Source organism: Pseudomonas capeferrum, from assembly GCF_013523055.1.
In the GTDB taxonomy this organism is placed as follows: Bacteria; Pseudomonadota; Gammaproteobacteria; order Pseudomonadales; family Pseudomonadaceae; genus Aquipseudomonas; species Aquipseudomonas capeferrum_A.
The window spans coordinates 1-57,671 of the sequence record NZ_JAAMQM010000004.1 but is presented as its reverse complement, the minus strand read 5'-3'; the positions used below and the strand labels follow the sequence as shown (position 1 = coordinate 57,671).

The following is a 57,671-nucleotide window of genomic DNA, read 5'->3' as shown; positions in this document are numbered from 1 at the left end:
AAAGACGTCGAGCAGTCGTTGTTGAGCATTGAGCGCATCGCTAATGCGGCTACCAATATCAAATCTTTGAAAATGGGGCGGCTTGAAATAGCAGCATCGCCAAACATGGCGCTCTCTTTCCTGCCACGCGCCATTAATAGTTTCACTTTGGCCCATCCCGACGCTCATGTATCAATGCGTATGCACAGCTCCCCCACAGTTCTGGATATGGTGCAACGGGATCAGTGCGACCTGGGCTTCGCCATGTTCCCGGCACGCTCCACCAAAGCAGGAAATAGTGAAACCCTGGTATCTGCTAAAATGGTCGCAGTAGTACCCAAAGCGCATGCCCTCGCCACAAAAAGAACTTTACGACCAGAACACTTTGAGGGCGAACGCTTCATTTCCATGATGCCTCTTATGGAGTCTAGGATGCGGATAGACTCCTTGATGCTTTCTCATGGCGTGAAACGGCACGTAAACTGCGAGACCCAGACTTCCGCCGCAGTTCTACAGCTAGTGGAAGCTGGTGTAGGAATTTCGATCATTGACCCTTTAACAGCCTGTGGCTATACAGGCAGCGGTGTGAAATTTATAAATTTCGAACCAGTGATAAGAAATGATTACTCAATCGTGATATCACAGAGAAACTCATCAACCCTGATATTAAAACCGTTCATTGACCATGCAAAAAAAGAAATCCTAAACATGGTTCCTGCGCATCTGCTAATCCGAAGCTAGTCGGTACAGCTAGGTGGATAACACTCTCCGCCCTGGCGTCTATGGAGCCAGGCGGCGAAAGACTGAGCGAACATCCCTGTCACGCTCAGTCATTAGAGTTCCACTGTCTCGAACTCTGGGAGCATCACTCAGAATTTCGAGGTAACTGAGCTAAAAGCCTCAGTAAGATGCTTCCGCCTTAGGGGCGGACTTAAAACCGCTGATACGAGCGGAAGGCAGCTTTAGGATGACCAGTGCCGACACAATAGCAGCAGGGATGAGCAAGAAGGCTGGAGACGCCGCGATTTTGGTAACAGAGATCAACCAGGTCGAGATCAGTGGTGCGAACCCGCCGAAGCAACATACCGCCAACGTGTAGCCTACGGTCATCCAGGTGTTGCGCAACCGCGTTGGGAAAATTTCGCAGATAGTAGCTGGCCCAGGACCGGAATACATTGCGAAAAGTGCGCTCAAGCAACATTGCAGCATAACGACCTGATGGAAGCTGGCACCGCCAGACATCATATTCAGGATTGGGTAAGCAAGGGTAGCGGTGCCAACACATGCGAGGAGTAGAAGCGGCTTACGCCCAAATCGATCGGACAGGGCGCCGGCAACTGGAATCAACATGATCTGAAGGAGTAGTGCAATGTTACTAGAGGTCAGAGCCTCAGTCCGGGTAAGACCTGCGTGACTTTGCGTATAAGTGACCATGTACGCTGAAACCAGATAGGACAGTGTAGTCCAGAAAATGGTGAAGCCAAAAGCCTGCAAGCCCAATACATATGGCTTGGTTTCAGTTGGGTTCACAACCTCAGTTTTACTATTGACGTATTCTGGGGTTTCCTCAGCATGAGCTCGCAAGAACAAACTGAATGCAAAGATCGCAAGACCACCTGCGATGAATGGCACTCGCCACCCCCAATCCAGCAAGTCCTCAGCAGGAATCAACAGGAGTGCAGATGCAACTAGGGATGCTAACAATGCGCCACCGGAAGAACTTACGCTCTGAAAACTCCCGAAGAACCCTTTCCGACCCGCAGGAGACCATTCCACGATATAAGATGCAGAGGTGCCCCATTCGCCACCTGCGGCGAATCCTTGGAGGCAGCGCAACATGACTAGCAGAATTGGAGCACCAACACCGATAGTCTCGTATGTCGGAATCAGACCAATACCAATACTGCCGATAGCCATACAGATAATCGTCAGCAACATCGCAGGCTTGCGCCCCCTTCTGTCACCAATTCGACCAATTACGTAGCTTCCGAGGGGTCTTGCAATGAACCCGGCGCCGTAAGCAGCAAACGTCTGCAATAAGGATGTTGTTTCATCCACGTTCGGGAAAAACAATTTAGCGATGGTCGTAGCAAAAAACGCATAGACCGCAAAGTCGTAAACTTCGAGTAAGTTCCCGCTTCCAGAAGTGGCCACGGCGAACCAGGTCTTCCTGGTAGATATTGTTTTAGTCATGATTTTCTTCTATCGAGTAGGGCGCCGCACGTAACGCCACCGTGCGGGGCAATGATTCGTTTTTATTTTCCATCCCGCATAGCAAGGCTCGAAGGGTGGATCAAATCCAGCTACGCATCTGCTTCAACAATCGCTGAAGCACCAGACAAGTCGCCGAGCTTTTCCCCTTCTCTAATCCGCCGACAGTTCTCGACACCGCGAACCTGTTTGGCCAGCGCCGTTTGAACAACTTCATCAAGTTCTGACGGACTCAAGACAAGAACTCCGTTCTCGTCACAGATCACGATATCACCCGGACATACAGCAACGCCGCCACAGGAGACAGGCATGTTCAACTTGCCACCCAGCCCATAGATTCGGGTAGTAATCGGAGACACACCACGACTCCAGACTGGGAAATCATGCTCTTGAATTTCATGTGGATCGGTACACATGCCATCGATCACTGCAGCACTCGCACCGGCAGTCACAGCCGCCTGCGTGACACCGCCACCCCAACAGGCATGTTTGCGATCACCCAAGCGATCAATCACCACAATGTGGCCAGGCTTAAGCAAGCCCAGGGTGTAATGCAATAAGGTTGAGTCTTGAGCAGGCAGCGCCAAAGTCACTGCCGTACCAACGACACGCTTACTATTCCCCAGGGCTTGAATCTCGCCATCCATGAATCCCCAGTGACGAAGATGACCGACCGTAGCGGTTTCGACCTCTAGGAGGATCTTTTCCAGCTCGGGAGTGATGGGATCCGGCATATCTCCTATCAGAAACTTTTTCATTTCTGAAGCACCTTGTGCGAAGCCAGCGGGATTTGCTTGCGTACCGCTGCGATGCGCTCAGGTTCAATGTTGGCAGTTACGTAGCCGACACCATCCGACGCCTTGGCGATAATGTGTCCCCATGGATCACAAACCAGCGAATGCCCGTAGGAGTAGCGAGTCTCACCGGACTGTTCGAATGGGCCAGTTTGACCTGGAGCCAGGAAATAGCATTGCGTTTCAATTGCCCGGGCGCGGCAGAGGACATCCCAATGGTCTTTACCAGTTTGAAGGGTAAATGCCGCAGGCAGTACGATTACATCAGCACCCAACGCAACCAGCTTTTGGAAAAGCTCCGGGAAGCGAATGTCGTAGCAGATCGCAAAGCCATACTTAAGGCCTTCAATATCGACCACCGATACCTCTGTACCTGGCGCTACTGCACTGGACTCGCCATAGCGCATACCGTCGGGAGTTACGATATCGAACAGATGGATTTTACGGTAGCGACCAAGCTCGTTGCCTTTGGGATCAAAAACGACCGAGGTGTTATAGACGCGGCTACCGTCAGGCGTGCTTTCATAGAAGCTACCGGTGTGAACGTAGACGTTGCAGTCCTGTGCCAGTTTTTTACACATTTCATAAGCCGGCCCCCCGCTATGCGGCTCGCCAGCTGCGATCTTTTGTTCAGGTGTACCACCCGCCCAGTCAAAGTGTTCAGGAAATACAACAAGACGTGAACCGTCTCGATCGATTGCCTCTCGTGCGAGACGATCAGCTTCGGCCAAATTGAACGCCTTGTCCTGTACTGAATTCACCTGAATAAGAGAAACTTTCACAATCAACCCTCGCTTTTGATTAAACTTCTGGCAATCTGTCTCAGGAGTGTTCATCCGAGACGCTTTCCGCATATATCTGTGTCAGATACTGCATTAGTGCATGCGCCGCTCTATTTGGGTGTAACGACGACGAGTTGATTACGCCAATCTTGAGTTCAAGTGCATTTTCCAGACCGAATGACTGAAGTTGGCTATCAGCCCTCTCCATCAAGCTGAAACTATTTACAAACGTAACTCCAAGGCCACCACGAACCAGCTCGATCGCCGTACCAGCTCCGCCAACCTCAATCGTGTAATTAGGCGTCACCCCAGCTTCATAAAACCATTTATCGACCATTGGCCTGATAAGCCCCGTGGCCTTAAGAGCAACTATAGGCACTCCATCTAACTGGCTTGCTGTAACAACCGCGCCTTGGGAAATTTTAGCGCTAGGCGATGCAACACAGATAATTGGACTGCTGAACAACGTAGAGCTTTGATCTTCCAGACCTGGCGAAATTGACAATATTCCCAAATCGGCTTGACCTGAATTGACTCGATGGGTAATGAGCTCTCTGTGCTCAACATCCAAATCGATTTTGATACCTGGATGTAACGCTGCGAACTTGCCGATACCATTCACAATCCGTCCGGCAGACAGAGCCTGCGTGATTAGAATGCGCAACTCGGCGTTGCCATAATTCGCGATCTTGTGAGCTACTGCCTCAACGGACTCAAGCCCCTGATAGAGACGATCTACCTCAGCGAGTAACTGAATCGCCTCCGGTGTCGCACTGAGTTTTCCTCCTTGTCTATTAAACAGAGGAAATCCAACAGCGGTTTCAAGCCCAGAAATCATGTAACTGATCGCGGGCTGGGTAACGGCCATAGCCGCACTAGCTCGCACCATGCTTCCTTCGCGCATGACCGTTCTGAATGCTTCTATCTGCCTTAATTTTATAGGCATGTGTACTCCCTATCGCAGACGGTTTTTATTTATATCCGTCGCGTTCAGTTAATACCCTAACCATTTGAAGACCAGCCCCACGCAATGAGACCAGATCTTACCGAGCACACCATCAGCGATTGCCTACCCTTTGCGTCCTGCAGTGCTGACGAAGCTCCTTGCATCATGTTGGGGCAAGCTTGCAGAGAGCGACTACCCTTGGCGTATGCTGTTAGGGACAGTTTGTGGCACCTTGGCCATCATGGATAATCAAAAAATTGCGCCACCCTATAATTTTTTCTTATACGCCTAGAAAACAAAATAAAAACCCGCATCCGATATTCCTCAAATTTGCGCCATCGCTTACGAAGTCACCGACCGCAGGACTCACAGCCGATGACTTCGCACCAACTAAAGTTGGTTAACCCGATTTACCAAAGTGCATAAGTGTAATTAACGAAGAACCTAACTTGATCCTGATCTTTTAAGGTCGAGGCGGGCAAGCCGGTTCTGAAGACACCTTTCCGAAGAGTGAAACCAAGCCCTTTGAATGTTCCAGACTGCAAAACATAATCTAGACGGTAATCACTTTCCCATTCATTGTACCTTCCGGTCGTCGTATTACCCGTGCCCCGTATATCCTTACCACTCACATACGTCCACCCCGCCTTTAGGCCTGGAACACCTAGGGCAGCAAAATCGTAGCTGTAAAGGCCAAAAGTAGAATTTTCGCCCGCACGCGTGAAGCTATTCATCATAACGTCGGTATAAAGATAAAGGGACTGGACACCCCCTTCACCTTCTGGTCGCCCTCGACCATCAACCACGTTGCTACTATTGACGGTTGCAAAGCCGGACTTATCGCTGACTTGTTGATGCCCTAAAGTCAGCGCATGACCGCCCGTTTTATAGGTGAAAGCCAAAGACCAGGTGGTATTATCTATTTTTCCGTTTTTGTTATAGCCGTTACGCAAGGCATAGCGAGTGTCCGTACCATTTCTACCATCAGAGTCACTCTTAAAGTAACGCAAATCAGTTGTGAGCGATTGACCAACTCCCACATCGAACGAATGAATAAGCCCGAGGAAGTTCTGACTATAGTAGTCTTCTAAGTTTGCATAGTAGTATTGAAGCTTTAGATTTTTTCTGACGTTCCAGTCACCACCGGCAAAAGCAAATCCATCACTGCCCTTGGTACCCCCGCCAGCAATCCCCGCCCAGTTGCTGGATGCTCGTCCAATAGCACGATTTAGAAATCCGCCGTTCAAGGTCAGATTCTCAAACTCATTTGATGTCAAAGCAGCACCCTGAAAGCTCGCAGGCAACAGGCGTCCGTCATTTGAGATCAGCACTGGTAGATTGAAAGTCAGCGCGTTGCCAGCTTTCAACTCGGTCTTCGAGTATTTGAAGCGAGCATTCCCTCCGATCCTAGACCAGTTGTCGACAGGTGAGCCGTCAGTCGTGACCGGAGAAACAGTATTCACCGTGGATGCATTGTGGGGAGAAGTTCCACCACTTAAGGTAAATCCTGCTAGCGCTTGGAGATCAAGTCCTAAGCCCACTGCCCCTCCGGTGTAGCCCGACTGAAAGTCGAGCCTTAAACCGGTCAAGGTCTGCCGCTGATCCGCCCCACCCGTGCTCCGTTGATCCCCATCGTAGTACAAGGTGCGAGAACTGATGGATGCCTTACTGTCCTCAAGGAAACCCACCGCGTAGCCTTGTTGCGCCAAGGTGCCGCATGCCAAAGCAGCCAGTATTCTTTTTACTTTTGTCACACTGCCACTCCATACCTATAAATATTACTTATTGTTAATTGGCTTTATTTATATGATTCACTTAATGCACGAACGCAATCACCCATCAATCCATCGTGGATTTTAATTTCCCTATTAATACTCTGATCCGCACACAACACCGGAGCAAGAACAATGCCAGCAAACGGACAGCTCCTTTATTTACTGGAATCTAGGGCGTTAACTTGAGCCAGGCTATTACTAGCGCACATGACATAATGTTTTAAAGCTATACCATGAGATCAGCTAACGTAGACAACCGTATCACTGCGCACTTTTTCGACGCACCGTGCGCCGTCGTGGTGAGTAGGACTGTTACTCTCAGCCGACATCTGGCGACTCACAGCCATTCTCGTGGAGAGACATCTAAGGGTTTGCCCTAACGCATGATGTATGAATTCGTACTATGCACTGAATTAGCACAAGTCGAACACCGGTACAGGGCAATTAAAATTTGGGATGAGATGTAGAGCGAGAGGAAATGACATCTACCAGGAGCGCAGACGTCTCTGGCGAGCAACAGCAGCCGCATGGTTTAGGCGATCTGTCACTGAATGGAGTATTCGAGATGGGTATTTTGTCTTGCTTAACAGTACGAAGCGATATTGCCGACTTATTTTTTTGGCATCGATGATTGGCTAGCCAAATACTGGCTAGCCAATTCACTCACCTTCAAGGCGTTTCCTTGAGGGTTGCTTTATCAGTTACACTGGGCGCTCGCCTGCAGTAGTAGTGCGATGCATAATACGGATGTGCTCAGGACTAAAAGAGTCGCGACGGTGCATGGTGCAGCGGTTATCCCACATAACCATATCGCCAAGACGCCACTGCTGAACGAATATCTCTCCTTTCAGCGTGTGCTCCCACAGTTGAGCCACGAGATCGTTGCTTTCATCCATAGGCAGACCTACGATCCAGGAATCCTGCTCACGTACACCCTTTGCACCCAGATACAGAGCTTGTCGACCACTATCACCATGTACCCGAACGAGCGGATGCACGATCCCTGGCCACTCACGGATGTCATCGGACTTAGGCACCTGCTTGTTCAGTCGCAGACCTCCCGCCGCGTCATAAACGCTCTGGAAGAAGATCTGCCTGCCTTTGACTGCGTCCAGCAAATAGGACGGCAAGGTCTCGTAAGCCTGGTACATCGATACCCAATAGGTGTCACCGCCAGTGGGCGGAAGTGCAATGGAGCGCAGCAGTGCTCCAGCTGGTGGACGCTCGTAGAACCAAGTATCAGTGTGCCAAGTCGCTTCGCTGTTACCCAAAGCACCCGATGGCTTACCGTCTTTAGTAGTGTTAGCAATCACCAAAATTTCTTTTTGCGTTGGATGAGCGCCCTCTTGCAGCTGTTTCGGGTGAATAACAGCTTCCCCGAAGTGATGAGAGAACTTGATGTGCTGCTCGTCGGTGATGTCGATATCGCGGAAACGCACAACACCGTACTGGAGCCAGATTTTTCGTACTTCGGCCACATCCTGAGCATCGTAGTCGTTGAAATCAAAGCCTACGATGTCCGCGCAGACGTCACTGCCATTCGAGACCGCCGTGATCTTGTTTTTGGTCAGCATGTTCTTATTCCTCACCAGCTGAAGGTTACGATCTGTGCCTAACCTACAGCTGCATTCTACTTGATCTCCAATAATAATCAGCGAGCATTAATAACCTTGGCTTATCAATCGGTCAGTTGTCCCCAACGCAAGCCTTTGTGCTAAAGCGGGGAGAGATAGGCGGCGCCTACTCATCCATTATTCTGATCAATCCATTTGACATCCATGGCTCACCCCTATAAATCAAGACAGCTAAACGGGAGCATCCGATGGATCTACGTCAGATCAAGACATTCGTAGTCGTTGCAGAAGAACTGCATTTTGGCCGTGCCGCTGCCCGACTGCAGATCGCCCAACCTGCGGTGACGGCTCAGATTCAAGCGCTTGAGAGGCAGCTCGGCGTTCCGCTACTGATACGGTCAACCCGTCGTGTGCAGCTCACAGAGGCCGGGATGATCTTCAATTCACGGTGTATCGACATCCTTCGGGACATCGACCGCACGTGCCTTGCTACCCAGGCGGTCGCGGGTAAAGACCTCCATCAGATCACTATCGGTACCATTTACCCCGCGACGTTCGGTGTGCTCCCCAATTTCGTCTCAAGAATCAATCAACGCTTCCCTGAGGCTCGGATCCATATTCATAACGGGAACACAGTCGGTATCGTGAGGGAAATTGAGCGCGGCAACATCAATCTCGGTTTCATTCGTCCCGTTGAAAACATCGGCTCTCTTCGCTGGCAGTCAATCCATCGCGAAAAATATCTGCTAGCGATCGCACGCGAAAACCCTTTGAGCAGCAAGAGCATCGTCACACCTGACGATTTGCGAAAGCAGAAAATAATCGCGTTCTCTAGGGCATATAAATCTCAGACAGATGACAACTTTCCCGAAGAGTTCAAGAATTACGATCTGAACCAACAAGTTGTTTATAGCTGCAATGACACTCAAGCGATGCTGGCAATGATAACGGCTGGGATTGGGGTGGGGTTCGTTCCAGAATGGGTTAAATCCATTCCCGGGCAAAACTTTGAGCTGCGCGAAGTTGAGGGCCTGGAGCGACATATCGGACTAGGTCTGGCTTGGAGCGTAGATGATCCAACCGTCAATCGGGACAGTATTATTGAGTTATGTCGAACACTGATTGGTAGCGAGATCGACTGGCCCCTGTGACCTTAAGGCAATAGCTATACCAGTTGTAAAAGCTCCAAGGCGACAACCCGCACGGCCAACTCAATTCCAAGATGGGTTGGCAAACCGCTCCACCAGAAAGTTGATCAGCACACGCACCTTCTGAGGCAGGTGCTTGCGAGTCGGGTAGACCGCATAGATGCCCAGTTCTACCGAACGGTACTCGGGCAATATCTCCACCAGATTCCCTCCGCGAATGTCCTCAGCGACCATAAAGCTTGGTTGCAGTGAGATCCCTTCACCGGACAGGGTTATCGCCCGGCAGGTGTCTCCGTTGTTACACCGCACCACCGAGCGGGTACGCACACCTTCCTGCCCCCTGGGCCCCTCGAAAAACCATTCGCTGCCGCTGGCATAGTTGCTGTAAGCGATCACCCCGTGGTTTGCGATATCTGCCAGTTCGCGAATTGGAGGGTGGCTCTCCAGGTATGCAGGCGAAGCACACAGACGCATACGAGTGCTTGCGAGCCGGCGCCCTACCAGCGTTGAGCTCTCCATCCTCGCAATCCTCACAGCGATATCGAACCCTTCTTCGACGAGGTCGACGATTCGGTCATTCAGGGAAATGTCGAGCTCAACTTTGGGGTAGGCACGCATGAAATCACCCCAGACTGGAGCCAGGTGCAACACGCCAAAACTCAGCGGAGCATTGATTCGAATTACGCCACTTGCCTCTGGGCCTGCAGAGGAAACGGCTGACTCAGCCTCCGCCATCATCGTCAGGACATCCCTCGCCTGCTCATAGAACTGGCGGCCTTCCTCGGTCAGGGAGAGGCTCCTGGTTGTGCGGTGAAGCAGCCGTACACCCAACCGCTCCTCCAGCCCGCTCACATACCGCGAAACTGCTGCCTTTGAAATGCCCAGCGGCTCAGCCGCGCCGACGAAGCTTCCCCTGTCCACGACGGAGCAGAACACCTCCATCTCCAAGGCACGATCCATAACAATCTCACTAAGCGGAACAATAAGTCTCAGTTGAGCGCATTTATCTCACAAAATCAATCAAAGACAATGAGCCCATCACAACGCAATTTCAAATCACCCACAGAGGTCGCTATGAAAATTACCCTTATCGGTACCGGCAACATGGGCTCAGGTTTTGCCAAACAACTGAATGCTGCAGGGCACCAGGTACGCCTCACCGGTCGCGATTTGAACAAGGCCAAGGTACTTGCCGAGCAGTACAGCAACGTCACTGCTTATGCCGCCCCTGAAGCACTTGGCGATAGCGAAATCATCATTGTCGCCACCGCTTACGACGATGCGGCTGGGGCTTTGCAGAGCCTGGGTAACCTCAGCGGCAAGATCATCATCGATATCACCAACCCGCTGAGCGCGGACTACATGTCGCTCACTGTCGGACACTCCACCAGCGCTGCTGAAGAGATTGCGAAAGCTGTACCGCAGGCTCTCGTTGTCAAAGCGTTCAACACCCTGTTCGCCCAGGTGCTGGCTGACGGCCCACAGTTCAGCAGCGAGCAAACAGGTACCGTTTTCGTCGCCGCCAATGACGAGCGTGCCAAGCAAACCGCAACTGCATTGGCGCGCAGCCTTGGCTGGAACGTAGTTGATGCAGGCGGCCTGGTTAACGCTCGCTATCTGGAGCCACTCGCAGGCTTGAACATCTACCTCGGCTACGGCGCAGGCATGGGCACCTCCATTGCCCCTACCTGGCTGTCGAAGTAATCCCAAGGAGACTTGGCCATGAGCACGCCATTTCCAACGCTATTTGTGTCTCATGGTGCTCCCATGTTCGCGATTGAGCCCGGCCTCGCTGGTAAGAGGCTGGCCGAGCTCAGCCGAGAGCTTCCGAGGCCCGACGCCATCGTCATCTTGTCTCCGCACTGGATGACACGCGGCGAAGTCAGGGTCACTGCGAGCACCGCCCCAAAGACCATCCACGACTTTGGGGGCTTCCCGGAGGCCTTGTATCGCTTGCAGTACCCGGCACCAGGTTCACCGGCGCTGGCCAAACAGGTCGTAGATCTACTGAGAGCTTCCGGATGGAAGTCCGAGCTCGATCATCACCGAGGTCTGGATCACGGCGCCTGGGTGCCTTTGATGTACTTGGCTCCTGAAGCCGACATCCCGGTAGTTCAGGTATCGATGCCCTCGTCGCTGGATACCCAAACGGCCTGGAAGCTTGGGGAAGCGCTCAAGCCGCTGAGAGAGATGAATGTGCTACTGATCGGTTCGGGCAGCCTCACGCACAACCTTTACGAGTTCCGAGGTCATGGAGCAGCGGAGGCAGAGTACGTGAAGCAATTCGCTGCATGGACGAAACAAGCTCTTGAGGCACGGGACACCAGTGCCCTGCTGGGCTATGAGGCGCATGCGCCTTCGGCCAAACGTGCACATCCGACAGACGAGCATTTCCTGCCACTGTTTATCGCGCTGGGTGCGGCTGACCAAGATTTCGAAACTCGGGTGCTGGAAGGCGGAGTGACTTACAGCGTTCTCGCTATGGACAGCTATCTATTCGACTCGCCTCACCGTGACGCAACCAAATTCACTGAAGGTAACGCTTAGCATGTTGAACCACACCAGTTTCTCCAACCTGGAGCGCGACCCTAAAACCGGCCTTCTCTACCGGAAGGCAAGCAACACCGAAAACCCGAAAGCGCGATTGCTGCTGCTTCACGGCGTGGGTTCAAACGAAGAGAACCTGGCAACAATTGCATCGTTATTGCCTAAAGGCCTGGAGTTGTTGCTCCCTCGTGGCCCGCTGCAAATTGGCCCTGAGCAATTCGCCTGGTATCAGGTCACATTCACCAATCAGGGCCCCTCCTTCAGCGAAGAACAAGCTGAGAAAAGCCGCCAATTGCTGACCCAGTTCATCGGTGAACTGCCCGAGCTACCAACGGTGATCGCCGGCTTCAGCCAGGGCGGAATCATGAGCTCAAGCGTGGGCGTAACAGAGCCAGAGCTGGTGAAGGGATTCGCGCTCCTCAGCGGCAGAATGCTGCGAGAGATAGCACCTCTAATCGCCTCTGGTGATCGCCTCAAATCAACCTCGGCTTTCATCGCCCACGGGCTGAAGGATGGAGTGCTGCCAATATCGTGGGCCGAAGAGGGGAATGACTGGTTAGGGCAGCTTGGCGTTCCACTTGAAGTGCATTTCTACGACATGGCTCACCAGATCGTGGACATCGAGTTAGCCGACTTCTCGGCTTGGCTCAGCAAAACCTTGAACCTCAACATCTAACAAATCGGAAACGACCATGATCGACACTCGCACCGCTCCTTACGCCGCATCATTCATGCGCATCGCCCTGGGCATCATGTTCCTTGCCCATGGCCTGACCAAAGTCTTCGTATTCACCCCAGCGGGTACAGCAGGCTTCTTCGACTCCATCGGGTTTCCCGGCTTTATGGCTTACCCGGTCATGGCCTTCGAGGTGATTGGCGGCATCCTTCTGATCACTGGCGTGTACAGCCGGTGGATCGCAGCAATCGCCGTCGTTCAACTGTTCGTTGCATCTACCGTTCACTTCGGCAACGGCTGGAGCTTCACCAACGCGAACGGTGGTTGGGAATACCCGATCTACCTGACCGTCTCGGCTTTGGTTGTCGCTCTGCTAGGCGATGGGAAGTTTGCGCTGAAGCCCTCCACCAACGCTTGACCCACAGATGGAGCCCTTGATGATACCAAGGGCTTTTCCAACTTGGATGCAGATTCCGGGCTTCCATACCTTGCTAAAGAAGCAAATCCATACTCTCGGCACACCGTCCAAGGCTCAGCTCAAGGCTCTCGATTTCTTTGCTGCCAAAAACGCCGCAGTCCATAGCTGGTCGGCCAGCCACTCTGCTTCATTTGCGGTAAAGATCCAAGCGACCTACCCAACTTTGAGCATGATTGCATCCTTGTGAGGCATGACTGAGATGTCATAAATAGCCTGACTCTCGTCTTCAAAAGACACTTGTGGTGCAGGATCCTGAAACACTCCGCTAGCGACAAAGTTAGGCCCAAAGCCGTACCCGTTGGGCCGGTGCGTCCGGCGCGCTACAGTGCCTCAACACCACTTCGCTCAAGTAGCAGTCCAGCTCGACCTGCTTTGGCAAAATGCATCCAACCCCGACAACGCACGTCTACCGCTTCCCCGTCATTGTCAGCGCTAGGCCTGTCAGCTAACCCATCGACAGTGCCGTAGCACGAAAGCTGCCACGTATTGACGGCTGTCCAGAGCTCATCGAGCCTCCTCCAGCCACCATCCAGTTCGACTGAGAAAGGTTCAGAACCTGTCGCTTGCTCTACCATTCCGATGACATCCGCATCGGAAAGGATCACGTCCTGTAGCTGCCGATCGCAGTAGTCATTTAGAAAGTCTGAAAGGTCGGGAAACACTCCATCGCGACACGCGACAATAGCATCGATGAAGTCCTGCACGATGAATGCTTGCAACAAGTCAAGCTCAATCAGCCGGGACACTCCGCCCTCGTAATCCAGAACGATAATCTCAGCATCAGACAGATGGTACTTCAGGCTTGCGTTACCCTCCTCGATCACCAGGGCAGCATATGTTCTATACCCCAGGAACGCGGCAACGATCTCCAGCGCAACACCGTGCTGGACTTTAATGCCCTTGAGAGTGAGAGATTTTTTTGCTGCAAATGCAGCTGATTTGATGAAGTCAGTCATCCACAAAAATTCCGGGGTAATGTCGCTGCGCTGGGCGTTTTGTCACTAGCGATTAACCGGGAATTCCGGAATGCGATAGCAGGAATGAAGCGGGGTATAGCGATCTCTTTTTCAAGCCGTCCAGAGCTTTGGCGGAGAGCCGAAATCGATGATATCGAATGGCTCGCAACGGTACAAGCCTGTAAGTTCAAACCATAAATCTGACATCTTTTCGGCTATGGCTATGGGCCGAAGGGCTCCTTTAAAGATGCCAGGGGACAAATACCTCCTAGGGCTGGACTCCCTCTTCGCCGAAGTAACTGGATACGTTCTGGGCAAATAGCTTAGAGCCAGTGAGCAGGCAAGCGGAGCGCGCAGGCCAACGGCCGAAGACGTGAAGGATCAAAGCCCGCAGGGCCGAGCCACTTCGTGGCTCGGTTTACGAGAGCCTGGCCGCAAGGCGGCACGCCCTGGCTACCTCGCATACAGATGAGATTCCCCCTCTCCGGAGCGCCTGGATCAGGCCCAAATCATCTCAAGCATTTAGCTCGCTGTGCTGCTAAAAAAGTCGCTACCCACATCTGCTCAGCTAGCCACTCCGCCTCGGACGGAGAAAGCGTCCAAGCCACCCTCCCGAACCTCATTGTGACCGAACCGCCTTCGATACTAATTGAAAAATCGTAGATGGCCTTTTTGTCATCACCGAGTTCAACAATCGGATCAGGATCGTGGAAAGTCCCACTCGCAACAAAATCCGCTCCAGATCCTCCCCAGTACATTTGATCACTTCCCGGCTGGGGCTTTGACATATAGGGCGCGATGAGATCACTCCAGCACGCGACACGGTGAGCAAGGTTTTGTTCTTCTTCGATGGAGTGCCGGTGCTTGGCCAGATGAATGAGCGAATAACTCAAACCCGTAGCCACTTGAACTGCTTGAATGAGCGTGTACGCCACTCTGAAATCATCAAACCACGTATTTATGACGTCTGAGGCCTCAAGTTTTACGGTAGCACGGTACTCTTCAAGCCCTTCTGGGAAATTGAATGATGTCGATATCTCGAATGAAACCTTCGGATTGCGGTGCTTGCTGGAAGACATAATGCTCTCGAAAATTGCTCTTAATTATCAAAACGGTTCGCTTTGAAAAACCTTGAGCTTATTTTCGATTTTTTGTTTGCTGGCCCTCGGGTGCCTCAATGAATTATTCTGTGCCACGAGACACAGCACCGAACTCGGTCGTATAGTTGGGAACGTGCAAAGCGAGCGGCGCGCGCAGGCAAAGGGCCGGTGGAGTGCGGATGGAAGCCTTTGAGTGCAGAGACGACGTAGGGGCTCGGATCACGACAGCCATCTCGCAGGTCACGCCAACAACCGCTCGCTTATGCCAATCAAGCCTGCATCCCTTGTGATGCACGAATAGGCCGAAGCTCAACTGGAGGGGATTTCAGAATGCGTCACTCTCTACCTTGATATCGATTGCACCCATTGCACCTAGATGGATTTTCCGGCATGGCAACTCTCCCAGAAACCCTCGCTCGATGAGCATTTCTGGAACGGCATCAAGCAGGTCATCCACTTCCAACCTTGCCATTCCAGCAACCGTCCTCTCGCCAACCAGTACCGCAAGATCAAAATCTTGCAGCGCAACAAACGGCCCTTCCCGACTATAAGACTCAAAAATCCCGGAGGCCAAAATGATCACCTCCCCTTTCTTGACAATCATAATCAAGCTCCGAGATCAGGTTGCACAGGGACGTTCCTTAAGGGAGCGCCAACTAAGAAATCACTGAAGCACCGGCGATGTCGGATGTAGCACTGACGACAGACGCAGAAACTCGCGTAGGCTTGAACGCCCGTTTCCACGCTGGAAGGTGGCGAGCACATATCGTGAGTTTTCAGTTGTGAGCACCCAAAACTTGCCCTCCTTCTCAGCCTTTTGAACATCCGACGTACGAATCAGGTGTCCATCGGCAAATCGGCCGTACTGGTCTTTCCGGCGATGACCAAAGACAACACCCACCCCCGCCCGAGCACCGATATACGCACCACAGAGATAAGCAGTAACGGGCTGCTCAAAGCCTTGCTGCTGCGCTTTTAGGATTCGATTTAAGTCAAAATCGCTGTGGCGCTTACTATGAAGATCAACAAATACATCAGTCATGACACTCTTCCGAATTGGCAGACATTGGGCGGATCATGCCCGCCAGAAAGATGGGACAAAGGTCGGTCAGCGAATCGACATCGAAGTCAGGCTCGTGGGAGCTGTGGTAGGCAGCACCAGATTCGACTTCCAGCACGCTAACTACGCAACCACTTTGATCCTTGCCTAAAGCGACCTTCGTCAGCGGCTCCATAAGCCAACCACCCTTCCCGTTCATGTAGGCCGGCGTAACAGCCTGGACGTCAGTTATGAATGTGTCATGGGTCTGGCTTACCAAGAGCACCTGGAGCCGCTTCTCGGTTTCAACCATAAACACTTCCTCACTGGTGCGCCCGTCCTCAGTGGACTGGGCGACGACGTGGTACCAATGGGTACGCAGCACCCGAGTAACCTCTTGCCATTGACACTGCCCTTCGCCAAACATACCGGGCAGGCCAATCATCGTAGCAGTGTTTGTTCTGAACATTGTGCGCCTCGACATAGCTCGGAGCTGTTACAGCAACCCCGGCTAAAAAAATGAAAAAATCGTTTTCAGGCTGGCGGTCTGTTCATGGCCCGGCCCCATGAGGAAGTACACGCTGTTCCTAGTCTCGAACAGAACACCGCCTTCGAAGTAGATGCACATACTCGAGCGCACCCAGTCACCTGGCTGAAAGCGCCCTCGACTGTCTTCGATGACCTTGTGGGCAAATATAAACAGCGGGAGGTGGCCTGAGGCGTGAACGCGAGCGAGCTCTTCATCAGCTAGATCGGCACGGAACACTGTCCATTGCTCAACCAAACAGAAGGGTTTCAGGGGACGACGGCCGGAAACGAATCGCGCTGCTTCTGCTGCGTCTAGCTGCGAGCCGGCTGCTGGAGTGGGCCTAGCTTTCAGTAAATCGGATTGAACCGGATCGTCCACGCTCCACCAACCTTGATTACGAAGAAATTGACAGAAGGGTGAGCTTTCACCGACCCGCGATGTCCCAGCAGCAAAAATTCCACAACTCGAATAAATATATAGATTTGAGTGATCAATAGCAAACGCGGCATACCGTCTGCTTTTATAGGGGTAATCGATATGTCGCTGCGTCGACCCTTCGCCGCCGTCCTTCAGTTTCTACGTGTCAGACAGGGTTTCTTTCAGCACTCTATAGCCGGGGGGGTTACTCAGTCTCACATCAGCCAGCTCGAATCTCTCAAAACGAGCGCGACTATAGATACGACGATTGAGCTAGCCGCCGCGCTGAACATTGAGGCGACAGCCTTCTTCGCGATGGTGATAGCTGCTGATCAGAAACGATCACCCAGAGAGGTACTCCACTCAGCAATCTTGGCGTTGGAAGAGCTGGGTTTGGCAGACGAGCAGATGCCTGACGAACCTTCCAGGCTCGAGCCACCGAGAGTGGCTGGCGCTAGGGAAAAAAAGCGTCTAGTGCAAGAGCTAAAAGCGCGGGGCATGAGTCGCAGCGAAGTCGTACGAGAGCTAGGTTACTCAACCGCTACGGTGGGCAGACTGTGGCGGGATTCATGAGTTTTACGCAGTGAATTTTTGGAATAGCTTCACAACCAGCAGACTCCACATCGGTCACGAGCTGCCTTAATCCATCATGCATTCGAGCATTGCCGCTGCACAATAGACGAGGTTCTCGCCTTTCGATCTGGGTGTGCTTCCCCTCCCCTCGGCGCTTCCATGCTATCAAGCATGTAGAGAGTAGCTACAAAGTGCTGCGGCCAAAAATGACGTTTTTGGAGAGGTGCAGTAGTGAGATGTAAACCTTCAACGCTAGCAAAAGCGGGTTGTTTACAATTTTAGCTAGGCTTGCGTCCCCGTGTGACAGCGGAAATTGAGGGCTGTGTTTACATTTCCCTTAGGAAATCTCGTCAAAAATTTCACGTTTACATTTTTCGAAGATTTCACTTCGATGCCATCATACGAACAGAGCGAAAGCACGCTTAGACCCCTTGAAAATAGGGAGGGTACCAGCTAGGATCAACGATAATTCATTCTCAAAAGAGCCTGGCTGGAGGGTTTACATGAGAATGACAAAAAAACTAGGGCCGCGTTGAACGCGAACTCCAGCAGCGACCAGACGCTGCGGTTGAGCAGGCGCGTGCTGGTCTGGCGCGGCAACAGGTCGAGCCAGCTCTGCATCATCCCCGCCGCCACGGCCGACAGGATGCCGGACACGCCCAGTCGTTCGGCAAGGACATAAGCGGCAAACGGCAACAGCAACATGAAGACGACGTGGGTAGCCGGATCGTCCCAGCCACGAGCGATCATCCAGCGGCGCAGGCGACCGATCAACCAACTCAGCGCCACGCCCACCGCCAGCCCGCCCAATGCCACCAGTACGAAGGTAACGCTGGCATCGGCCAGGGAAAACACCCCGGTAATGGCCGCCGCCAAGGCAAACTTGAAAGTCACCAGGCCGGAAGCATCGTTCATCAAGGCTTCGCCCTGGAGCATGTGCATCAGCGGAGGCGGCAGACGGTCCTGGGTAATGGCCGATACCGCCACGGCATCGGTGGGTGAAAGTATCGCGGCCAGGGCGAAGGCGACCGGCAACGGAATGCTCGGCAGCAGCCAATGGATGAAGTAGCCGGCACCGATCACCGTGAACAGTACCAGCCCCACCGCCAGGGCGATCACCGGGCCACGCAGGCGCCACAAGGCGCGCTTGGGCATGCGCCAGCCATCGGCGAACAGCAGCGGTGGCAGGAACAGGAACAGGAACAGCTCGGGATCGAGCGCCACATGCAGCCCCAGGCTCGGCCAGGCCAGCAGCGCGCCGGCGGCGATCTGCACCAGCGGGAGCGGCAAGGGAACCACTCGCCCAACCAGTTTCGAGACACTGACCAGCATCAGAAGAATCAGGACGGTATAGGCTGACTGCATGTGGCAGGATTCCTGTAGCGTTTGAAAAAGCGTGTCCGGGCAGATCCATCAGTGTGAAACATGCCGATGAAACAATATGTTACCGCTGTATCGCTCCCTTTGGCTTCTGCACGAAAGTCGCAGGCCATCGGGGATCGTGCAATTCGATGCCGCACAGCGGGCATACGGTAGCGGCCCAGAGCCAATGATGCCGGAAGGCATGCCACAGCCGTGGCGCCCTGCCCGACGATCCCGCATAATCGGACCCACCCATTCTTCAAGGAGTTTCGGGACATTCGATTCGATCGGATGCCCAGGTATTCAATGGCGAACATTCTTTACGGCATCAAAGCCTGCGACACCATGAAAAAAGCCCGTACCTGGCTTGAAGAACAGGCCGTCAGCTATTCGTTTCATGACTACAAGACCCAAGGCATCGACCGCGACAGTCTTTCGCGCTGGTGCGACGAGCACGGCTGGGAGGTTGTCCTCAATCGCGCCGGAACCACCTTCCGCAAGCTCGATGAGGCCAGCAAGGCCGACCTCGACCAGGCCAAGGCCGTCGAGTTGATGCTGGCGCAACCGTCGATGATCAAGCGACCGGTACTCGACCTCGGTGACCGCACCCTGGTCGGCTTCAAGCCGGCGCTCTACGCTGCAGCCCTGGGCTGACACGTCCACGCTCCAACCCCCTATTCGCAAGAGGTAACTGCATGTCCAATTCCCTGTTCAGCCTGGCCTTCGGTGTCGGCACTCAGAACCGCCAGGGCGCCTGGCTGGAAGTCTTCTACGCACAACCCCTGCTCAACCCGTCCGCCGAGCTGGTCGCCGCCATCGCGCCGATCCTTGGCTACGAAGGCGGCAACCAGGCCATCGCCTTCAGCCACGCAGTGGCTTCGCAGCTGGCCGAAGCGCTCAAGCATGTCGACGCCACCCAGGCCGCCCTGCTGACCCGCCTTGCCGAAAGCCACAAGCCCATGGTCGCCACCCTGCTGGGCGAAGACACTGCCTTGTCCTCCACCCCAGAGGCCTACCTCAAGCTGCACCTGCTGTCGCATCGCCTGGCCAAGCCACACGGCCTGAGCCTGGCGGGCATATTCCCGCTGCTGCCCAACGTGGCATGGACCAGCCGCGGCGCCGTCGACCTTACCGAGCTGGCCGAGCAGCAACTCGAAGCGCGCCTCAAAGGCGAGCTGCTGGAAGTCTTCTCGGTGGACAAGTTCCCGAAGATGACCGACTACGTGGTCCCGAACGGTGTGCGTATCGCCGACAGCGCCCGTGTACGCCTGGGCGCCTACATCGGCGAAGGCACGACCATCATGCATGAAGGCTTCGTCAACTTTAACGCCGGCACCGAAGGTCCTGGCATGATCGAAGGCCGTGTCTCGGCGGGCGTGTTCGTCGGCAAGGGCTCGGACCTGGGCGGCGGTTGCTCGACCATGGGCACCCTGTCCGGCGGCGGCAACATCACCATCACCGTCGGCGAAGGCTGCCTGATCGGCGCCAACGCTGGCATCGGTATCCCGCTGGGCGATCGCAACACCGTCGAGGCAGGCCTGTACATCACGGCCGGCACCAAGGTGCAACTGCTGGACGAGCAGAACCAGCTGGTCAAGGTCGTCAAGGCCCGCGACCTGGCTGGCCAGCCTGACCTGCTGTTCCGTCGTAACTCGGTCAGCGGCGCGGTAGAGTGCAAGACCCACAAGTCGGCCATCGAGCTGAACGAAGCCCTGCACGCACACAACTGAGAACCCGGACCGGTTCGAAGTGGTAATATCGGGCCTGGCCTAATGCCAGGCCCGATATCCAGGTCCCTGATCATGTTCCAACCCTCTCCCTGGCGCGCGGATTTTCCTGCTATCGCCGCCCTGCAACGGCAGCACCAGACCTACCTGGACAATGCCGCTACCACTCAGAAGCCCCAGGCAGTGCTCGATGCCCTGAGCCATTACTATGGCCATGGCGCGGCCAACGTGCACCGGGCCCAGCATCTGCCGGGCGCTCTCGCGACCCAGGCCTTCGAAGACACTCGCAACAAGGTGGCCGCCTGGCTCAATGCCGACCCGCAGCAGATCATCTTTACCCATGGCGCCACATCGGCCCTGAACCTGCTGGCCTATGGTCTGGAGCAGGACTTTCAGGCGGGTGACGAAATTGCCGTGAGCGCCCTGGAACATCATGCCAACCTGCTCCCTTGGCAACAGCTGGCGCGCCGCCGCAATGCGAGACTGGTCATCCTGCCGCTGGATGCACACGGTCGTATCGATCTCGAACAGGCCCTGCAATTGATCGGTCCGCGCACGCGCTTGCTGGCCGTCAGCCAACTGTCGAACGTACTGGGCACCTGGCAACCCCTGCCATCCTTGCTGGCCCACGCCCGGGCGCAAGGCGCGCTGACGGTGGTGGATGGGGCGCAGGGCGTGGTCCACGGGCGCCATGACCTGCAGCAACTGGAATGCGACTTCTACGTGTTCTCCAGCCACAAGCTGTATGGCCCCGATGGTGTCGGGGTGCTGTATGGCCGCGACCGTGCACTGCAACGCTTGCGCCACTGGCAGTTCGGAGGCGAGATGGTGCAGATCGCCGACTACCAGGCGTCCAGTTTTCGTCCCGCGCCTCTAGGGTTCGAGGCCGGTACACCACCCATCGCCGGCGTGATCGGCCTGGGCGCGACGCTGGAATACCTGGCCAAGCTGGACGCCAACGCCGTTGCCGCCCATGAAGCCAGCTTGCATGGCTATCTGTTGCGGGGCCTGAGCGATCGCGAAGGCATTCGTGTACTGGGCACACCTGACACGGCACTGGCGAGTTTCGTCATCGAGGGCGTGCACAATGCCGACATCGCCCACATGCTGACCGAACAGGGCATTGCCGTACGGGCCGGTCATCACTGCGCGATGCCGTTGCTCAAGCGCCTGGACCTGGACGGCGCGATTCGGGTATCGCTGGCGCTCTACAACGACAGCGACGACCTGCAACGTTTCTTCGACGCGCTAGACCAAGGCCTGGAGTTGTTGCGGTGAGCCTGCCCGACGAAGCCCGACAGGCGCTGGAAAGCTTCGAGCAGGCGCGTGGCTGGGAACAACGCGCCCGTTTGCTGATGCAATGGGGTGATCGTCTGACGCCATTGTCGGCGACCGAGAAGACCGACGCCAACCGAGTCCATGGCTGCGAGAGCCTGGTCTGGCTGGTAGCCGAACGGCACGACGGTCATTGGCAGTTCAAGGCCGCCAGCGACGCGCGGCTACTGCGCGGCTTGCTGGCACTGCTGCTGATCAGGGTGCAAGGCCTGGACAGCCAGGCGCTGTCGCAACTCGACCTGCCAGGATGGTTTGCCCAACTGGGCCTGCAACGCCAGCTTTCGCCCTCGCGCAGCAACGGTCTCCACGCCGTGCTGCAGCGCATGGCTCAGTTGCTGTCCGGCGCCTGAAGCCTGGGCCGCTCGGAAGGACGCCGAGCGCCGGCCACGAGTTTTTCCATCGCCTTGCTGGCGGCGACCATGCCGAAGGTCGCGGTGACCATCATCACCGCGCCGAAACCGCCGGCGCAGTCCAGCCGAACTCCTTCACCCACGAAGCTTTTCTGCAGGCACACCGTGCCGTCGCCCTTGGGATAGCGCAACTGCTCGCTGGAGAACACGCAAGGCACGCCATAATTGCGCGAGACATTGCGCGAGAAGTTGTAGTCACGCCGCAGAGTCGAACGGACACGCGAGGCCAGCGGGTCATTGAAGGTCTTGTTGAGATCGGCGACCTGTACCTGGGTCGGGTCGATCTGCCCTCCCGCGCCGCCGGTCGTGATGATGGCGATCTTGCGCCGACGACACCAGCCGATGAGCGCGGCCTTGGCTTGCACGCTATCGATGCAGTCGACGACACAGTCCATTTCTTCGGTGATGTATTCGGCCATGGTGTCGCGGGTGACGAAATCTGCAACGGCATGCACGGTGCACGCGGGATTGATCGCGCGCAGGCGCTCCGCCATCACCTCGACCTTGGCACGACCGACCTGACCTTCCAGGGCATGCGCCTGGCGGTTGGTGTTGCTGACACAGACGTCATCGAGGTCGAACAGGGATATTTCGCCGACGCCGCTGCGCGCCATGGCCTCGGCAACCCAGGAGCCGACGCCGCCGATACCGACGACCGCAACATGGGCGCGGCTTAGGCGCTCCAGCCCATCGTCGCCGTACAGCCGGGCGACACCGGCGAAACGCGGATCTTCTATACTCATGGCCCCACCCCAACAAAACCGGCGCGCATTATAGGCTTCCAGGCGTTGAAAGCCAGCGGTGCGAATGGCCGGCGATTGTTAGCATTCGCCTCTTGACTGAAGACAGGCCCTTCCTAAAGCACCCATCGTAGGCGTTATGTCTGACATTACCTTCAATCGGGGAAAACATGAGGGTAAAAATCTTTGTAAACGTCCTTTATCTGGTCATCGCTCATGCCCAATACCTGCACTAGGGCCGTGCTGAACATGCAAGGAATAGACACCAGGATAATGAGGAGACTGATGCAGGTTCATTAGTTTTCTCATGCCCGGGCGCATGGAATTATCTGCCCAAGGCCTGCGCCTCGTCATTCCCGAATAGATTGAAAAATGCTTCCCTCGCATGATCTGCAAAGAATTATCCGAGCCATAACCAAAAGTCGGTGGGCAGTGCTTTGCCGTCGCCATTCTGCTTCATGATCAGACGTGGTGAAGCGGCCGCCGGGATCATTCTGCAAGAATCGGCCAGCGGCAGATGCCTTACTAACCTTCGAAGAACGCTTGCGACGTCCGCACCATCCTTGCCCGCATGCAGAGAGCCTGTCACGCACCGGGTCACGCCGCCTTCAGTCATGCTTTAATGTCCGACTTGAAAGAAATGAATTACAACAGAGCGGGCCCAGAACTTCAGCCTTTGAAGAAAATCCAACTCGTTACCTTCCCAGGGAAAGCGTTGGACCCGCGCCCGAGTGGCGCCTGCCCGTTCCCTCTTCGGAACCCGAGCACTCTATGTCATCGCGAAAATTAGGCATCAACCTGGTGGTGGTCCTGGCCATCGCTGCGCTGTTCACCGGGTTCTGGGCGCTGATCAATCGCCCGGTGTCTGCTCCGGCGTGGCCGGAGCAGATCTCCGGCTTTTCCTATTCGCCGTTCCGCCTGGGCGAAAGCCCGCAAAAGGGCCAATACCCGAGCGAAGACGAAATGCGCCAGGATCTGGAGCAGATGAGCGAGCTCACCGACAGCATCCGTATCTACACCGTCGAGGGCACCCAGGCGCAGATCCCGCGCCTGGCCGAGGAGCTGGGTCTGCGGGTCACTCTGGGCGTCTGGATCAGCCCCGACCAGGCACGTAACGAGCGCGAGATCGCCACCGCCATCGAGCTGGCGAACAGCTCGCGCAGCGTGGTTCGAGTCGTGGTTGGCAACGAAGCGCTGTTTCGCGAGGAAATCACGCCCGAGGGACTGATCCAGTACCTCGACCGCGTACGTGCCGCGGTCAAAGTGCCGGTCACCACCAGCGAGCAGTGGCATATCTGGAAGGCGCACCCGGAGCTTGCGCAACATGTCGACCTGATCGCCGCGCATATCCTGCCTTATTGGGAGTTCGTGCCGATGGCCGATTCGGTCGAATTCGTGCTCGACCGGGCCCGCGACCTTAAACTGCAGTTCCCACGCAAGTCACTGCTGCTGTCGGAGGTAGGCTGGCCGAGTAACGGCCGCATGCGCGGCGGTGCCGATGCGACCCAGGCCGACCAGGCCATCTATCTGCGAACCCTGGTCAATACCCTCAACCGCCAGGGCTACAATTACTTTGTCATCGAAGCCTATGACCAACCGTGGAAAGCGAGCGACGAGGGTTCGGTCGGCGCCTACTGGGGAGTGTTCAACGCCCAGCGCCAGCAGAAATTCAACTTCGAGGGTCCAGTCGTGGCGATCCCGCAATGGCGCGCCCTTGCGGTAGCTTCCGTGGTTCTGGCCATGCTCGCCCTGACCCTGCTGCTGATCGACGGCTCGGCCCTGCGTCAGCGTGGGCGCACCTTCCTGACCTTCATCGCTTTCCTGTGCGGCTCGGTGCTGGTGTGGATCGCCTACGACTACAGTCAGCAGTACAGCACCTGGTTCAGTCTCACGGTCGGGTTTTTGCTCGCCCTGGGTGCCCTTGGCGTCTTCATCGTGCTGCTCACCGAGGCCCACGAACTGGCTGAGACGGTATGGACGCACAAGCGTCGGCGTGAATTCCTGCCCGTACAGTCCGATACGGCCTACAGGCCCAAGGTATCGGTCCACGTGCCGTGCTACAACGAGCCGCCAGAGATGGTCAAGCAGACGCTCGATGCCTTGGCGGCGCTGGATTATCCCGATTATGAAGTGCTGATCATCGACAACAACACCAAGGATCCCGCGGTGTGGGAGCCGATCAAGGCGCATTGCGAGCTGCTCGGCGAGCGCTTCCGCTTCTTCCATGTCGCGCCGCTGGCCGGTTTCAAGGGCGGCGCGCTGAACTACCTTATCCCGCACACTGCCAAGGATGCCGAAGTGATCGCGGTGATCGACTCGGATTACTGCGTCGATCGCAACTGGCTCAAGCACATGGTGCCGCATTTCGCCGATCCGAAGATTGCGGTGGTGCAGTCGCCCCAGGACTATCGTGACCAGGACGAGAGCGCCTTCAAGAAACTCTGCTACAGCGAATACAAGGGCTTCTTCCACATCGGCATGGTCACCCGCAACGACCGCGACGCGATCATCCAGCATGGCACCATGACCATGACGCGGCGTTCGGTGCTGGAAGAGCTGGGGTGGGCCGAATGGTGCATCTGCGAAGATGCGGAGCTGGGCTTGCGGGTGTTCGAGAAAGGACTGTCCGCCGCCTATGCCCACAACAGCTATGGCAAGGGCCTGATGCCCGACACCTTCATCGACTTCAAGAAACAGCGCTTCCGCTGGGCCTATGGGGCCATCCAGATCATCAAGCACCACGCCAGTGCCCTGCTCAGTGGCAAGGGCAGCGAGCTGACGCGGGGCCAGCGCTATCACTTCCTGGCCGGGTGGTTGCCCTGGATCGCCGATGGCATGAACATCTTCTTCACCCTGGGCGCGTTGCTCTGGTCTTCGGCGATGATCATCGTGCCGCAGCGGATCGATCCTCCCTTGCTGATCTTTGCCATTCCACCGCTGGCGCTGTTCGTCTTCAAGGTCGGCAAAATCATCTTCCTCTACCGTCGAGCCGTCGGTGTCGACCTCAAGGATGCGTTCGCCGCGGCCCTGGCTGGCCTGGCGTTGTCACATACCATCGCCAAGGCCGTGCTGTACGGGTTCTTCACCAGCAGCATGCCATTCATCCGCACACCCAAGCATGCGGATAGCCATGGCTTGCTGGTCGCGATCTCCGAGGCTCGGGAAGAACTGTTCATCATGCTGCTGCTGTGGAGCGCGGCGCTCGGAATCTGCCTGGTGCAGGGCCTGCCAAGCGCGGACATGAAGTTCTGGGTAACGATGCTGCTCGTGCAGTCGCTGCCTTATCTGGCAGCGTTGGTCATGGCCTTCCTGTCTTCGTTGCCTCGAGTACAGGCCACGAGCGAGGTCGAAGCACTGAGCAATTGAAGCTGTCAGTAGCTGGTGCCCCTGGCTGATAGGGGCATTCCTGCCCTGGTGGTCGTCGATCGCGGGTTGCGGCGGCGGGCGCGATGCTTCAGGAAGGGATTTGCTATAGGATAACGCGCTTTGTCTACCCGCCTTGCCTTGCCCCGGAGTACCCAATGACGGCACCAGCCGAGCTCTCGCCTACCCTTCAATTGGCCTGCGACCTGATCCGTCGTCCTTCGGTCACGCCCATCGACGCCGATTGCCAGGCCCAGATGATGCAGCGCCTGGGCGCCGCGGGTTTCCTGCTGGAGCCGATGCGCATCGAGGATGTCGACAACTTCTGGGCCACTCATGGAACGCAGGACGGCCCGGTGCTGTGCTTTGCCGGGCATACCGACGTGGTTCCGACCGGACCGGCGCAGGAGTGGCAGCACGAGCCTTTCGCTGCGCTGATCGACGACCAGGGCATGCTGTGCGGCCGCGGCGCGGCCGACATGAAGGGCAGCCTGGCGTGCATGGTGGTAGCCAGCGAGCGCTTCGTGCAGGACTATCCCGATCATCGCGGCAAGGTGGCCTTTCTGATCACCAGCGACGAAGAAGGGCCGGCGCATCACGGCACCAAGGCTGTCGTCGAACGCCTGGCCGCGCGCAAGGAGCGACTTGACTGGTGCATCGTCGGCGAGCCGTCCAGCACCAGCCTGCTCGGTGACGTGGTGAAGAACGGTCGTCGGGGTTCTCTCGGCGCCAAGCTGACCATACGCGGCAAACAGGGCCACGTGGCCTATCCGCACCTGGCGCGCAATCCGATCCATCTGGCCGCGCCGGCGTTGGCCGCTCTGGCGGCGGAGCACTGGGACAACGGCAACGCCTTCTTCCCGCCGACCAGCTTTCAGATTTCCAACCTCAATTCCGGTACCGGGGCAACCAATGTCGTGCCCGGCGAGTTGACCGCGCTGTTCAACTTCCGCTTTTCCACCGAGTCCACCGTCGAGGACCTGCAGGCACGCGTCGCAGCGATCCTCGACAAGCATCAGCTGGAGTGGTCCATCGACTGGGCCTTGTCGGGCCTGCCGTTCCTTACCGAGCCGGGTGAGCTGCTAGATGCCGTCGCGGCGAGTATCAAGGGGGTTACCGGTCGCGAGACCCAGGCGTCGACCAGCGGTGGTACCTCAGATGGCCGTTTCATTGCCACGCTGGGCACCCAGGTGGTCGAACTGGGCCCCGTGAATGCCACCATCCACCAGGTGGATGAGCGAATCCTGGCCAGCGATCTCGACCTGCTGACCGAAATCTATTATCAGACCCTGGTACGGTTGCTCGCCTGATGCTTACCTGCCCCCTGTGCACCGCCGAACTGACGCCGCTCGACAATGGCGTGGCCTGCCCGAACGGACACCGTTTCGATCGGGCCCGCCAAGGCTACCTGAACCTGCTGCCAGTCCAGCACAAGAACAGCCGCGACCCAGGCGACAACCTGGCCATGGTCGAGGCGCGGCGCAACTTCCTTGACGCAGGCCACTACGCCCCCGTGGCACGGCGCCTGGCGGAACTCGCCGCTGAACGTCAGCCCCTCAGCTGGCTCGATATCGGCTGCGGCGAGGGTTACTACACCGCGCAGATCGCCCAGGCCCTGCCCGCGGCAGCGGGTCACGCGCTGGATATTTCTCGTGAAGCCGTGAAGCGCGCATGCCGCCGCGATCCCAGGGTGACCTGGTTGGTCGCCAGCATGGCGCGCGTGCCCCTGGCCGACGCCAGCTGTCAGTTCATCGCCAGTGTATTCAGCCCCCTGGATTGGCAGGAAGCTCTACGCCTGCTCAGCCCGGGAGGTGGGCTCATGCGGGTCGGACCGACCAGCGGCCATCTGATGGAGCTGCGCGAGATGCTCTACGATGAAGTACGACCTTACGCCGATGACAAGCACCTGGCGCTGGTACCCGAGGGCATGGCGCACACCCACAGCGAAACCCTCGAGTTTCGCCTCAGCCTGGTCGACCCCGAAGCTCGGGCGAACCTGCTGGCCATGACGCCACACGGCTGGCGCGCCAGTGCCGAAAAACGCGCCCGGGTGATCGATCAGCCCGAGCCGTTGGAGGTCACGGTTTCCATGCGATATGACTATTTCGTGCGCCAGGCCCGCGCACACTCGGAGCCCCTCGATGCGCCAACCTGATATAGAGATCTACCTGAAAGACTCGGATGCCGACCACAAGCAGATCGCCAGCTGGCTGAGCGAAGCCTTGGGCACCTGCAGCGAGTGGCAACAGAAAGGCCAGACCTGGAAATGCATGGCCGGTAACATTCCGGTTACCTGGGTACCAAAGGCTGTAGGGAAATGGAACAGCCTGTTCCTGGAAAGCAACCAGACGCCGTGGCAAGACGATATCGCTTGTGCCCGCGCGGCCCACGAGGCCCTGCAGGTCGAAGTGCGCTGCGCACCCGGTACCTGGACGGAGGAAGAGGGCGAGGAAGATGCCGATCGATGGATCCGCATCAGTGACGACGGTGAGGAAGAGATCACCTGGCGCACCCACTGACAACGCAAGCCGAGCGCCTCGAGCTGCAAGTCACCGTCGACTTGCAGCGCGTTCAGAGAAACCTCAGAGGCCGACCACGTCCTCGGCCTGCAGGCCTTTCTGGCCTTCCACCAAGGCGTATTCCACCTGTTGACCCTCGATCAGCGTGCGATGCCCCTCACCGCGGATAGCCCGATAGTGGACGAATACATCCGCGCCACCGTCGCGCTGAATGAAGCCATAGCCCTTGGCGTCATTGAACCACTTCACGTTCCCAGTCTCACGAGACGACATCTGCACTACTCCAGTTTTTTTATTTTCAAGATCGCCTTGCCGACACCGGGTCACCACCCGGTGCCTTCACAGCTTGTCGAAATACCCTGCAAGCTGCGGACCGAGTATATGACAGCAAACAAAGATTTTTCATGACCGGGTGCTTTTTGCCGAAGCTGTCTGGATACGGCACACTCTCGGGCTTGGCTACTCCATGACCTTTCATCCAGGGCACCGCTTCCAATGACCCGTTCCCCTTTGCGTCGCATGATCTTCGGCGCCCTGCGTCGCCTGCTGTACCTGTGGGTGCGCTCCGAGACCATCAACCAGTCGTCCCTGGGGCCGGTGCTGGACCGCGGCCGTCCGGTGTTCTATGCCCTGCCCTCGCCTTCGCTCACCGATCTGGCCGTGCTGGACCATGAGTGCGCCAAGGCTGGGCTGCCACGGCCTGTCCTGCCCGTTGCCGTGGGCGCGCACCAGGAACCGGCGGCATACTTCTACCTGACGCCGGAGCCGGACTGGCTTGGTCGCCATGACAAGCGCGGGGCGCCGCCCACACTGCAACGTTTGGTCACCGCTGTGAGCGGACATGCCCAGGAGGACGCCTTGATCATCCCGGTCAGCGTGTTCTGGGGCCAGACGCCCGCCAGCGAGTCCAGCCCCTGGAAACTGCTGTTCGCCGACAGTTGGGCGGTGACTGGCAGACTGCGAAGATTGCTGACCGTCCTGATACTCGGACGCAAGACGCGCGTCCAGTTCAGTGCCCCCATTTCCGTGCGCGAGCTGGTGCAGCACGGCAAGAGCCACGAGCGCACCGTGCGCATGGCCCAGCGGCTGTTGCGAGTGCATCTGCGCAACCTCAGGACGGCGGTCATCGGCCCGGATATCTCCCACCGCCGACATCTGGTCAAGGGCCTGATACGTGATCCCCAGGTGCGCCAGGCCATTGCCGACGAGGCCCAGCGCGAGCACATCCCACTGGCCAAGGCCGAAGCGCTGGCCTTGCGCTATGGCAACGAGATCGCCTCGGACTACACCTATACCGCCATCCGCTTTCTCGAAGTCGTGCTCAGCTGGTTCTGGAACAAGATCTACGACGGGATCAAGGTCAATCATATCGAGCAGGTGCAAGGCATCGCTCCTGGCCACGAAGTCATCTACGTCCCCTGCCACCGCAGTCACATCGATTACCTGTTGCTGTCCTACCTGCTGTTTCGCAATGGCCTGACCCCGCCGCATGTCGCCGCCGGCATCAACCTCAACATGCCGGTGATCGGTGGGCTGCTGCGTCGGGGTGGGGCGTTCTTCATGCGTCGCACGTTCAAAGGCAATCCGCTTTACACGGCAGTCTTCAACGAGTACCTGCATACCCTGTTCAGCAGGGGCTTCCCGGTGGAGTATTTCGTCGAGGGTGGCCGTTCGCGCACCGGTCGCATGCTGCAGCCGCGGACCGGCATGCTGGCGATCACCGTGCGCAGCTTCCTGCGCTCGTCACGAACGCCGATCGTCTTCGTACCGGTGTACATCGGCTATGAACGCGTGCTCGAAGGACGCACCTACCTCGGCGAGTTGCGTGGCGCCAGCAAGAAGAAGGAGTCGATCTTCGACATCTTCAAGGTCATCGGCGCCCTCAGGCAGCGCTTTGGCCAGGTGTCGGTGAATTTCGGCGAACCGATTCGCCTGGCCGGCTTCCTGGATGAGCAGCAACCTGGCTGGCGCGAACAGGAGCTGGGGCCGCAGTTCCGTCCGGCCTGGCTCAGCGAGACCACCACCCGCCTGGGCGAAACCGTGGCACGGCACCTCAACGAGGCCGCCGCGATCAACCCGGTCAACCTGGTCGCGCTGGCCATGCTGTCCACCAGCCGACTGGCGTTGGACGAGCAGGCGCTGACGCGCATCATCGAGCTGTACCTGGCCTTGCTGCGTCAGGTGCCCTACTCGTCCCACACCACATTGCCTGAGGGCACTGGTGCGGACCTGATCAGCCATGTCCGGGACATGGGATTGCTGGCCGAGCAAAGCGACGCAATGGGTCGCATCCTCTACCTGGATGAAGCCAATGCGGTGCTGATGACCTACTACCGCAACAACATCCTTCACGTGTTCGCCCTGCCCGCGTTGCTGGCCAGCTTCTTCCAGAGCAGCTCGCGCATGAGCCGCGAGCTGATCGGTCAATATGTCCGGGCGCTGTATCCGTACCTGCAGGCCGAGTTGTTCCTGCGCTGGCCGATCGAGCAGCTCGACGAGGTCATCGATCAATGGCTGGTCGCGCTGATGGATCAGGGGTTGTTGCGTCGCGAGAACGGGATCTACCTGCGTCCCGCTCCGAGTTCGCGCCAGTTCGTCCAGCTGACGCTGCTGTCGCGGGCCATTACCCAGACGCTGCAGCGCTTCTACATGGCTACCGCGCTGCTGCTCAAGGGCGGTCAGAACAGCCTGAGCGCGGAGGCGCTCGAAGACCTCTGCGTGATGATGGCCCAGCGGCTGTCGATCCTGCATGGCCTGAACGCGCCCGAGTTCTTCGACAAGTCGTTGTTCCGCCACTACATCCAGACCCTGCTCCAGCAAGGGGTCGTGCAGGCCGGAAGCGATGGCAAGCTCGGCTACCATGAGAAGCTTGGCGAAGTGGTGGAAGGCGTGGCCAAGCGAGTGTTGTCGGCGGAGCTGCGCCTGTCCATTCGACAGGTCGCGTTGCACGGTGAGGAGGCGGTGCCAGGGCCCACCGCCTGAGCCGATCGCAACCTCTGGGCGACCCTTGCGGGAAAAATCCGTTAAAGTCCGCGGGGCTGGCCACAAGCCAAACCCACGGACTCTGGAGATTCCATGAAAAAGCTCTTCATGCTGTGTTGCGCATCCTTGCTCGCAGCCTGCTCGACCGGCCCCTCGACACCGAATGCCTCGCTCGATGGCGAAGTCTTCTATCTGCAGCGTATCGCCCTGCCGCCCAGCGCGACCTTGAGCGTCAGCCTGCAGGACGTGTCGCTCATGGACGCGCCCGCCGTGACCCTGGCCAGGCAGAACGGTCCGATCAAAGGCAGCGTGCCGTTGCCTTTCCACCTCGAATACGATCCTGCCCAGGTCAAGCCGGGTCATCGCTATGCCATCAGCGCGCGGATCGAACTGGACGGCAAATTGCTGTTCATCAATACCGAGCAGCATGCGGTCCGCCTTGATGGCCAGGATTCGCAACCTCTGCGGATCAAGGTCGATCAGGTTCGCTGAGCATCGTTTTATCCCATAAGGAAGTTGTCATGATTCGCTCCCCCCTGCGCTTTACCACCCTGTGCGCCGGCTTGCTGCTCTCGGCCAGCGCCCTGGCCCTTTCCCTGGGCGACCTGACCCAGAAGGACGCTACCGGTGGCCTCAAGGACGCTCTGACCCAAGGCGCCCAGATCGCCGTCAGGCAACTGGGCACTCCGGGCGGTTTCAGCAACAACCCCGATGTGCGGATCGAGTTGCCCGGCAACCTCGGCAAGGCCGCCAAGGCAATGAAGATGTTCGGCAAGGGTGAACAGGTCCAGGCTCTGGAAGACAGCATGAACAAGGCTGCCGAGGCAGCGGTGCCGCAGGCCCAGGCAATTCTGGTCGATGCCGTGAAGAAGATGACGGTAGCCGATGCCAAGGGCATCCTCGGCGGTGGCAACGACTCGGCGACCCAATACCTGAACCAGAGCAGCCGTGAGCTGATCCGCGCCAAGTTCCTGCCGATCGTCAAGCAAGCCACCGACAAGGTCGGCGTGGCCCAGAAGTACAACAATTTCGCGGGCCAGGCGGCGGCATTGGGCGTGCTCGACGCGAAGAATGCCAACGTCGAGAGCTATGTCACCGAGCAGGCGCTCGATGGGCTGTTCGAAATGATCGCCAAGCAGGAACAGAGCATCCGCGAGAACCCCGCGGCAGCGGCAACCAGCCTGGCGAAGAAGGTATTCGGGGCGCTGTAATCGCCGATGGCGTCAGCGCTCCTACAGACGAGAAAGGCGATTCTTGGGTTAATGCTAGTGAGTTAAGAGGAAGCAGTCGGTTCAAATGTTGGTGCTTGGCCTTCGGCTTCTAGAATCTTCAGTGGCGCTGCTGGCCTATCGCGGGACAAGCCCGCTCGCCACTGGAAATACTGCGCACCGGTGGCGAGCGGGCCTGTCCCGCGATAGGCCAGCAGCCTCACTGAAGAATTCGGAAACCAAACAAGAGCGTCAGCTAACGAAATTTGATGACTTTTCCTTAGCTGACCCGCATTGACCCGAAGGTCGCCTTTCTCTTGTCGGTCGGATCAGCGAACCGGCGCTTCAGCGACGCCCAGATCGTCGACCGGATAGGTCTGGACGATCGGCGAGCCACCGGATGCCAGCTCCGATTGCAGCGTGTCGGTATCCAGCTCATTGACCCACTTGGCCACGACGATGGTGGCGACAGCGTTACCGATCAGGTTGGTCAGGGCACGCGCTTCGGACATGAAGCGGTCGATGCCGAGAATCAATGCCAGACCCGCGACCGGCAGGTGGCCGACGGCAGAGAGGGTAGCGGCCAGGACGATGAAGCCCGAACCCGTGACACCCGCGGCACCTTTGGACGCCACCAGCAATACCAGCAGCAGGGTGATCTGGTGAGTGATGTCCATGGTGGTGTCGGTGGCCTGGGCGATGAACACTGCGGCCATGGTCAGGTAGATCGAGGTACCGTCGAGGTTGAACGAGTAGCCGGTAGGGATCACCAGGCCGACTACGGACTTCTTCGCACCCAGACGCTCCATCTTGGTCAGCATGCGTGGCAGGGCCGACTCCGAAGAGGAGGTCCCCAGCACGATCATCAGCTCTTCACGGATGTAGCGGATGATCTTCAGAACGCTGAAACCGTGGGCGCGGCAGATACCGCCAAGCACGACCAGGATGAACAGCAGGCAGGTGACGTAGAAGCACGCCATCAGGTAGCCCAGCTGGACCAGCGAGCCGACGCCATACTGGCCGATGGTGAAGGCCATGGCACCGAAAGCACCGACCGGGGCCAGCTTCATGATCATGTTGATGATGTTGAACATGACATGGGCGAATCGGTCGATCATGTCCAGCAAGGGCTTGCCGAAGCTGCCCAGGCGGTGCAGGGCGAAACCGAAGATCACCGAGAACATCAGGACCTGCAGGATATCGCCGTTGGCGAAGGCGCCGACCACGGTATTGGGAATGATGTTGAGCAGGAAGCCGACGGTGGTCTGCTGCGCGCCGGCGGCGGCGTAGGCTGCCACGCTGCTGGCGTTCAGGGTGGAGACGTCGATGTGCATGCCCGCGCCAGGCTTGACCACGTTGACGACGACGAGGCCGATGATCAGGGCGATGCTGGAAACGATCTCGAAATACAGAAGGGCGTAGCCGCCGGTCTTGCCGACCGACTTCATGCTCTGCATGCCAGCGATGCCGCTGACGACGGTGCAGAAGATGATTGGGGCGATGACCATCTTGATCAGTTTGACGAACCCGTCACCCAAGGGTTTGAGGGCAACGCCGGTTTCAGGATAGAAGTGACCGAGCAGGATACCGATGGTGATCGCGACCAACACCTGGATATACAGCGATTTGTACAGCGGCTGACGTGGCGTCATGGCTAGTTTTTCCTCGAGTGTGCCGGATCACCCTTCCCAGGGCGTAATGGCACCTAAAGCGCGAACCCTCCTGCACTTGGAGGGATTTGTTGTGTCGAGCTGCGTGGCAGAACTCTATCTGGTCAATAGCAAGGGCGATGCCAGAATGCCCGGAACGGGTGCGAAAGCCCTGTTCTCAAGGGGCTGGTGCGCGTTCAAGGTGCAGTGACGGGTCGCGTCATGGCGGAAAACCGCCTAAGCAAGGCTTCCATGCCCCGCCAATGGCGGGAATCCGCCCGGTCACTCAAGGCTTAATCGGATATGGAATGCAGCGCCCCCCAGAGGCGAGTCTTCCAGGGTGAGACGGGCGTCGTAACCATCGAGGATATCCTTGACCACCGCCAGTCCGATGCCTTGCCCTGGGTGCTGACGGTCCAGGCGCTCCCCTCGTTGGAGGATGCGCTGGCGCTGATCGACCGGAACTCCCGGACCGTCGTCCTCGACACAGATCACCAATTGCCCAGGAGACGCCTGCAACCGGACCCGGACTTGCCCCAGGCAGAGCCGAAAGGCATTTTCCAGCAGATTGCCGAGCAGTTCGAGCAAGGCGTTGCGCTCTATCGGCACCCGCGCCTGTTCGGGTACCTGAATGCTGAAGGCGACCCGTTTGTCGCCGTAGACCTTCGCCAAGGTACTGCCAAGGCTCTCCAGCAACGGGCGCAACGGCACCTGATGCCTGACCAGCCCGCTCTTGCGCAGACTGGCACGCTGCAGCTGGTAGTCGATCTGCTGGCTCATGCGCTCGATCTGGGTCTGCAGCATCAGGGCCTGTTCGCGCTCTTCCTGGCGCCGGGCCATGCTTTCACTGACGCCCTGCAGCACCGTCAGGGGTGTCTTCAGGCTATGCGCCAGATCGCCAAGGGAGTCACGATAACGCTGGCGCTGTTCGCGCTCGCTGTGCAACAGGCGGTTCAGCGAGCCAGTCAGACGTAGCAGCTCGCGTGGGTGCTTGCGGCTGAGACCGTCGCGCGCCCCTGTTTCGACTTCGTCGAGTTCCACGCTCAGCCGTCGCAACGAGCGCAAGCCCCAGGTCAGGCCTGCCCAGAGCAGGAGCATCAGGGCCAGGAGCGCGGCGCCGAAGCCCAGGTAGAGCTTTTCGCGCAAGCCATCAAGGGTCTGTTGATATTCACGCACCGGCTGCAGCGCGACGATACTGAACGCCGCACTCTTGCCACCCAGCAGCTTGACCTCGACGTCGTAGACGAAGAATTCGTTGCCGTCGTCCTGGCTGATCCGGGCAAACTCGTTGCCGCGTCCATCGTAACGGGGGCGGTAATTGATGCTCTGACTGGCGGTGGCCCGGGATTGCCAGACCAGCTTGCCCTGCCGATCGAAGATATAGCCGAGCAGGCCGGTATAAGGCAGGTTGTAGCGCTCGTCAGGCAGCAGAGTGGGCATCTGCAGGTGTCCGTTCTCGATGCGGGCGGCAGAAATCAATGTCGTGACATCCGACGCCAGACGCTGCTCGATCGACTCCTCCAGGGCAAGGCTGAAAGCCTTTTGCAGGGCCGGCAGCAGCGCGAGCATGAACAGCAGCGCCAGCACCGCCGCAGCGAGCATCAGACGCAATCGCAGCGAGCGGATCATCGGCAGCGCTCGGTGAACACATAACCAAGGCCGCGCACCGTGTCGATGGGCTTGAAGCCTTGCTCGCCCTCGAGCTTGCGGCGTAGTCGACCGACCAGGACCTCGATCACATTGGGGTCGCGGTCTTCGTCATCCGGGTAGAGCTGCTCTATCAGGCGGTCTTTCGCCACCACCTGCTGCTGATGAAGCATGAGGTATTCGAGAATTCGGTATTCGAAGGCGGTCAGCGCCAGCGGCTGATGGTCCAGGCTGGCCTGCTTGCGATTGAGGTCCAGCACCAGCGGGCCGGCAGCGATGTTCGCCTGGGTGAAGCCGCTGGAGCGACGCAGCAAGGCATTCAGGCGGGCTTCCAGCTCCTCGAACTGAAAAGGCTTGACCAGGTAGTCGTCGGCGCCCGCTCCCAGGCCTTCCACCTTGTCTTGCCAATTGCCACGGGCGGTGAGGATAAGGATGGGGAAGCGCTTGCCATGGCCGCGCAACTGACGGATCAGGTCCAGCCCGCTCATGCCGGGCAACCCCAGGTCGATCACAGCCAGGTCATGGTTGTACTGCTCGGCTTGGTATAGCGCCTCTTCAGCATCGGCTACCGCCTGCACGATATGCCCATGCTCGGTCAGGCGGCTGTCCAGATGGTGGCGCAACAGCGCCTCATCCTCGACCACCAGCAATTTCATTGGCCTCTCCTTTCGTTGAGTGTCGTTGCGCGGCCGTTCGGGGGACACAGCATAGACAGCGTACCAGCCCTGTTCCAGCCGGGCCGGTAGGCTGCAGGCACGGACATTCAGAAGCGGTAGTTGGCCGACAGGTAGGTCTGGGCACTGCTGGTCAGGCGCAGGGCTCCGACTTTCGCGCCACCACGCTCGACCAGTTCGGTACTGGCGTTGCTACGCAGGTAGCGGTAGCCGAGTTCGACCGAGGCGTTGTCACTGATGTCCTGCAGCACGCCGGCCTGCAGACCGACGGCGTAGCCCGTGTCGGTGTCACGACTGTAGCCGGACGATTCCTGGCTGAGCTTGGTCAACCCGAGGCTGGCGCCGCCGAATAGCCGAGTGCTGTCGGCGATCGGATAGAACCTGTCATAGCTGCCGAGCAGATTCTCCTGACGCAGCTTGAGCCCACTGTGATCGTTGGAGACGTTGTCGTAGGTCAGGTAGTAGCGGCCCTGCTCGTTGATCTTGCCGAGGCGTACACCCCAGGTACCGTCCTTGTCGATGATGCCATCGGTGTCGAGGTGGTCGGTATTGCGGCTGAGAAGTCCGGATTTGCGTACCTTGTCGCTGGTCTGCCCATAGGTCAGGCTGGCGAAGTTGTCTTCCGCGGCCTGGGCAGCGAAGCTGGTGGCGCAAAAGGCTGTGGCAAGCATCAGGGTGCCGAATGTCTTCATGGGTAGTGCTCCAGTAGGATGCGCTGCATCGATCTGGAAACAGAGTAAGCGGGCTGTCCTGAACGGCTGCTGAACCCTTGCTGAACCTCGGCTGAACGATCGCCTCGTCGCTTCATGACGAGTGTCGGCGCGCGCCTCCTGCTTTCCCAGTCCTTCGACTCCGACAAGCCGCTCCTCGATATGTCCAGGGTAGGTTCAGGACCGCTTGAAGCTGTTGCACGCATCGATGACGGTCTGGATGGCCTCGGCCCCCATGGTGGGATCGACCGGCAGGCTGAGGACTTCGTCATGAATCCTCTCGGTAATCGGAAGACTCAGGTGGTTATAGATGGCATAGGCCTGCTGCTTGTGCGGCGGGATGGGGTAATGCACCAGTGTCTGTATGCCCAGGGCGCCGAGGTGTGCCTGCAAGGCCTCGCGACGGGAGGTGCGCACGACATAGAGGTGCCACACGTGGCGGGCCGCGATCTCGTTTACGGGTAGACTGATATCGGCGTTTTCTATCCCGGTGGCATAGCGATGAGCGATGTATTGCCGCCTGCGAATTTCGTCGTCCAGGTACTTGAGCTTGACGTCAAGCATGGCGGCCTGAATTTCATCCAGACGACTGTTCACCCCCGCATAGAGGTTCTTGTACTTCTCATGCGAGCCGTAATTCCTCAGCGCCCGCAGGACGTTCGCCAGTTCTGGATCGTCCGTGGTAATGGCACCGCCATCCCCGAGGGCTCCGAGATTCTTGCCGGGATAGAAGCTGAAGCCCGAGGCATCGCCCCAGCTTCCCGTGCGTTTGTCGTCGATGGACGCGCCATGGGCCTGGGCCGAATCTTCCAGCACCAGCAATCCGAACGCTTGGGCAATGGCATTGATCGCCGGCATGTCGGCGATCTTGCCGTAGAGGTGTACGGGCAGGATGACCTTGGTCTTGCCGGTGATCGCCTCCCTGACTGCTTGCGGATCCAGGTTGAAGGTCGCCACGTCAGGTTCGACGAAAACCGGTACCAGGCCACTTTCGGTAATCGCCAGGACACTGGCAATGTAGGTGTTGGCCGGGACGATGACCTCGTCTCCGTCACTGAGACGCCCCAGTTGCTTCCAGGCCTTGAGCGTCAGGGTCAGGGCATCGAGCCCGTTGGCCACGCCGATGCAATGGCCAACTCCGCAATAGGCCGCGAAATTCGCCTCGAAGCGCTCCAGCGCCTTGCCTGCGATATACCAGCCGGAGTCGATGACCTCGGCGCAGGCCTCGAGCAGTTCTTCCCGGTACTGCCGGTTGACGGCTTTCAGGCTCAGAAAATCAATCACGCTTCAACTCCTTGATCACCTTGGCCGGATTGCCTACCACAACGCTGTATCCAGGCACATCCTTGGTAACGACGGCACCCGCCCCTACCATGGCGTACTCTCCGACAGTGATGCCGGGCAGCAACGTCGCGTTGGCACCTATGCTGCAACCGGTCTTGAGCACCGTACTTTCGTATTTTTCGGGATACTGCTTCGAACGAGGGGCCTTGTCATTGGTGAACGTGGCGTTCGGGCCGATGAACACATCGTCTTCGATGACCATGCCGTCCCAGAGATAGACGCCGCATTTCAGCGTCACGTTATCCCCTACCGTCACGCCGCCTTCGATGAAGGTATGCGCGCAGATATTGCAGTTCTTGCCGATCCTGGCGCCTTTGAGAATCACGGCAAATTGCCAGACCCTGGTCTGTTCGCCGATAGCGTCGGTCTGCACATCGGACAGGGCGTGGATACTAGGCATTGTCGACAAGGCTCCGGAATTCCTGGTAGTCACGGATATAGTCGCGTTCGTCGTACACTTCGCTGGCGGCGACCATCAGCACGCAGTCCTCGCTGAAGTCGTGCATCTCCCGCCACATCATGTTCTTCACCAACAGCGCCTTGTCCGGGCTGTCCAGGATGTGATCGATTCTATTAGCGCCATCATCCAGGGTAACGCGGCAGCTGCCCGATACGCAGACCAGCAGTTGCTGGAGATCCCGATGCGCGTGAAAGCCACGGCTGACGTTCTTGCGGGTACCAAAGATGTAATAGATTCGCCTGATCGCGAAGGGAATGTTCAGATCCTTTTCGATGCTGATCAGGCTTCCGCGGTCGTCACCCAGGATGTTGAGCCGAATCTCATCGACGTGCCCCGGCAGCACGAACGGGGGGAGATCGGCATCGACGGCAAGCGGCGCCAATGCGTCCTTTTCACTGACGATGAGGGCATCGAGCACAGGCCAGTCGATCGCCAGGTCCGCATCGTCCCAGGCAATGCTGCGCTCACTCGCCTTGGAATAGGTATCGGTGGTCTTGTAATGGAACACGGTGTCGTCCTCGAGCGCCATGAAACCATGGGCGAAACCTTCCGGAATCCATAGCATCCGTCGATTGGCCGCGCTCAACTCCATGCCGACCCACTGTCCGAACGTGGGCGACCCCTTGCGGATATCCACGGCAACGTCGAATACCGCCCCTTGACTCACACTGACCAGCTTGCCTTGCGCATGCGGAGGCAATTGGTAGTGCAAACCACGCACCACGCCCTTTCTGGACATCGAACAGTTGTCCTGGACGAAGGGCCGTGGCACCGGAAGATCATGGGCCTTCAACAGGCCATGGAAAGTCTTCTCGTTGTACAGCTCATAGAACCACCCTCTGTCGTCCGCGAAGATCGTGGGTTCCATGACCACGACATCAGGAATAACCGTTCTTGTCAGTTTCACACGCATACCTCATGAATGAGCGCCCATCACCTGCGACCACATGATCTCATGCCAGTGCCTGCAGGTTGCACAGTCGGAGGCGTTATTTGCGTCTGGAAGCTAGAGTAAGCGGGACGCTTTGAACGGCGGCCGAATCCGCTGCATTGCCCTGCTATCGAGGAGTACTACCATGCGTTCCCTGCTCGCCCTGGCTCTCATCTGCAATGCCGCGCTTGCCCAGGCGGCGGTCCAGACCCGCGAAATCCCCTATCAGGACGCCGATGGCCAGCGCCTGGTCGGCTACTATGCCTACGACGATGCGGTCGACGGCAAGCGCCCCGGCGTGGTCGTCGTGCATGAATGGTGGGGGCTCAACGACTATGCCAAGCGCCGCGCCCGCGACCTGGCGGCGCTCGGCTACAGCGCACTGGCCATCGATATGTACGGCGATGGCAAGAACACCGAACATCCGGTCGACGCCAAGGCGTTCAGTTCGGCAGCGCTGCAAGATCCGCAAGCCGCCGCCAAGCGCTTCAATGCCGGGGTGGAACTGCTGAAGAAGCAACCCGGCACGGACACCGACAAGCTGGCGGCGATCGGTTACTGCTTTGGCGGCAAGGTGGTACTCGACGCCGCGCGGCGCGGCGAACCGCTGGCCGGCGTGGTGAGCTTTCATGGCGCTTTGGTCACTCGGACGCCAGCCACGCCCGGCAGCGTCAAGGCCAAGGTACTGGTCGAGCATGGGGCCGCCGACAGCATGGTCACCGAACAGCAGGTCGAGGCGTTCAAGAAGGAAATGAACGATGCCGGCGCAAGCTTCGAGTTCGTCACCCTTCCCGGGGCCAAGCACGGTTTCACCAACCCGGACGCCGACCGGCTGGGGCATGCCGGACATGATAGCCACGGCGGCCCCGACATTGCCTACAGCAAGGACGCCGATGAGCGCTCGTGGGCCGATATGCAGGCGTTTCTTGACAAGCTTTTCGTCAACTGAAGCGAAGCAGTGCTCGTGGTCCGCTCTGGCCCGGTAGCCGAGCGCAGCAAGCACCCCGATCACCGCGACGACAGGGCCCGTCTGCGTGCACCAGGCTCCCCCGCAGCGCCGAGCGCTGGCACAATAGCCGTCATGAATACACTTCCCCGCTGCTGTACCTCGCTTGAGCATCACTGGCCTTTGCCGCGCCCGGTTCCTGGCGCGGCATTGGTCAGTTGCAAGTTCGATCCGTCCTGCCTGGCCGCCGACGACTTCGAGCGCGCCGGGGTCGAGCGGACTCCCAGCCTGCAACGCTCGGTGGCCAAGCGCCAGGCCGAGTACCTGGCCGGCCGGGTCTGCGCGCGCGCGGCGATACGACGGCTCGACGGTCGCGACCATGTGCCGACGACCCACGAGGATCGCTCGCCCATCTGGCCTGCGGGTGTCCATGGGTCGATTACCCATGGCCAAGGCTGGGCCGCCGCGGTGGTCGCCGCCGATAGCAGCGGCCAAGGCCTGGGACTGGACCAAGAAACCCTTTTGGGCGATGAGCGCGCGGAGCGCCTGATGGGCGAGATCCTGACACCGGCCGAGGTCCTGAGGCTGGACCGCGAGCACCTTTCCTTGGCTGTCACCCTGACCTTCTCGCTCAAGGAAAGCCTGTTCAAGGCACTCTACCCCCTGACCCGGCAACGCTTTTATTTCGAACACGCCGAAGTGCTGGAGTGGACGCTCGAGGGGCATGCCCGGCTGCGTCTGCTCACCGACCTGTCTGCGCAATGGCGCAGCGGCCAGACGCTGGAAGGTCAGTTCAGCCTGCGAGACAGGCAGTTGCTCAGTCTGGTCAATGTCTGAGCATCACGAATGCGCCTGCGAACGCGGCCATGCAAGGCTGAAGCGAGCGCCTGCCAAGACGGTGCCATGGCCCACGATCGCCCGCCCGCCGTGCCAATAGACGATGCGGCGCACGATGGACAGTCCCAATCCATGCCCGCCTGACGCGCGGGCGCGGCTGTCGTCAAGCCGCGTGAACGGGGTGAAGATGCGATCCCAAACGTTTTCCGGTATCCCCGGGCCGTCGTCTTCGACATCGATACGACAGTCCTCGGCACTCAACTGATAGGTCAGACGCACCTGCGACTCGGCATGGCGCAGGGCATTGCTCACCAGATTCTGTAGCGCCCGGTGCAGGTAGCGCGGCTCGGCTTCCACCCAGGCGCCCGCGTTGTCGCCGCCCGAGCATGCGCCACGGAGCAACCGCACATCGGCGCGCAAGGGCGCCAGTTCGGCGATCACTCGCTCGAACAGGGCATCGAGGTCCACGGGCTGGAAATGCAACGCTGGCGCGCCCTGCTCGAGCCGGGCGTAGGTCAGCATTTCATCCACCAGCCTGTCCAGGTCCTGGATATCGCCGTCCATTCCGAGCAGGTGCTTTGCACGGGCCTGTTCGCTGCTGGCGCTCTCGATCATCTCTAGACCGAAGCGCAGCCGTGCCACCGGCGTGCGCAGTTCGTGGGAAACGGCGCGAACCAGTTCACGCTGCATCTCCAGGGAACGTTGCAGGTGCTCGGCCATTGCGTTGAATGCCGCGGCCAGACGCCCGACCGAGTCAGCATCATCCGCCGGCACGCGGGTGTTGAGGCTGCCTTGGGCAATGCGCGTCGCGGCGACTTCGAGACCGGACACACGGCGCTCGAGCTGGCGTACCAGCAGGTAGACCACCAGGCCGATCATGCACAAGCCAAGGAAGGCGATCAGCACCAGCAATTGCGGCGGATAGGGATTGAGCTGGCGAAGCGGGCCGATTTCCAGCACCCAGGGCGAGCCTGACAGCCCGGAGAACACGCGAATCGAATCGCCGTCCTTGTCCAGCGCCATCACCGTGTCGCCCTCCTCCACTCGGCGTCGCTGGTCGTCGTCCAGGCTGGCGCGTTCGATGCGTTGCAAGGCGATATCGAACCCGAAGCCCTTGCTCGTCTTGATTTCGGCCAGACGCCGCTGTTGCTCGGTGACGGGATAGCGCACCAGTTCATCTGCCAGCAGGTAGAGAGTAGCGCGCGCCAGCTGTTCGCTGACCTGCTTGATCTGCGCCACCAGCAACAGATCCTCGCGCCCGACCTGCCGCAGTACCTGGGCCGCATGCGGGCCGGTCTTCTCGACGACCACCAGGCCGCTCTGCAGACGGCTGCGCTGGCTGGCATCGAGGGTACGCATCGCCATCGGCTGCAGGTCCAGCGGCACGCCCAGCAAGCGCTCCCAGATCAGCAGAGATCGCGTGCGCTCGACGTCGGTCTGCCCGGCCAAATTGTCGGCCATCAGGCTGAACGTGCCTTGCGCCAGGCGCTCGCGGTGCTGGCCGGCGCGCACCTCGTTGACCAGGTGCAGGCTGAGCCCGCCCAGGATCCCCACCAATACCAGCACGGCGAGCATGCCGCCGTAGATGCGCAGGAAGATCGAATTCATGGGCGTGGGGCCGGTGCCGCTTGCGCGACGAACAGGTAGCCCTTGCCACGAAGAGTCTTGATCATGCGGGGATGTATCGGGTCATCGCCTATCTTGGGACGAATCTTCGAAATGCGGATATCGATGGAACGGTCCTGGCCGTCGTAGCCGACACCGCGCAGAGAGGTGAAGATCTCCTCGCGCGACAGTACCCGTCCGGCATTGCTCACCAGCAGCCAGAGCAGGTCGAACTCGGCTCCTGTCAGCTCGATGCCTTGCTCATGCAGCCAGGCCTCGCGCAAGCCCTGGTCGACCCGCAACGCGCCGAAGCACAGGCTCCGAAGCTTGCTGTCGGGCGACTCGCCACGGCGCAGCAGGGCATGGATACGGGCCAGCAGAAGACGCGGGCGTACGGGTTTGCAAACATAATCGTCGGCACCCAGGTCCAACCCTTGTACCTGGTCCAGCTCGTCGCTTCGTGCGGTGAGCATGAGGATAGAGCCGGTATAATGCCCGCGCACCCTGCGGCAGATACTCAAACCGTCTTCGCCCGGCAGCATGAGATCGAGAATCACCAGGTCCGGCTGACTGTCGAGGATGCGCCGCGCGGCACGGGCGCCATCGTGCTCCACCGCGACCACGTAGCCATTGGCGTGCAGGTACTCGGCGGTCAGTTCGGCCAGCCGCTGGTCATCCTCGACGATCAAAATGCGGTTGCCTGACGTTTCCACGGCGCACCTCGGCTGTCTGCGGGTCGGCTTGAGGGCGATCGCGCCCAAGGCATTGTCGATCGAAGATACTACGTCGCGAACAAGATTCGATGCCAGCCTTCGGCATCGCTCGAAAGGGATGATGAAGGCGAATTTCGTGCCAGGCACCTGCTGCAAAAAAAACTCTGTCGAGCTTTCGGTTGTGGAAAAATGCTGAAAAGCGCTGGGGACAAGGCCTACAGCCAACGTACCGAAATCACTCACAATCTACTCACAACTTATCCACAGTCCGTCGCCTTGCAAAGGACCGGATACCGCATTATCTTGTATCCCCATCGCGGCGAAACACTACATCTTGGGTTTTGAAGCTTTTCCCAAGCACAGGTCAGGCACGAAACTCAAGTGCTTTTTCCTTTATGTATTCAAGTGATTTCAGCAGCCAAACCGCTCCTGCGGAGGCGACCAAGGCAAGCCCGCTCGGGGTCTTGTGAGGTGGGGTGATGCAGGCAGGGCCTGCCACCCGGTAGCAACGGATTTGGGACTAGCCCAGAACTTTTGACTTCGGCCAGGGAGCGGCAAGCAATTGCCTTTTTTTTCCTGATCTGTCCCGAAGTGCGTACGCCCGCCCGGGCGGATGCGTGCGTTTGCGCCCATCCCCCGCGAAGGTAATCGAACAGATGGACGGAACGGTGGCGCCTTCGGGGCGCCTGGACAAACTTAGAGACTGTGGAGACACCCATGCAAACCGACGCAACTCGCGAGAACCCGCAGGCCCAGGTGCCGCAGGCCGCCGATTCGAACCAGGATCTGGCCGCCACCGCGCCTGGCCAACTGCGCGTGATCAAGCGCAACGGCACTGTCGTCCCCTACACCGACGACAAGATCACCGTCGCCATCACCAAGGCGTTCCTCGCAGTTGAAGGCGGCACCGCGGCCGCCTCGTCGCGCATCCACGACACCGTCGCGCGCCTGACCGAGCAGGTCACCGCCACCTTCAAGCGTCGCATGCCCTCGGGCGGCACCATCCACATCGAGGAGATCCAGGACCAGGTCGAACTGGCCCTGATGCGCGCCGGCGAGCAGAAAGTCGCTCGCGACTACGTGATCTACCGCGACCAGCGCGCCAAGGAGCGCGCCACTCGCGCCAACGTCGACTCCGTGGTCGAGCCGCACCCGAGCATCCGCATCACCTTGGCCGACGGCAGCCTGGCGCCGCTGGACATGGCGCGTCTGAACACCATCATCACCGAGGCCTGCGAAGGCCTGGCCGAAGTCGATGGCGAGCTGATCCAGCGCGAAACCCTGAAGAACCTCTACGACGGCGTGGCCATCAAGGACGTGAACACGGCCCTGGTGATGACCGCCCGGACCCTGGTCGAGCGCGAGCCGAACTACTCGTTCGTCACCGCCCGCCTGCTGATGGACACCCTGCGCGCCGAAGGCCTGACCTTCCTCAACGTGGCCGAGAGCGCCACTCACCACGAGATGGCCGAACTGTACGCCAAGGCGCTGCCAGCCTATGTGGCCAAGGGCATCGAGTTCGAACTGCTCAACCCTGCCCTGGCCGACTTCGACCTGGAGAAGCTGGGCCAGGCGATCCAGCACGAGCGCGACCAGCAGTTCACCTACCTGGGCCTGCAGACCCTGTACGACCGCTACTTCATCCACAAGGATGGCGTGCGCTTCGAGCTGCCACAGGTATTCTTCATGCGCGTGGCCATGGGTCTGGCGCTGGAAGAGAAGGACAAGGAAGCCCGCGCGATCGAGTTCTACAACCTGTTGTCGTCCTTCGACTACATGGCTTCGACTCCGACCCTGTTCAACGCCGGCACCCTGCGTCCGCAGCTGTCGAGCTGCTACCTGACCACCGTGCCGGACGACCTGTCGGGCATCTACCACGCGATTCACGACAACGCCATGCTGTCGAAATTCGCCGGTGGCCTGGGCAACGATTGGACTCCAGTGCGCGCGCTGGGCTCCTACATCAAGGGCACCAATGGCAAATCCCAGGGCGTCGTACCCTTCCTGAAAGTGGTCAACGACACCGCCGTCGCCGTGAACCAGGGTGGCAAGCGCAAGGGCGCTGTCTGCGCCTACCTGGAAACCTGGCACCTGGACATCGAAGAATTCATCGAGCTGCGCAAGAACACCGGTGACGATCGCCGTCGTACCCACGACATGAACACCGCCAACTGGATCCCCGACCTGTTCATGAAGCGTGTCTTCGATGACGGCAAGTGGACCCTGTTCTCGCCCAACGAAGTGCCGGACCTGCACGACTTGACCGGCAAGGCTTTCGAAGAGCGCTACGAGTACTACGAAGCCCTGACCGAATACAACAAGATCAAGGTATTCAAGACCATCCAGGCCAAGGATCTGTGGCGCAAGATGCTGTCGATGCTGTTCGAGACCGGCCATCCATGGCTGACCTTCAAGGATCCGTGCAACCTGCGTTCGCCACAGCAGCACGTGGGCGTGGTGCACAGCTCGAACCTGTGCACCGAGATCACCTTGAACACCAACAAGGACGAGATCGCGGTCTGCAACCTGGGCTCGATCAACCTGCCGAACCACATCGTCGATGGCCAGCTGGACACCGTCAAGCTGCAGCGCACCGTCAACACTGCCGTGCGCATGCTCGACAACGTGATCGACATCAACTACTACTCGGTGCCGCAAGCGCGTAACTCGAACTTCAAGCACCGCCCTGTCGGCCTGGGCATCATGGGCTTCCAGGACGCGCTGTACCTGCAGCACATCCCTTACGGCTCCGATGCCGCCGTCGAGTTCGCCGACAAGTCGATGGAAGCGGTCAGCTACTTCGCCATCCAGGCCTCCTGCGACCTGGCCGACGAGCGCGGCGCCTACGAGACGTTCCAGGGTTCGCTGTGGTCCAAGGGCATCCTGCCGCTGGACTCCCAGCAGATCCTGATCGAGGCCCGTGGCGCCAAGTACATCGACGTCAACCTGGAAGAGACCCTGGACTGGGCTCCGGTGCGGGCTCGCGTACAGAAAGGTATTCGTAACTCGAACATCATGGCCATCGCGCCGACCGCGACCATCGCCAACATCACCGGCGTGTCGCAGTCCATCGAGCCGACCTACCAGAACCTGTACGTGAAATCGAACCTGTCGGGCGAGTTCACCGTGATCAACCCGTACCTGGTACGCGACCTCAAGGCTCGCGGCCTGTGGGACTCGGTCATGATCAACGACCTCAAGTACTACGACGGCTCCGTGCAGCAGATCGAGCGTATCCCGCAAGAGCTGAAAGACCTGTACGCCACCGCCTTCGAAGTCGAGACCAAGTGGATCGTCGACGCGGCCAGCCGTCGCCAGAAGTGGATCGACCAGGCCCAGTCGCTGAACCTGTACATCGCCGGCGCTTCGGGCAAGAAGCTCGACGTGACCTACCGCATGGCCTGGTACCGTGGCCTGAAGACCACCTACTACCTCCGTGCCCTGGCCGCGACCAGCACCGAGAAGTCGACCATCAACACCGGCAAGCTCAACGCCGTTTCCAGCGGCGGCGACAGCGCTCCGTTGCAAGCCGCGGGCCCCGCGCCGGTGCCGAAGGCCTGTGCCATCGACGAGCCGGATTGCGAAGCCTGCCAGTAAGGCCTCGCCGAGGCTTCCCCAGGGAAGCCTCGATGCATTCTCCGCGACACCGCGGACCCTGTGGGAGCGGAGGTCGGCAAAACCCACCGCCTCTCCCCCAGTCAGACACAATAAGCCGTGGACCCAACAGCCACGGCCGCCCCAAAAGGGCCAATCCAGATTTGCGTGCATCGCAGCACCCAACCGGGGCCAAGGCACCGCAACCAAGATCCACCGGCCATACTCCATAGATGGCCCTCAAGCAGGAGAACCTCCCCATGCTGAGCTGGGACGAATTCGATAACGAAGACGGCGAAGTCGCCGCCAAAGGCAGCACCGCTGCCCAATCTAGCGCCGCTGCCAACCTCGACAAGCTCGATGCCGCAGGCGGTGTCGCGGCTCAGGAAGCTCGTGTCGCCACCGCCACCGATTCCGAAGCGGTCAAGCGCGCCAAGGCTGCCTTGAACGAACTCGACATCGCCGAAGGCCTGGCCGAGCTGGAAGGCTCCTCGGCCCGCGTCGCGGTCGACGAGAAGCGCATGATCAACTGCCGTGCCGACCTCAACCAGCTGGTGCCCTTCAAGTACGACTGGGCCTGGCAGAAGTACCTGGACGGTTGCGCCAACCACTGGATGCCGCAAGAGGTCAACATGACCGCGGACATCGCCCTCTGGAAGAACCCGGAAGGCCTGACCGACGACGAGCGCCGCATCGTCATGCGCAACCTCGGCTTCTTCTCCACCGCAGACTCCCTGGTTGCCAACAACCTGGCCCTGGCCGTGTACCGCCTGATCACCAACCCCGAGTGCCGCCAGTACATCCTGCGCCAGGCCTTCGAAGAGGCGATCCACACCCACGCCTACCAGTACTGCATCGAGTCGCTGGGCATGGATGAAGGCGAGATCTTCAACATGTACCACGAGATCCCGTCAGTCGCGAAGAAAGCCGCCTGGGGTCTGAAGTACACCCGCGCCATCTCCGACCCGGAATTCAACACCGGCACCGTCGAGACCGACAAGGAGCTGCTGCGCAACCTGATCGCCTACTACTGCGTTCTGGAAGGCATCTTCTTCTACTGCGGCTTCACCCAGATCCTGTCGATGGGTCGTCGCAACAAGATGACCGGCGTCGCCGAGCAGTTCCAGTACATCCTGCGTGACGAGTCCATGCACCTGAACTTCGGCATCGACGTGATCAACCAGATCAAGATCGAGAACCCGCACCTGTGGGATGCGGCGATGAAGGAAGAGGCCACGCAGATGATTCTGCAGGGTACTCAGCTGGAGATCGAATACGCGCGTGACACCATGCCTCGCGGGGTGCTGGGGATGAACGCGGCAATGATGGAAGATTACCTCAAGTTCATCGCCAACCGTCGTCTGACCCAGATCGGGTTGAAGGAAGAGTATCCGGGGACGACCAACCCGTTCCCGTGGATGAGCGAGATCATGGACTTGAAGAAAGAGAAGAACTTCTTCGAGACGCGGGTGATCGAGTATCAGACCGGTGGGGCTTTGAGCTGGGATTGATGGGTCCCGGTTCATGTCTGCATGAAGGCTGCCCTGGGGCAGCCTTTTTTATGATGTGGAAAGCCACCTGGGCCGATCTCAACCGCCCAATGCGTCGGCAATGGGTCATGCCTTTCTCTGTATCAAAATCAGATTTTTCCTACTTTTAATACTTTGACTCGTTCTCAGGTCATCCTTTCGTTGTCATCGGCGCCTGAGAAACGCCTCACGTGATGCGGCTTGTTTTGCCTGTGGTTTACTCCTGCGCGCAGAAACACGTGTTATGTCGGGAGTGGACTAATAAAAGACCCGAAAGGGGAATATGTCCGGCCCTCTACGTGGGGTTTCTTAGCTCCCGACACCCAGCTCCAGGAAAGCTGTCATAACACGTAGGGGTAATGGAAATGCCTAACGAAGCGAACGTTCGCTGGCTTTTCGGGCATGCGTCACGCCTGTTCGAATCCTTGAAGTCGAGGAGATTCGGCCATGGCTGACCTCCACGAGGCGATCCTCTTCACCCGTCACAACCGCCCTCTCCACATGGTCTGGCTCGAATCCCAAGCCTGGTTCTGCGCCCACGAACTCGGACGCCTCACAGGCCGCTACTTCGACAAACACTGCATTCGCAAACTCGATCCCGACCAGCATCGCAACGTGCAACTGCTGCGCAACGGCCAGTCCAGCAGACCACCATGGTCAGCGAGTCAGGAGCCTATACCTTGCTGGCGCATCACCATATTCCGGAGAACCGTCATCTGTGCTGGTGGCTGGCCCACGAGGTAGTGACGGTGCTGCGCGATGGACAGGCGAACTGGAAGGACGATGCGCCGCGACTCGGGCAGATGTGCTGGTCCGGGAAGCGAACGGCGACGCTGTTGTATTGGCAGAATGAGCCATGGGTGCGATTGCGGGATATGCCAGTAATGATGGCTGGAAAAGTGGTTGAGCCTGGGCCGCTGGAGAAGCGGAAGATGAGTTGGCGGGAGTTTGCGCAGCGGGCTTTGCGGGTGCATGGGTGTAAAAGCGGTCGTTGAATAGCCTTGCGCTTCAACGCATCGACAAGTCTGCGCCAACAGGTACAGCGCGGATTTTGGCCGGGCAGTCCAGTCTGTGGGAGCGGGTTCACCCGCGAATGTGGCAGAGAATTCACCGGCGTATTCGCGGGTGAACCCGCTCCCACAGAGTCCGTTGCAAGCATCGGACGGCTACAGCCCCTACCGAGGGAATGTCCCCTTCAAGAGTCACAGCCACCACCGCCTGTCAGTCATCGATACGCTGAGTGGTGGCGCAACGTGACGAGAAACATTGCATCGAATGGCAGAGAGTGTCAGCCCTGCTGACATTTGCGCTGATATCGATACAGACTGCGCGCCGCTTCGATTATTCCTGGAACGCAGGCCTGATGTTCTTCGAAGCTCATCTGGTCGAGCAACTCGAAGTTGTCTTCCAGACCGTGCAGGGAGATTGCCTTCAGATGCGCATCCTGCGTTAGCGGCAATTCGGTCCAATTGGCCACTTGAACACCGCGCATATAGCCGAAGCACCACTCTTCCATCACGATCACCGGGCCGTTTTCATTCTCCGACACCTCGAACACCGGCTCGAAGGTCTCGAGTTCCTCGGCCAGCTGGGTCTTGATCTCATCGTAATAACGCAGCATCAAGGCCGTATAGGCTTCTTCCTCGGCTGGTTTCTTGAACTTGGGCACCTTGCCGCCGCTGACCACAGGCAGCCAGTGTTCAGGGGTGACAGTATTCGGTGAGCTGGCAAGCGCCACGAAGAAGCCGTTCAATTCGGCCATGTTCAATACGGAAAAGTCGTTGCCGTACTTGAACAGGAGATCTTCCAGACGATTGAATTCTTTCTCGGTGAGGGGGATGAGCATGGGCTGGGTGTCCGCAATGGAAATTTGTCAGCACCGTAGCACAGATCAGGCGGGATCAAGGATGGTGGGGGGCTAGCAGCGGTATCGGCCTCGCGCCTACCAAGGCGCGAGGCCACTTTCCAGGAGTTCAGGCAAGAAGCTTCACAGTCTCTTGGGCAGGTGGCTAGGTAGATGCGCTTGCAGGTGACTTCCCAACAATAACCAAAGCAGCACTCTGCATTTGCGTGGGCACAGGAACCCTGCCAGGACGATACCCTTTGCCTGCAAATCCATCTCCCCTCCGGTAAAGCCATAAGAGGCCTGAGCGGTGGAGCCGCTACCCGTGCGGCTCGCGACAACGACTGGCAGGCGCGTGGCTATCGCCTCAAGACACTGTGCCCACGCCTGCGAAACATGACCAGCACCGAAACCTGCGACTACCAGTCCTTCGTAACCTGCCTCTAGCACGCGCTCGAGCAATGATGCATCGGCGGCCAGACACGCTTCCAGCAGTGCCACCTTGTGTACCGCACGCACAGGTTCCGGCAGCACCGTTCGGAGTACAGGTGCGCGTAGATAACAGGGCTGACCCTCGACCATCACGCCTTCGGGCCCAAAGCCGGGTGAGGAAAATGTCGCCATCGCCAAGCTATCGACCTTACGCACCCGGGCGGCGGCATGAATCTGGTCGTTCATTACCACCTGCACACCCCGGCCACGGCTCGAGACTGCAAGTGCGACCTGTACCGCGGCCAGCAAGTTGGCCGGGCCATCGGCGCCTGGCTTGTCGGACGCGCGCATGGCGCCGGTGAGTACCAGAGGCGCCTCATGGGGCCATAACAGATCAAGGAAATAAGCCGCCTCTTCCAGGCTGTCGGTTCCCTGGGTCAGAATCACCGCATCTGCGCCCTCTTCCACCCGTGTCTTGGCCCATCGCAGGGCCTCCATCAATTGCACGAAATCCAGGGAAGCACTGGGGAGAAGGCATAACGTGGTAGCGCTGATCCGCGCCAGTCCGGCCAGTTGCGGTAGGGACGCCAGCAGGTCCGAACAGTCGAGGCGGGGCATCACCCCCCCGCCCGATTCGTGGGCCTGCATGCTCACGGTTCCGCCCAGGCTGCCGATCGCAAGAGAAGGCAAATCTTGGGGCACACTGCCCTGCCAGCGATATTCCACACGGATGCTGCCATCTGGCAGCTTGCGCAACCCGTGGACCGAGCTGTCGGTGAGCAATCCGTCCTGGCGTTTCAGGCAATGGCTATACAATGATTCTCCGATCTCTTCGATATTCATGAACAGAAGGCATTCGTCGAGCGCCGCCAGTCCGAGGTAGGAAGGCGCCTCAAACTTGAGACCTCTGCTGTCGCTCACCGCATCTGCCTCCAAAAACGGTGCGGCGTAAGGAAAGCCTTGTTCATCCACGCGTCCATGGACCAACTGCAGATGACTACTGAAGCCGAACATGGCCGTGCGTAACGGATACAGGCAGCATACGTCGTAGAAAGCACCCCAGCTTCCATCGCCGATACCGAAGGCATAGAAGATCGCCGACTCGTCATCGGTCATGCCCAATCCACCAAAGTCGCCAGGGCTTGCTTCGCTCCATTCGATGATGGCCGGCAGTCTGACCAAATCGCGAAACGAGAGCCGACGGTAACGTTCAACGATGGCGGCCCAGAACGCTTCCCATCCAGGGCCGCCATATGAAGCAGCAATCTGTCGAGCCATGCGCTCTGTAAACCGATGCCATTTGTCATGGACGTCTCGCAAGACAGACGCTGGTGGTGGCGTTGTCCCATCCTCATTCCGCCATATCAGCAGCGTAGGGGCGCCCTCCTCCATCAATTGCCCTTCCCGCAGGTAGATACCTGTGGCATTCACCCACGGAGTACCAGGATTGGGAAATCGGTAATATGTAACTCAAAAAGCTTCGCGTAATACGCCATCAATGAACGCCCATCCTTTGGCGCTTCACCTGTGCGATTGAAAAACGGCATGCGCATCGCGCCCATTTCGAATGGCGTGGAGGGGCGTTTGTGGTCACCTGTTTCATTCAGAACTGTCAGATGACGTCCGCCGACACGTTGCGACTGTTCGATCAACGTAATGTTGGTAAAGCCGCAGCGCAGCAGCTCCCTGGCCGCAGTCAAGCCTGTCACCCCTGCTCCGACGATACAAATACGGTGATCTTGCTTCGTTGCGTGCGCGACGCCCCCTGTCTGTTCGACCAGACGACGATAGTCGAAGCAAAGATCGGGAGGATTAGGGAAACGCGCGGCCCATGGATTGAGCTGGGCACTCTGCTTTGCAGCAATATCGGCGGGATGGTTGTAAGTGGAACCGATGGTCATTGGCCAGCTCTCAATAGATAAATGAGGGCCGAGCATGACCAGGACTGAACCATTGGGGTCGCTAACTATCTAGCGCACTCGAAAGCTGTAATCGGTGTATGGAAGTCTATGAGGCAGCGATCTTAGGGCATATCAGCCGTCTCGACGCCACCTCCACGTCGGTCTGCAGATGCAGATCAACGGGGAAGCGACGATTCGACGACCTGATATGCCCTCGATCAGCTCAGCACTCAGACAGCGAGGGCACGCTCACGCAGTTCGCTGTTGAGGATACGGTCGTTCTCGCTGTAATCGACCGGGCAGTCGATCACATGCACACCTGGGGTCTTGATGCAGTGCTCGAGCAGCGGCAGGAAGCCTTCGGCGCTTTCCACGCGGTGACCATTGGCGCCGTAGGCTTCGGCGTACTTGACGAAGTCCGGGTTGCCGTAGTCGAGGCCGAAATCGGTGAAGCCCATGTTGGCCTGCTTCCAGCGGATCATGCCGTAGCCGTCGTCACGCAGGATCACCACGGTCAGGTGCATGCCCAGGCGCACGGCCGTTTCCAGTTCCTGGCTGTTCATCATGAAACCGCCATCGCCACAGACCGAGATCACCGGACGGTCCGGGTAGACCAGGTGCGCGGCCATGGCCGAGGGCAGGCCGGCGCCCATGGTCGCCAGGGCGTTGTCGAGCAGCACGGTGTTGGGCTTGTGCGCCTTGTAGTTGCGCGCGAACCAGATCTTGTAGATGCCATTGTCCAAGGCGACGATGCCTTCGGACGGCAGGGCGCGGCGGATGTCGGCGACCAGACGCTGCGGGTAGACCGGGAAGCGGTCGTCGTCGGCACCTTCGGCGATCTGTGCTTCGTTGGCTTCGCGAATGGCCAACAGGCGGGTGAAGTCCCAGTGGCTGGTGTCGCTCAGGGCTTCGCCGATCTGCCAAACGGCGTTGGCGATGTCGCCAATCACTTCGATCTGCGGGAAGTACACGGCATCGACTTCGGCGGAGCGGAAGTTGATGTGAATGACTTCGGTGCCGCCACGAACCATGAAGAACGGCGGTTTCTCGATGACGTCGTGACCGATGTTGATGATCAGGTCGGCGGCTTCGACGGCGCGGTGCACGAAGTCACCGGACGACAGCGCAGCGTTGCCGAGGAAGCGCGGGTGACGCTCGTCGACCACGCCCTTGCCCATCTGGGTGGTGATGAATGGGATACCGGTCTGGTCGATCAGCTGCTTGAGGACCTTGGCGGTCATCTTGCGGTTGGCGCCGGCACCAATCACCAGGATCGGGCTGCGGGCGGTCTTGAGCTTCTCGACGGCGGCCTCGACGGCCTTGTGCTCGGCCAGTGGACGACGAGCCAGGCTCGGCGGGATGGGCAAGCTGTCGGTCTGCTCGGCGGCGATGTCTTCCGGCAGCTCCAGGTGCACCGCGCCGGGCTTTTCCTCTTCGGCCAGACGGAAAGCTTCACGCATGCGCGACGGGATATTGTCGGCCGAGGCGAACTGGTGAGTGTACTTGGTGATGGGGTCCATCATGCCGCACACGTCGATGATCTGGAAGCGGCCTTGCTTGGACTTCTTGATCGGCTTTTGCCCGGTGATCATCATCATCGGCATGCCGCCGAGATAGGCGTAGGCGCTGGCGGTCACCAGGTTGGTCGCGCCTGGGCCGAGGGTCGACAGGCTGACGCCGGTCTTGCCGGTCAGGCGGCCGTAGGTGGCGGCCATGAAGCCTGCGGACTGCTCGTGCCGGGTCAGGACCAGCTTGATCTTCGACTTGCGCAGGGATTCGAGCAGGTCGAGGTTTTCCTCGCCAGGAATGCCGAACACATACTCGACACCTTCGTTTTCCAGGCATTGCACAACGACATCGGCGGCCTTGGCCATCTTGCTAATTACCTCAAGTGATAATGCGGTGATGAAGTCCAGAATATTCAGCGCGGTGCGCTGACGTCGATCTGCCCAGTAGCCAACAATACGGCACGGACAAAGTCTTGACGTAGGCAATGCGAGATAAAGTCACGTATTTATTAGTGCGCTTTTGTCGCACCTGGTGGAACTGCCCCGAGACGTTGGGATATGCCGAGCATAGGATGGCGCCAGGTGCTCTTGTTCAGTACACAGGCGCCATCATTTCGCTCGTCCCGCTCGTCAGGCAGGTAGATATTTCGTTAGTACTCCCACCAGAGGGACCAGCACTAAAGTGCTCAACGCCATTGCCAGCATGCAGCCTATGTAAGACGGCAGGTACGTGGGTAGTCGTAAGTTGATGGCGCATGCCAGGGGCGGCCCGATCAATGCGCCAAGGCCTGCGCTGAGTGCTACCACGGGCCAACTGCCTCCGAGGGTCAATATCGCTACCGGCACAATCGAGACGACAGGAATATACGTCGGGTACCAGCCATGGCTCATCCAATGTCGACGCCACACCAATACACCTATCAACGAAGCCAGCGCCTGACCAATGATTATTTCTGGTAAGAGCACGGATCCATAGGCAGGACTGGCAGGGGTCAATGCGTACGCAGCGAGCGCCCCCGATAGCAAACCGAAACTGGCAAGCTCATTTCCCAGGAAGAACGCTTCGCTGAAATCGGCCAGCACGCGGCGCAGTATCCAGACCAGGCCATAGCCGCCCGTTTGCGCATGCTCCTTCGCTACGGTAATAACGTTGGGCTGGCTATGTCGCACCTTGGAAAACTTTCTATTCAAGGTAAATGCCACTACACCCGCTAACGCCATCCCCGTAACGCTACCTATGGCTGGCGGTAGTGCCAGGGGAACGCACACGTAGTTGACCAACAGCAAGCTGGCTGGGGTTACCAGCAAAGGCCCAAGTAAGGCACCTGTCAGAGCGACTTTCCACCCCTTGCCGTACATCAGCACCCAAGCAGCCGGCACTGATACGAAAGCGACGAATGTCGGTTGCCACGCGCCTGCGTTCAGGGTCCAGCCCCAGAAAAGATGACTGAGCAGAAGACCCAGTAGCGAACTGGTGACTAGCCATGGCCATAAACTGCTGGCATAGCACATGCTGAAACCCTGCCAGCAACGGCCATGACGCTGAGCCCAATGAGCCAGCCAGGCACCCGCAAGTAAGCCTAGGGCTGGAAGCTCGTGCTTGTAGAAAGTGATTTCACTTATATCTCCAAGGAACCAGCGCAGGCGGCCCATGGGTTCGTGGAGGTTCAACAGCAGATGCGTATAACTTGGCCAGATCCCTACCCAGTACCGGGCACGACCACTCCCCACTTCGATTAGGATAGCGGTAAAAAGCGAGATCGAAAAACAGAGTACGAATTGGGCCAAGAAACTGCTCTTGGGTGAATAGAGCGATTTGTCCATTTGCAGCCCCCTTCCTATTGGATAGTCACCAGTAAACCGGGGAATACCTGCCTAGATACAGTCAGGCAAATCGCTTTTGCTTGAAGGAAAAGTCGACATGCGCTCAATGGGCATGTATTGATGTCGATTTTGAGGAATGGAGGGTCGAGCGGAAGAGGCGCAGGCACTTACCGTACGTTCTTCAGAGTCTGATTGCTGCGCTGCGAACGATGTATTCGGATCCCGGAAAAGACAAAACCCCTACCTGCTTGCGCAGATAGGGGTTTTGCGAAATGAATCTTGACGATGACCTACTCTCACATGGAGAAGCTCCACACTACCATCGGCGATGCATCGTTTCACTACTGAGTTCGG

51 protein-coding genes and 3 pseudogenes (1 of these 54 running past the window's edge) are annotated in these 57,671 nt (G+C 58.5%); 23 read left to right on the top strand and 31 right to left on the bottom strand.

Translation table 11 applies throughout. The annotated features are described in order from the left end of the window. Positions 1-720 carry the 3' portion of a LysR substrate-binding domain-containing protein gene (locus G7009_RS05840; protein WP_086978719.1) on the top strand. Its footprint begins 207 nt before the window's first position, so 720 of the gene's 927 nt are visible here — the last part of the coding sequence; the start codon falls outside the window, past its left edge; its stop codon occupies positions 718-720. A 159-nt stretch (positions 721-879) separates the two neighbouring features. Here the strand turns inward: G7009_RS05840 and G7009_RS05835 are convergent, their stop codons facing one another. The 6 genes from G7009_RS05835 to G7009_RS05810 all read right to left on the bottom strand — a co-directional run bounded on the left by G7009_RS05835 (position 880) and on the right by G7009_RS05810 (position 8,061). Further along, entirely contained in the window at positions 880-2,172 is a 1,293-nt protein-coding gene (locus G7009_RS05835; RefSeq protein WP_181128987.1) for an MFS transporter, read from the bottom strand. A gap of 110 nt (positions 2,173-2,282) precedes the next feature. Beyond that, positions 2,283-2,948 carry an RraA family protein gene (locus tag G7009_RS05830; protein ID WP_181128986.1) on the bottom strand — a complete coding sequence of 222 codons (666 nt, stop codon included), beginning with the start codon at positions 2,946-2,948 and terminating at the stop codon, positions 2,283-2,285. Then, the gene (locus tag G7009_RS05825) at positions 2,945-3,820 is read right to left on the bottom strand and encodes a carbon-nitrogen hydrolase family protein (RefSeq protein ID WP_219856452.1); all 876 of its coding nucleotides are present in this window, start codon (positions 3,818-3,820) and stop codon (positions 2,945-2,947) included. The genes G7009_RS05830 and G7009_RS05825 overlap by 4 nt, the downstream gene beginning before the upstream one ends. Further along, on the bottom strand, positions 3,807-4,712 hold the full coding sequence (locus G7009_RS05820) for a LysR family transcriptional regulator (RefSeq protein WP_181128985.1): 906 nt from the start codon (positions 4,710-4,712) through the stop codon (positions 3,807-3,809). Before G7009_RS05820 ends, G7009_RS05825 begins: the two co-directional genes overlap by 14 nt. A 410-nt stretch (positions 4,713-5,122) precedes the next feature. Continuing rightward, on the bottom strand, positions 5,123-6,466 hold the full coding sequence (locus tag G7009_RS05815; RefSeq protein ID WP_308813314.1) for an OprD family outer membrane porin: 1,344 nt from the start codon (positions 6,464-6,466) through the stop codon (positions 5,123-5,125). A gap of 722 nt (positions 6,467-7,188) precedes the next feature. Continuing rightward, positions 7,189-8,061 (bottom strand): TauD/TfdA dioxygenase family protein, encoded by an 873-nt coding sequence (locus G7009_RS05810; protein ID WP_086978722.1) that lies wholly within the window; start codon positions 8,059-8,061, stop codon positions 7,189-7,191. A gap of 248 nt (positions 8,062-8,309) precedes the next feature. On the opposite strand from G7009_RS05810, the gene G7009_RS05805 reads away from it, so the two are divergent. Next, complete coding sequence (locus tag G7009_RS05805; RefSeq protein WP_086978723.1) at positions 8,310-9,212, top strand: LysR family transcriptional regulator; 903 nt, start codon at positions 8,310-8,312, stop codon at positions 9,210-9,212. A 60-nt stretch (positions 9,213-9,272) separates the two neighbouring features. On the opposite strand, the gene G7009_RS05800 is transcribed toward G7009_RS05805, so the two are convergent. Then, positions 9,273-10,169 carry a LysR family transcriptional regulator gene (locus G7009_RS05800; protein WP_086978724.1) on the bottom strand — a complete coding sequence of 299 codons (897 nt, stop codon included), beginning with the start codon at positions 10,167-10,169 and terminating at the stop codon, positions 9,273-9,275. A 114-nt stretch (positions 10,170-10,283) separates the two neighbouring features. On the opposite strand from G7009_RS05800, the gene G7009_RS05795 reads away from it, so the two are divergent. Genes G7009_RS05795 through G7009_RS05775 form a run of 5 tightly spaced genes read left to right on the top strand, consistent with a single transcriptional unit; the run spans position 10,284 to position 13,097 of the window. Further along, entirely contained in the window at positions 10,284-10,913 is a 630-nt protein-coding gene (locus tag G7009_RS05795; RefSeq protein ID WP_086978725.1) for an NADPH-dependent F420 reductase, read from the top strand. A gap of 18 nt (positions 10,914-10,931) precedes the next feature. Next, complete coding sequence (locus G7009_RS05790; RefSeq protein WP_181128984.1) at positions 10,932-11,756, top strand: DODA-type extradiol aromatic ring-opening family dioxygenase; 825 nt, start codon at positions 10,932-10,934, stop codon at positions 11,754-11,756. A gap of 1 nt (position 11,757) precedes the next feature. Beyond that, on the top strand, positions 11,758-12,432 hold the full coding sequence (locus G7009_RS05785; protein ID WP_375139538.1) for an alpha/beta hydrolase: 675 nt from the start codon (positions 11,758-11,760) through the stop codon (positions 12,430-12,432). Positions 12,433-12,448: 16 nt separating this feature from the next. Continuing rightward, entirely contained in the window at positions 12,449-12,850 is a 402-nt protein-coding gene (locus G7009_RS05780) for a DoxX family protein (RefSeq protein ID WP_181128983.1), read from the top strand. 7 nt (positions 12,851-12,857) lie between these two features. Then, the gene (locus tag G7009_RS05775) at positions 12,858-13,097 is read left to right on the top strand and encodes a hypothetical protein (RefSeq protein ID WP_181128982.1); all 240 of its coding nucleotides are present in this window, start codon (positions 12,858-12,860) and stop codon (positions 13,095-13,097) included. 133 nt (positions 13,098-13,230) lie between these two features. Here G7009_RS05775 and G7009_RS05770 read toward each other — a convergent pair whose 3' ends face one another. The 7 genes and pseudogenes from G7009_RS05770 to G7009_RS05740 form a co-directional block, all read right to left on the bottom strand. Continuing rightward, positions 13,231-13,866: a hypothetical protein gene (locus G7009_RS05770; protein ID WP_086978728.1), complete on the bottom strand. Its 636-nt coding sequence runs from the start codon at positions 13,864-13,866 to the stop codon at positions 13,231-13,233. A gap of 509 nt (positions 13,867-14,375) precedes the next feature. After that, a complete protein-coding gene (locus G7009_RS05765; RefSeq protein ID WP_086978729.1) occupies positions 14,376-14,945 on the bottom strand; it encodes a hypothetical protein in 570 nt (189 codons plus the stop codon). 346 nt (positions 14,946-15,291) lie between these two features. Beyond that, positions 15,292-15,570 carry a hypothetical protein gene (locus G7009_RS05760; RefSeq protein ID WP_181128981.1) on the bottom strand — a complete coding sequence of 93 codons (279 nt, stop codon included), beginning with the start codon at positions 15,568-15,570 and terminating at the stop codon, positions 15,292-15,294. A 60-nt stretch (positions 15,571-15,630) separates the two neighbouring features. Further along, positions 15,631-16,008: a hypothetical protein gene (locus tag G7009_RS05755; protein WP_181128980.1), complete on the bottom strand. Its 378-nt coding sequence runs from the start codon at positions 16,006-16,008 to the stop codon at positions 15,631-15,633. Beyond that, positions 16,001-16,474 carry a hypothetical protein gene (locus tag G7009_RS05750; protein ID WP_086978732.1) on the bottom strand — a complete coding sequence of 158 codons (474 nt, stop codon included), beginning with the start codon at positions 16,472-16,474 and terminating at the stop codon, positions 16,001-16,003. Before G7009_RS05750 ends, G7009_RS05755 begins: the two co-directional genes overlap by 8 nt. A 42-nt stretch (positions 16,475-16,516) precedes the next feature. After that, positions 16,517-16,912, bottom strand: coding sequence for a DUF6957 family protein (locus tag G7009_RS05745; RefSeq protein ID WP_086978733.1), 396 nt, complete (start codon positions 16,910-16,912; stop codon positions 16,517-16,519). A 1,125-nt stretch (positions 16,913-18,037) separates the two neighbouring features. Further along, positions 18,038-18,889: pseudogene (locus G7009_RS05740) on the bottom strand (cation:proton antiporter); the annotation flags it as partial. 303 nt (positions 18,890-19,192) lie between these two features. On the opposite strand from G7009_RS05740, the gene G7009_RS05735 reads away from it, so the two are divergent. The 4 genes from G7009_RS05735 to G7009_RS05720 all read left to right on the top strand — a co-directional run bounded on the left by G7009_RS05735 (position 19,193) and on the right by G7009_RS05720 (position 22,298). Then, complete coding sequence (locus G7009_RS05735; RefSeq protein WP_181128979.1) at positions 19,193-19,540, top strand: ArsC family reductase; 348 nt, start codon at positions 19,193-19,195, stop codon at positions 19,538-19,540. A 41-nt stretch (positions 19,541-19,581) separates the two neighbouring features. Further along, positions 19,582-20,616, top strand: a complete 1,035-nt coding sequence (dapD, locus tag G7009_RS05730; protein ID WP_181128978.1) for a 2,3,4,5-tetrahydropyridine-2,6-dicarboxylate N-succinyltransferase — start codon at positions 19,582-19,584, stop codon at positions 20,614-20,616. Positions 20,617-20,688: 72 nt separating this feature from the next. Next, positions 20,689-21,891 carry an aminotransferase class V-fold PLP-dependent enzyme gene (locus G7009_RS05725; RefSeq protein WP_181128977.1) on the top strand — a complete coding sequence of 401 codons (1,203 nt, stop codon included), beginning with the start codon at positions 20,689-20,691 and terminating at the stop codon, positions 21,889-21,891. Then, positions 21,888-22,298, top strand: coding sequence for a SufE family protein (locus G7009_RS05720; RefSeq protein ID WP_181128976.1), 411 nt, complete (start codon positions 21,888-21,890; stop codon positions 22,296-22,298). The genes G7009_RS05725 and G7009_RS05720 overlap by 4 nt, the downstream gene beginning before the upstream one ends. On the opposite strand, the gene tcdA is transcribed toward G7009_RS05720, so the two are convergent. Continuing rightward, positions 22,277-23,101 carry a tRNA cyclic N6-threonylcarbamoyladenosine(37) synthase TcdA gene (tcdA, locus tag G7009_RS05715; RefSeq protein WP_181128975.1) on the bottom strand — a complete coding sequence of 275 codons (825 nt, stop codon included), beginning with the start codon at positions 23,099-23,101 and terminating at the stop codon, positions 22,277-22,279. The genes G7009_RS05720 and tcdA overlap by 22 nt on opposite strands. 768 nt (positions 23,102-23,869) lie before the next feature. On the opposite strand from tcdA, the gene G7009_RS05710 reads away from it, so the two are divergent. The 4 genes from G7009_RS05710 to G7009_RS05695 all read left to right on the top strand — a co-directional run bounded on the left by G7009_RS05710 (position 23,870) and on the right by G7009_RS05695 (position 28,980). Then, positions 23,870-26,464, top strand: a complete 2,595-nt coding sequence (locus G7009_RS05710; RefSeq protein ID WP_181128974.1) for a glycosyltransferase — start codon at positions 23,870-23,872, stop codon at positions 26,462-26,464. A 155-nt stretch (positions 26,465-26,619) separates the two neighbouring features. Next, positions 26,620-27,771 (top strand): succinyl-diaminopimelate desuccinylase, encoded by a 1,152-nt coding sequence (gene dapE, locus G7009_RS05705; protein WP_181128973.1) that lies wholly within the window; start codon positions 26,620-26,622, stop codon positions 27,769-27,771. After that, positions 27,771-28,616 carry a putative RNA methyltransferase gene (locus tag G7009_RS05700; RefSeq protein WP_181128972.1) on the top strand — a complete coding sequence of 282 codons (846 nt, stop codon included), beginning with the start codon at positions 27,771-27,773 and terminating at the stop codon, positions 28,614-28,616. Before dapE ends, G7009_RS05700 begins: the two co-directional genes overlap by 1 nt. Next, positions 28,603-28,980: a hypothetical protein gene (locus G7009_RS05695; protein WP_181128971.1), complete on the top strand. Its 378-nt coding sequence runs from the start codon at positions 28,603-28,605 to the stop codon at positions 28,978-28,980. The genes G7009_RS05700 and G7009_RS05695 overlap by 14 nt, the downstream gene beginning before the upstream one ends. A 63-nt stretch (positions 28,981-29,043) precedes the next feature. Here the strand turns inward: G7009_RS05695 and G7009_RS05690 are convergent, their stop codons facing one another. Continuing rightward, a complete protein-coding gene (locus tag G7009_RS05690) occupies positions 29,044-29,253 on the bottom strand; it encodes a cold-shock protein (protein WP_181128970.1) in 210 nt (69 codons plus the stop codon). Positions 29,254-29,475: 222 nt separating this feature from the next. On the opposite strand from G7009_RS05690, the gene plsB reads away from it, so the two are divergent. The 3 genes from plsB (at position 29,476) to G7009_RS05675 (ending at position 33,173) form a co-directional block, all read left to right on the top strand. Then, positions 29,476-31,962, top strand: coding sequence for a glycerol-3-phosphate 1-O-acyltransferase PlsB (plsB, locus tag G7009_RS05685; protein ID WP_181128969.1), 2,487 nt, complete (start codon positions 29,476-29,478; stop codon positions 31,960-31,962). Positions 31,963-32,055: 93 nt separating this feature from the next. Beyond that, the gene (locus G7009_RS05680; protein WP_181128968.1) at positions 32,056-32,454 is read left to right on the top strand and encodes a YbaY family lipoprotein; all 399 of its coding nucleotides are present in this window, start codon (positions 32,056-32,058) and stop codon (positions 32,452-32,454) included. A 29-nt stretch (positions 32,455-32,483) separates the two neighbouring features. Beyond that, a complete protein-coding gene (locus G7009_RS05675; RefSeq protein ID WP_181128967.1) occupies positions 32,484-33,173 on the top strand; it encodes a DUF4197 domain-containing protein in 690 nt (229 codons plus the stop codon). Between the two features lie 326 nt (positions 33,174-33,499). On the opposite strand, the gene G7009_RS05670 is transcribed toward G7009_RS05675, so the two are convergent. The 8 genes and pseudogenes from G7009_RS05670 to rfbC all read right to left on the bottom strand — a co-directional run. Further along, positions 33,500-34,822: a dicarboxylate/amino acid:cation symporter gene (locus G7009_RS05670; RefSeq protein WP_181128966.1), complete on the bottom strand. Its 1,323-nt coding sequence runs from the start codon at positions 34,820-34,822 to the stop codon at positions 33,500-33,502. Positions 34,823-35,101: 279 nt separating this feature from the next. Then, complete coding sequence (locus tag G7009_RS05665) at positions 35,102-36,448, bottom strand: ATP-binding protein (RefSeq protein ID WP_181128965.1); 1,347 nt, start codon at positions 36,446-36,448, stop codon at positions 35,102-35,104. Further along, positions 36,445-37,122 carry a response regulator gene (locus G7009_RS05660; RefSeq protein ID WP_181128964.1) on the bottom strand — a complete coding sequence of 226 codons (678 nt, stop codon included), beginning with the start codon at positions 37,120-37,122 and terminating at the stop codon, positions 36,445-36,447. Before G7009_RS05660 ends, G7009_RS05665 begins: the two co-directional genes overlap by 4 nt. Positions 37,123-37,229: 107 nt before the next feature. Further along, positions 37,230-37,832: an outer membrane beta-barrel protein gene (locus G7009_RS05655; RefSeq protein WP_181128963.1), complete on the bottom strand. Its 603-nt coding sequence runs from the start codon at positions 37,830-37,832 to the stop codon at positions 37,230-37,232. Positions 37,833-38,027: 195 nt separating this feature from the next. After that, positions 38,028-39,134 (bottom strand): DegT/DnrJ/EryC1/StrS family aminotransferase, encoded by a 1,107-nt coding sequence (locus tag G7009_RS05650; protein WP_181128962.1) that lies wholly within the window; start codon positions 39,132-39,134, stop codon positions 38,028-38,030. Then, positions 39,127-39,594 (bottom strand): acyltransferase, encoded by a 468-nt coding sequence (locus G7009_RS05645; RefSeq protein ID WP_181128961.1) that lies wholly within the window; start codon positions 39,592-39,594, stop codon positions 39,127-39,129. The genes G7009_RS05650 and G7009_RS05645 overlap by 8 nt, the downstream gene beginning before the upstream one ends. Continuing rightward, positions 39,587-39,997 (bottom strand): sugar 3,4-ketoisomerase, encoded by a 411-nt coding sequence (locus G7009_RS28160; RefSeq protein WP_375139540.1) that lies wholly within the window; start codon positions 39,995-39,997, stop codon positions 39,587-39,589. The genes G7009_RS05645 and G7009_RS28160 overlap by 8 nt, the downstream gene beginning before the upstream one ends. A gap of 24 nt (positions 39,998-40,021) precedes the next feature. Then, positions 40,022-40,561, bottom strand: a pseudogene (gene rfbC, locus G7009_RS28155) (dTDP-4-dehydrorhamnose 3,5-epimerase); the annotation flags it as partial. A gap of 169 nt (positions 40,562-40,730) precedes the next feature. Here rfbC and G7009_RS05635 point away from each other — a divergent pair. Together G7009_RS05635 and G7009_RS05630 are read left to right on the top strand one after the other, a co-directional pair. Then, complete coding sequence (locus G7009_RS05635) at positions 40,731-41,534, top strand: dienelactone hydrolase family protein (RefSeq protein ID WP_181128959.1); 804 nt, start codon at positions 40,731-40,733, stop codon at positions 41,532-41,534. Positions 41,535-41,666: 132 nt separating this feature from the next. Next, a complete protein-coding gene (locus G7009_RS05630) occupies positions 41,667-42,368 on the top strand; it encodes a 4'-phosphopantetheinyl transferase family protein (protein WP_181128958.1) in 702 nt (233 codons plus the stop codon). Between the two features lie 3 nt (positions 42,369-42,371). Here the strand turns inward: G7009_RS05630 and G7009_RS05625 are convergent, their stop codons facing one another. Continuing rightward, positions 42,372-43,976 carry an ATP-binding protein gene (locus G7009_RS05625; protein ID WP_181128957.1) on the bottom strand — a complete coding sequence of 535 codons (1,605 nt, stop codon included), beginning with the start codon at positions 43,974-43,976 and terminating at the stop codon, positions 42,372-42,374. After that, positions 43,973-44,686 (bottom strand): response regulator transcription factor, encoded by a 714-nt coding sequence (locus tag G7009_RS05620; protein WP_181128956.1) that lies wholly within the window; start codon positions 44,684-44,686, stop codon positions 43,973-43,975. Before G7009_RS05620 ends, G7009_RS05625 begins: the two co-directional genes overlap by 4 nt. Positions 44,687-45,403: 717 nt before the next feature. On the opposite strand from G7009_RS05620, the gene G7009_RS05615 reads away from it, so the two are divergent. From G7009_RS05615 to G7009_RS27670, 3 genes are all read left to right on the top strand, one after another. Further along, complete coding sequence (locus G7009_RS05615; RefSeq protein ID WP_181128955.1) at positions 45,404-48,283, top strand: ribonucleoside-diphosphate reductase subunit alpha; 2,880 nt, start codon at positions 45,404-45,406, stop codon at positions 48,281-48,283. A 257-nt stretch (positions 48,284-48,540) separates the two neighbouring features. Further along, positions 48,541-49,791 (top strand): ribonucleotide-diphosphate reductase subunit beta, encoded by a 1,251-nt coding sequence (locus tag G7009_RS05610; RefSeq protein WP_181128954.1) that lies wholly within the window; start codon positions 48,541-48,543, stop codon positions 49,789-49,791. Positions 49,792-50,462: 671 nt separating this feature from the next. Beyond that, positions 50,463-50,804, top strand: coding sequence for a hypothetical protein (locus G7009_RS27670; protein WP_258197875.1), 342 nt, complete (start codon positions 50,463-50,465; stop codon positions 50,802-50,804). Positions 50,805-51,097: 293 nt separating this feature from the next. Here G7009_RS27670 and G7009_RS05600 read toward each other — a convergent pair whose 3' ends face one another. The 5 genes and pseudogenes from G7009_RS05600 to G7009_RS05585 form a co-directional block, all read right to left on the bottom strand. After that, positions 51,098-51,655: a UPF0149 family protein gene (locus G7009_RS05600; RefSeq protein WP_181128953.1), complete on the bottom strand. Its 558-nt coding sequence runs from the start codon at positions 51,653-51,655 to the stop codon at positions 51,098-51,100. A gap of 141 nt (positions 51,656-51,796) precedes the next feature. Further along, on the bottom strand, positions 51,797-52,786 hold the full coding sequence (locus G7009_RS27665) for an asparaginase (RefSeq protein WP_308813317.1): 990 nt from the start codon (positions 52,784-52,786) through the stop codon (positions 51,797-51,799). Continuing rightward, a pseudogene (locus G7009_RS27660) lies at positions 52,781-53,985 on the bottom strand (FAD-dependent oxidoreductase); the annotation flags it as partial. The gene G7009_RS27665 and the pseudogene G7009_RS27660, both read right to left, overlap by 6 nt. 230 nt (positions 53,986-54,215) lie before the next feature. Further along, a complete protein-coding gene (locus G7009_RS05590) occupies positions 54,216-55,859 on the bottom strand; it encodes an acetolactate synthase large subunit (RefSeq protein ID WP_181128952.1) in 1,644 nt (547 codons plus the stop codon). A gap of 264 nt (positions 55,860-56,123) precedes the next feature. Beyond that, positions 56,124-57,317, bottom strand: coding sequence for a hypothetical protein (locus G7009_RS05585; protein WP_181128951.1), 1,194 nt, complete (start codon positions 57,315-57,317; stop codon positions 56,124-56,126). Positions 57,318-57,671: the final 354 nt, after the last annotated feature.

Coding starts and splice junctions, on each gene's coding strand:
- G7009_RS05835 (WP_181128987.1), bottom strand. CDS start 2,172: ATGACTAAAACAATATCTACCAGGAAGACCTGGTTCGCCGTGGCCACT.
- G7009_RS05830 (WP_181128986.1), bottom strand. CDS start 2,948: ATGAAAAAGTTTCTGATAGGAGATATGCCGGATCCCATCACTCCCGAG.
- G7009_RS05825 (WP_219856452.1), bottom strand. CDS start 3,820: ATGAACACTCCTGAGACAGATTGCCAGAAGTTTAATCAAAAGCGAGGG.
- G7009_RS05820 (WP_181128985.1), bottom strand. CDS start 4,712: ATGCCTATAAAATTAAGGCAGATAGAAGCATTCAGAACGGTCATGCGC.
- G7009_RS05810 (WP_086978722.1), bottom strand. CDS start 8,061: ATGCTGACCAAAAACAAGATCACGGCGGTCTCGAATGGCAGTGACGTC.
- G7009_RS05805 (WP_086978723.1), top strand. CDS start 8,310: ATGGATCTACGTCAGATCAAGACATTCGTAGTCGTTGCAGAAGAACTG.
- G7009_RS05800 (WP_086978724.1), bottom strand. CDS start 10,169: ATGGATCGTGCCTTGGAGATGGAGGTGTTCTGCTCCGTCGTGGACAGG.
- G7009_RS05795 (WP_086978725.1), top strand. CDS start 10,284: ATGAAAATTACCCTTATCGGTACCGGCAACATGGGCTCAGGTTTTGCC.
- G7009_RS05790 (WP_181128984.1), top strand. CDS start 10,932: ATGAGCACGCCATTTCCAACGCTATTTGTGTCTCATGGTGCTCCCATG.
- G7009_RS05785 (WP_375139538.1), top strand. CDS start 11,758: ATGTTGAACCACACCAGTTTCTCCAACCTGGAGCGCGACCCTAAAACC.
- G7009_RS05780 (WP_181128983.1), top strand. CDS start 12,449: ATGATCGACACTCGCACCGCTCCTTACGCCGCATCATTCATGCGCATC.
- G7009_RS05775 (WP_181128982.1), top strand. CDS start 12,858: ATGGAGCCCTTGATGATACCAAGGGCTTTTCCAACTTGGATGCAGATT.
- G7009_RS05770 (WP_086978728.1), bottom strand. CDS start 13,866: ATGACTGACTTCATCAAATCAGCTGCATTTGCAGCAAAAAAATCTCTC.
- G7009_RS05765 (WP_086978729.1), bottom strand. CDS start 14,945: ATGTCTTCCAGCAAGCACCGCAATCCGAAGGTTTCATTCGAGATATCG.
- G7009_RS05760 (WP_181128981.1), bottom strand. CDS start 15,570: ATGATTGTCAAGAAAGGGGAGGTGATCATTTTGGCCTCCGGGATTTTT.
- G7009_RS05755 (WP_181128980.1), bottom strand. CDS start 16,008: ATGACTGATGTATTTGTTGATCTTCATAGTAAGCGCCACAGCGATTTT.
- G7009_RS05750 (WP_086978732.1), bottom strand. CDS start 16,474: ATGTTCAGAACAAACACTGCTACGATGATTGGCCTGCCCGGTATGTTT.
- G7009_RS05735 (WP_181128979.1), top strand. CDS start 19,193: ATGGCGAACATTCTTTACGGCATCAAAGCCTGCGACACCATGAAAAAA.
- dapD (WP_181128978.1), top strand. CDS start 19,582: ATGTCCAATTCCCTGTTCAGCCTGGCCTTCGGTGTCGGCACTCAGAAC.
- G7009_RS05725 (WP_181128977.1), top strand. CDS start 20,689: ATGTTCCAACCCTCTCCCTGGCGCGCGGATTTTCCTGCTATCGCCGCC.
- tcdA (WP_181128975.1), bottom strand. CDS start 23,101: ATGAGTATAGAAGATCCGCGTTTCGCCGGTGTCGCCCGGCTGTACGGC.
- G7009_RS05710 (WP_181128974.1), top strand. CDS start 23,870: ATGTCATCGCGAAAATTAGGCATCAACCTGGTGGTGGTCCTGGCCATC.
- dapE (WP_181128973.1), top strand. CDS start 26,620: ATGACGGCACCAGCCGAGCTCTCGCCTACCCTTCAATTGGCCTGCGAC.
- G7009_RS05700 (WP_181128972.1), top strand. CDS start 27,771: ATGCTTACCTGCCCCCTGTGCACCGCCGAACTGACGCCGCTCGACAAT.
- G7009_RS05695 (WP_181128971.1), top strand. CDS start 28,603: ATGCGCCAACCTGATATAGAGATCTACCTGAAAGACTCGGATGCCGAC.
- G7009_RS05690 (WP_181128970.1), bottom strand. CDS start 29,253: ATGTCGTCTCGTGAGACTGGGAACGTGAAGTGGTTCAATGACGCCAAG.
- plsB (WP_181128969.1), top strand. CDS start 29,476: ATGACCCGTTCCCCTTTGCGTCGCATGATCTTCGGCGCCCTGCGTCGC.
- G7009_RS05680 (WP_181128968.1), top strand. CDS start 32,056: ATGAAAAAGCTCTTCATGCTGTGTTGCGCATCCTTGCTCGCAGCCTGC.
- G7009_RS05675 (WP_181128967.1), top strand. CDS start 32,484: ATGATTCGCTCCCCCCTGCGCTTTACCACCCTGTGCGCCGGCTTGCTG.
- G7009_RS05670 (WP_181128966.1), bottom strand. CDS start 34,822: ATGACGCCACGTCAGCCGCTGTACAAATCGCTGTATATCCAGGTGTTG.
- G7009_RS05665 (WP_181128965.1), bottom strand. CDS start 36,448: ATGATCCGCTCGCTGCGATTGCGTCTGATGCTCGCTGCGGCGGTGCTG.
- G7009_RS05660 (WP_181128964.1), bottom strand. CDS start 37,122: ATGAAATTGCTGGTGGTCGAGGATGAGGCGCTGTTGCGCCACCATCTG.
- G7009_RS05655 (WP_181128963.1), bottom strand. CDS start 37,832: ATGAAGACATTCGGCACCCTGATGCTTGCCACAGCCTTTTGCGCCACC.
- G7009_RS05645 (WP_181128961.1), bottom strand. CDS start 39,594: ATGCCTAGTATCCACGCCCTGTCCGATGTGCAGACCGACGCTATCGGC.
- G7009_RS05635 (WP_181128959.1), top strand. CDS start 40,731: ATGCGTTCCCTGCTCGCCCTGGCTCTCATCTGCAATGCCGCGCTTGCC.
- G7009_RS05630 (WP_181128958.1), top strand. CDS start 41,667: ATGAATACACTTCCCCGCTGCTGTACCTCGCTTGAGCATCACTGGCCT.
- G7009_RS05625 (WP_181128957.1), bottom strand. CDS start 43,976: ATGAATTCGATCTTCCTGCGCATCTACGGCGGCATGCTCGCCGTGCTG.
- G7009_RS05615 (WP_181128955.1), top strand. CDS start 45,404: ATGCAAACCGACGCAACTCGCGAGAACCCGCAGGCCCAGGTGCCGCAG.
- G7009_RS05610 (WP_181128954.1), top strand. CDS start 48,541: ATGCTGAGCTGGGACGAATTCGATAACGAAGACGGCGAAGTCGCCGCC.
- G7009_RS27670 (WP_258197875.1), top strand. CDS start 50,463: ATGGTCAGCGAGTCAGGAGCCTATACCTTGCTGGCGCATCACCATATT.
- G7009_RS05600 (WP_181128953.1), bottom strand. CDS start 51,655: ATGCTCATCCCCCTCACCGAGAAAGAATTCAATCGTCTGGAAGATCTC.
- G7009_RS05590 (WP_181128952.1), bottom strand. CDS start 55,859: ATGGCCAAGGCCGCCGATGTCGTTGTGCAATGCCTGGAAAACGAAGGT.
- G7009_RS05585 (WP_181128951.1), bottom strand. CDS start 57,317: ATGGACAAATCGCTCTATTCACCCAAGAGCAGTTTCTTGGCCCAATTC.